This window comes from Halomonas sp. A3H3 (genome assembly GCF_000982975.1).
GTDB lineage: Bacteria > Pseudomonadota > Gammaproteobacteria > Pseudomonadales > Halomonadaceae > Vreelandella > Vreelandella titanicae.
In genome coordinates, this window is record NZ_HG423343.1 from 2078451 (window position 1) to 2134735 (window position 56285).

Annotated in this window: 53 protein-coding genes and 1 pseudogene (1 of these 54 only partly in view); 18 read left to right on the top strand and 36 right to left on the bottom strand. The window is 55.3% G+C overall.

Annotated features, from left to right (window positions below):
- On the bottom strand, positions 1-1157 hold a 1157-nt coding region (locus HALA3H3_RS09265), incomplete at its 3' end, for a heavy metal translocating P-type ATPase (RefSeq protein ID WP_144410452.1).
- An 86-nt stretch (positions 1158-1243) separates the two neighbouring features.
- On the opposite strand from HALA3H3_RS09265, the gene HALA3H3_RS09270 reads away from it, so the two are divergent.
- Positions 1244-1702 (top strand): MerR family transcriptional regulator, encoded by a 459-nt coding sequence (locus tag HALA3H3_RS09270; protein ID WP_022521290.1) that lies wholly within the window; start codon positions 1244-1246, stop codon positions 1700-1702.
- A 28-nt stretch (positions 1703-1730) separates the two neighbouring features.
- Here the strand turns inward: HALA3H3_RS09270 and HALA3H3_RS09275 are convergent, their stop codons facing one another.
- The 4 genes from HALA3H3_RS09275 to HALA3H3_RS09290 all read right to left on the bottom strand — a co-directional run bounded on the left by HALA3H3_RS09275 (position 1731) and on the right by HALA3H3_RS09290 (position 5320).
- Positions 1731-2513 carry a ZIP family metal transporter gene (locus HALA3H3_RS09275; protein ID WP_016916429.1) on the bottom strand — a complete coding sequence of 261 codons (783 nt, stop codon included), beginning with the start codon at positions 2511-2513 and terminating at the stop codon, positions 1731-1733.
- Positions 2514-2625: 112 nt separating this feature from the next.
- Entirely contained in the window at positions 2626-3615 is a 990-nt protein-coding gene (locus HALA3H3_RS09280) for a M23 family metallopeptidase (RefSeq protein ID WP_022521291.1), read from the bottom strand.
- The gene (locus tag HALA3H3_RS09285) at positions 3615-4292 is read right to left on the bottom strand and encodes a DsbA family protein (RefSeq protein WP_022521292.1); all 678 of its coding nucleotides are present in this window, start codon (positions 4290-4292) and stop codon (positions 3615-3617) included. The genes HALA3H3_RS09280 and HALA3H3_RS09285 overlap by 1 nt, the downstream gene beginning before the upstream one ends.
- A 113-nt stretch (positions 4293-4405) precedes the next feature.
- The gene (locus HALA3H3_RS09290; protein ID WP_022521294.1) at positions 4406-5320 is read right to left on the bottom strand and encodes a cation diffusion facilitator family transporter; all 915 of its coding nucleotides are present in this window, start codon (positions 5318-5320) and stop codon (positions 4406-4408) included.
- A gap of 204 nt (positions 5321-5524) precedes the next feature.
- Between HALA3H3_RS09290 and HALA3H3_RS09295 the strand changes: the two genes are divergently transcribed.
- Positions 5525-6445, top strand: coding sequence for a bile acid:sodium symporter family protein (locus tag HALA3H3_RS09295; RefSeq protein WP_022521295.1), 921 nt, complete (start codon positions 5525-5527; stop codon positions 6443-6445).
- A 110-nt stretch (positions 6446-6555) separates the two neighbouring features.
- On the opposite strand, the gene HALA3H3_RS09300 is transcribed toward HALA3H3_RS09295, so the two are convergent.
- The 7 genes and pseudogenes from HALA3H3_RS09300 to HALA3H3_RS09330 all read right to left on the bottom strand — a co-directional run bounded on the left by HALA3H3_RS09300 (position 6556) and on the right by HALA3H3_RS09330 (position 16407).
- On the bottom strand, positions 6556-8325 hold the full coding sequence (locus HALA3H3_RS09300) for a hypothetical protein (protein WP_022521296.1): 1770 nt from the start codon (positions 8323-8325) through the stop codon (positions 6556-6558).
- 80 nt (positions 8326-8405) lie between these two features.
- Positions 8406-9254: pseudogene (locus HALA3H3_RS09305) on the bottom strand (YifB family Mg chelatase-like AAA ATPase); the annotation flags it as partial.
- Between the two features lie 106 nt (positions 9255-9360).
- Positions 9361-10260, bottom strand: a complete 900-nt coding sequence (locus HALA3H3_RS09310; protein WP_022521298.1) for an ABC transporter substrate-binding protein — start codon at positions 10258-10260, stop codon at positions 9361-9363.
- Positions 10261-10430: 170 nt separating this feature from the next.
- Positions 10431-12533, bottom strand: a complete 2103-nt coding sequence (locus tag HALA3H3_RS09315) for a TonB-dependent siderophore receptor (RefSeq protein WP_022521299.1) — start codon at positions 12531-12533, stop codon at positions 10431-10433.
- A gap of 157 nt (positions 12534-12690) precedes the next feature.
- On the bottom strand, positions 12691-13689 hold the full coding sequence (locus tag HALA3H3_RS09320) for a helix-turn-helix transcriptional regulator (protein ID WP_022521300.1): 999 nt from the start codon (positions 13687-13689) through the stop codon (positions 12691-12693).
- 49 nt (positions 13690-13738) lie between these two features.
- Positions 13739-15916: a TonB-dependent receptor gene (locus HALA3H3_RS09325; protein ID WP_022521301.1), complete on the bottom strand. Its 2178-nt coding sequence runs from the start codon at positions 15914-15916 to the stop codon at positions 13739-13741.
- Between the two features lie 143 nt (positions 15917-16059).
- A complete protein-coding gene (locus HALA3H3_RS09330; RefSeq protein ID WP_022521302.1) occupies positions 16060-16407 on the bottom strand; it encodes an accessory factor UbiK family protein in 348 nt (115 codons plus the stop codon).
- 344 nt (positions 16408-16751) lie between these two features.
- Here HALA3H3_RS09330 and HALA3H3_RS09335 point away from each other — a divergent pair, with 344 nt between their 5' ends.
- The 3 genes from HALA3H3_RS09335 (at position 16752) to glnK (ending at position 18912) form a co-directional block, all read left to right on the top strand.
- The gene (locus tag HALA3H3_RS09335; RefSeq protein WP_007112359.1) at positions 16752-17090 is read left to right on the top strand and encodes a P-II family nitrogen regulator; all 339 of its coding nucleotides are present in this window, start codon (positions 16752-16754) and stop codon (positions 17088-17090) included.
- 45 nt (positions 17091-17135) lie between these two features.
- Positions 17136-18383, top strand: a complete 1248-nt coding sequence (locus tag HALA3H3_RS09340; RefSeq protein ID WP_009286189.1) for an ammonium transporter — start codon at positions 17136-17138, stop codon at positions 18381-18383.
- Between the two features lie 190 nt (positions 18384-18573).
- Complete coding sequence (gene glnK / locus HALA3H3_RS09345) at positions 18574-18912, top strand: P-II family nitrogen regulator (RefSeq protein WP_027957942.1); 339 nt, start codon at positions 18574-18576, stop codon at positions 18910-18912.
- Between the two features lie 154 nt (positions 18913-19066).
- On the opposite strand, the gene HALA3H3_RS09350 is transcribed toward glnK, so the two are convergent.
- Positions 19067-19843: a ferredoxin--NADP reductase gene (locus HALA3H3_RS09350; RefSeq protein WP_007112363.1), complete on the bottom strand. Its 777-nt coding sequence runs from the start codon at positions 19841-19843 to the stop codon at positions 19067-19069.
- Positions 19844-20023: 180 nt separating this feature from the next.
- Between HALA3H3_RS09350 and HALA3H3_RS09355 the strand changes: the two genes are divergently transcribed.
- Positions 20024-20950: a LysR family transcriptional regulator gene (locus tag HALA3H3_RS09355; protein WP_009286188.1), complete on the top strand. Its 927-nt coding sequence runs from the start codon at positions 20024-20026 to the stop codon at positions 20948-20950.
- A 4-nt stretch (positions 20951-20954) separates the two neighbouring features.
- Here HALA3H3_RS09355 and HALA3H3_RS09360 read toward each other — a convergent pair whose 3' ends face one another.
- The 7 genes from HALA3H3_RS09360 to phnD form a co-directional block, all read right to left on the bottom strand.
- Entirely contained in the window at positions 20955-23063 is a 2109-nt protein-coding gene (locus HALA3H3_RS09360) for a methyl-accepting chemotaxis protein (RefSeq protein WP_009286186.1), read from the bottom strand.
- Positions 23064-23074: 11 nt separating this feature from the next.
- Positions 23075-24946, bottom strand: a complete 1872-nt coding sequence (locus HALA3H3_RS09365; protein ID WP_022521304.1) for a methyl-accepting chemotaxis protein — start codon at positions 24944-24946, stop codon at positions 23075-23077.
- A 125-nt stretch (positions 24947-25071) separates the two neighbouring features.
- Positions 25072-25500: a host attachment protein gene (locus HALA3H3_RS09370; RefSeq protein WP_022521305.1), complete on the bottom strand. Its 429-nt coding sequence runs from the start codon at positions 25498-25500 to the stop codon at positions 25072-25074.
- A gap of 92 nt (positions 25501-25592) precedes the next feature.
- Positions 25593-26402, bottom strand: coding sequence for a phosphonate ABC transporter, permease protein PhnE (gene phnE / locus HALA3H3_RS09375; protein WP_022521306.1), 810 nt, complete (start codon positions 26400-26402; stop codon positions 25593-25595).
- Positions 26396-27208 carry a phosphonate ABC transporter, permease protein PhnE gene (gene phnE, locus HALA3H3_RS09380; RefSeq protein WP_022521307.1) on the bottom strand — a complete coding sequence of 271 codons (813 nt, stop codon included), beginning with the start codon at positions 27206-27208 and terminating at the stop codon, positions 26396-26398. Before phnE (HALA3H3_RS09380) ends, phnE (HALA3H3_RS09375) begins: the two co-directional genes overlap by 7 nt.
- Positions 27195-27992 (bottom strand): phosphonate ABC transporter ATP-binding protein, encoded by a 798-nt coding sequence (gene phnC, locus HALA3H3_RS09385; RefSeq protein WP_022521308.1) that lies wholly within the window; start codon positions 27990-27992, stop codon positions 27195-27197. Before phnC ends, phnE (HALA3H3_RS09380) begins: the two co-directional genes overlap by 14 nt.
- A 56-nt stretch (positions 27993-28048) precedes the next feature.
- Complete coding sequence (phnD, locus tag HALA3H3_RS09390) at positions 28049-29041, bottom strand: phosphate/phosphite/phosphonate ABC transporter substrate-binding protein (RefSeq protein ID WP_022521309.1); 993 nt, start codon at positions 29039-29041, stop codon at positions 28049-28051.
- A gap of 173 nt (positions 29042-29214) precedes the next feature.
- On the opposite strand from phnD, the gene HALA3H3_RS09395 reads away from it, so the two are divergent.
- Both HALA3H3_RS09395 and HALA3H3_RS09400 read left to right on the top strand, forming a co-directional pair.
- Complete coding sequence (locus HALA3H3_RS09395) at positions 29215-29814, top strand: histidine phosphatase family protein (protein ID WP_022521310.1); 600 nt, start codon at positions 29215-29217, stop codon at positions 29812-29814.
- A gap of 50 nt (positions 29815-29864) precedes the next feature.
- Positions 29865-31328 carry a sensor domain-containing diguanylate cyclase gene (locus HALA3H3_RS09400; protein WP_022521311.1) on the top strand — a complete coding sequence of 488 codons (1464 nt, stop codon included), beginning with the start codon at positions 29865-29867 and terminating at the stop codon, positions 31326-31328.
- 19 nt (positions 31329-31347) lie between these two features.
- Here the strand turns inward: HALA3H3_RS09400 and HALA3H3_RS09405 are convergent, their stop codons facing one another.
- The 7 genes from HALA3H3_RS09405 to hemE form a co-directional block, all read right to left on the bottom strand.
- Positions 31348-31740 (bottom strand): RidA family protein, encoded by a 393-nt coding sequence (locus HALA3H3_RS09405; protein ID WP_022521312.1) that lies wholly within the window; start codon positions 31738-31740, stop codon positions 31348-31350.
- Positions 31741-31943: 203 nt separating this feature from the next.
- The gene (locus HALA3H3_RS09410; RefSeq protein ID WP_022521313.1) at positions 31944-32720 is read right to left on the bottom strand and encodes an amino acid ABC transporter ATP-binding protein; all 777 of its coding nucleotides are present in this window, start codon (positions 32718-32720) and stop codon (positions 31944-31946) included.
- Positions 32721-32774: 54 nt separating this feature from the next.
- Positions 32775-33875: an amino acid ABC transporter permease gene (locus HALA3H3_RS09415; protein ID WP_009286182.1), complete on the bottom strand. Its 1101-nt coding sequence runs from the start codon at positions 33873-33875 to the stop codon at positions 32775-32777.
- 15 nt (positions 33876-33890) lie between these two features.
- A complete protein-coding gene (locus HALA3H3_RS09420) occupies positions 33891-35081 on the bottom strand; it encodes an amino acid ABC transporter permease (protein ID WP_022521314.1) in 1191 nt (396 codons plus the stop codon).
- Positions 35082-35195: 114 nt separating this feature from the next.
- The gene (locus HALA3H3_RS09425) at positions 35196-36221 is read right to left on the bottom strand and encodes an amino acid ABC transporter substrate-binding protein (protein ID WP_009286180.1); all 1026 of its coding nucleotides are present in this window, start codon (positions 36219-36221) and stop codon (positions 35196-35198) included.
- Between the two features lie 268 nt (positions 36222-36489).
- Positions 36490-37356, bottom strand: coding sequence for a polyamine aminopropyltransferase (gene speE / locus HALA3H3_RS09430; RefSeq protein ID WP_022521315.1), 867 nt, complete (start codon positions 37354-37356; stop codon positions 36490-36492).
- Positions 37356-38468 (bottom strand): uroporphyrinogen decarboxylase, encoded by a 1113-nt coding sequence (hemE, locus tag HALA3H3_RS09435; RefSeq protein ID WP_022521316.1) that lies wholly within the window; start codon positions 38466-38468, stop codon positions 37356-37358. Before hemE ends, speE begins: the two co-directional genes overlap by 1 nt.
- A gap of 276 nt (positions 38469-38744) precedes the next feature.
- Here hemE and ribA point away from each other — a divergent pair, with 276 nt between their 5' ends.
- From ribA to cheZ, 3 genes are all read left to right on the top strand, one after another.
- Positions 38745-39380, top strand: a complete 636-nt coding sequence (ribA, locus tag HALA3H3_RS09440) for a GTP cyclohydrolase II (protein WP_009286177.1) — start codon at positions 38745-38747, stop codon at positions 39378-39380.
- A gap of 36 nt (positions 39381-39416) precedes the next feature.
- Positions 39417-40136: a PAQR family membrane homeostasis protein TrhA gene (gene trhA / locus HALA3H3_RS09445; RefSeq protein WP_022521317.1), complete on the top strand. Its 720-nt coding sequence runs from the start codon at positions 39417-39419 to the stop codon at positions 40134-40136.
- Between the two features lie 281 nt (positions 40137-40417).
- A complete protein-coding gene (cheZ, locus tag HALA3H3_RS09450; protein WP_022521318.1) occupies positions 40418-41104 on the top strand; it encodes a protein phosphatase CheZ in 687 nt (228 codons plus the stop codon).
- 72 nt (positions 41105-41176) lie between these two features.
- Here the strand turns inward: cheZ and HALA3H3_RS09455 are convergent, their stop codons facing one another.
- The 7 genes from HALA3H3_RS09455 to HALA3H3_RS09485 form a co-directional block, all read right to left on the bottom strand.
- On the bottom strand, positions 41177-41800 hold the full coding sequence (locus tag HALA3H3_RS09455; protein WP_022521319.1) for a glutathione S-transferase family protein: 624 nt from the start codon (positions 41798-41800) through the stop codon (positions 41177-41179).
- Between the two features lie 106 nt (positions 41801-41906).
- Positions 41907-42383: an RES family NAD+ phosphorylase gene (locus HALA3H3_RS09460; protein ID WP_022521320.1), complete on the bottom strand. Its 477-nt coding sequence runs from the start codon at positions 42381-42383 to the stop codon at positions 41907-41909.
- A complete protein-coding gene (locus HALA3H3_RS09465) occupies positions 42383-42826 on the bottom strand; it encodes an antitoxin Xre/MbcA/ParS toxin-binding domain-containing protein (protein WP_022521321.1) in 444 nt (147 codons plus the stop codon). Before HALA3H3_RS09465 ends, HALA3H3_RS09460 begins: the two co-directional genes overlap by 1 nt.
- Positions 42827-42922: 96 nt before the next feature.
- Positions 42923-43684: a co-chaperone DjlA gene (gene djlA, locus HALA3H3_RS09470; RefSeq protein WP_022521322.1), complete on the bottom strand. Its 762-nt coding sequence runs from the start codon at positions 43682-43684 to the stop codon at positions 42923-42925.
- Positions 43685-43716: 32 nt separating this feature from the next.
- Positions 43717-45642 (bottom strand): 1-deoxy-D-xylulose-5-phosphate synthase, encoded by a 1926-nt coding sequence (dxs, locus tag HALA3H3_RS09475; RefSeq protein WP_022521323.1) that lies wholly within the window; start codon positions 45640-45642, stop codon positions 43717-43719.
- A 2-nt stretch (positions 45643-45644) separates the two neighbouring features.
- Complete coding sequence (gene ispA / locus HALA3H3_RS09480) at positions 45645-46538, bottom strand: (2E,6E)-farnesyl diphosphate synthase (protein ID WP_009286173.1); 894 nt, start codon at positions 46536-46538, stop codon at positions 45645-45647.
- Complete coding sequence (locus HALA3H3_RS09485) at positions 46532-46822, bottom strand: exodeoxyribonuclease VII small subunit (protein ID WP_022521324.1); 291 nt, start codon at positions 46820-46822, stop codon at positions 46532-46534. Before HALA3H3_RS09485 ends, ispA begins: the two co-directional genes overlap by 7 nt.
- 249 nt (positions 46823-47071) lie before the next feature.
- Here HALA3H3_RS09485 and serA point away from each other — a divergent pair, with 249 nt between their 5' ends.
- Positions 47072-48316: a phosphoglycerate dehydrogenase gene (gene serA, locus HALA3H3_RS09490; RefSeq protein WP_039857612.1), complete on the top strand. Its 1245-nt coding sequence runs from the start codon at positions 47072-47074 to the stop codon at positions 48314-48316.
- 85 nt (positions 48317-48401) lie between these two features.
- Here serA and HALA3H3_RS09495 read toward each other — a convergent pair whose 3' ends face one another.
- Positions 48402-49091 carry a pirin family protein gene (locus HALA3H3_RS09495; protein ID WP_022521326.1) on the bottom strand — a complete coding sequence of 230 codons (690 nt, stop codon included), beginning with the start codon at positions 49089-49091 and terminating at the stop codon, positions 48402-48404.
- Between the two features lie 210 nt (positions 49092-49301).
- Between HALA3H3_RS09495 and trhO the strand changes: the two genes are divergently transcribed.
- The 5 genes from trhO (at position 49302) to ybiO (ending at position 55174) form a co-directional block, all read left to right on the top strand.
- Positions 49302-50252 carry an oxygen-dependent tRNA uridine(34) hydroxylase TrhO gene (gene trhO, locus HALA3H3_RS09500; protein ID WP_022521327.1) on the top strand — a complete coding sequence of 317 codons (951 nt, stop codon included), beginning with the start codon at positions 49302-49304 and terminating at the stop codon, positions 50250-50252.
- Between the two features lie 97 nt (positions 50253-50349).
- Positions 50350-51156 (top strand): enoyl-CoA hydratase, encoded by an 807-nt coding sequence (locus tag HALA3H3_RS09505; RefSeq protein ID WP_022521328.1) that lies wholly within the window; start codon positions 50350-50352, stop codon positions 51154-51156.
- Between the two features lie 177 nt (positions 51157-51333).
- Positions 51334-52155, top strand: a complete 822-nt coding sequence (locus HALA3H3_RS09510) for an IclR family transcriptional regulator (protein WP_022521329.1) — start codon at positions 51334-51336, stop codon at positions 52153-52155.
- Between the two features lie 17 nt (positions 52156-52172).
- Positions 52173-52604, top strand: coding sequence for a YqaA family protein (locus HALA3H3_RS09515; RefSeq protein WP_022521330.1), 432 nt, complete (start codon positions 52173-52175; stop codon positions 52602-52604).
- A gap of 158 nt (positions 52605-52762) precedes the next feature.
- Complete coding sequence (gene ybiO / locus HALA3H3_RS09520) at positions 52763-55174, top strand: mechanosensitive channel protein (RefSeq protein ID WP_009286170.1); 2412 nt, start codon at positions 52763-52765, stop codon at positions 55172-55174.
- Positions 55175-55264: 90 nt separating this feature from the next.
- Here ybiO and HALA3H3_RS09525 read toward each other — a convergent pair whose 3' ends face one another.
- On the bottom strand, positions 55265-56011 hold the full coding sequence (locus tag HALA3H3_RS09525; protein ID WP_022521331.1) for an SDR family NAD(P)-dependent oxidoreductase: 747 nt from the start codon (positions 56009-56011) through the stop codon (positions 55265-55267).
- A gap of 167 nt (positions 56012-56178) precedes the next feature.
- Between HALA3H3_RS09525 and folK the strand changes: the two genes are divergently transcribed.
- A protein-coding gene (gene folK, locus HALA3H3_RS09530; protein ID WP_022521332.1) for a 2-amino-4-hydroxy-6-hydroxymethyldihydropteridine diphosphokinase crosses the window boundary here: on the top strand, positions 56179-56285 show its beginning. The gene runs 340 nt beyond the window's last position; the window shows 107 of its 447 coding nt (coding positions 1-107); its start codon is at positions 56179-56181; its stop codon lies off the right edge, out of view.

Genomic DNA, 56285 nt, shown 5'->3' on the forward strand with positions numbered 1-56285 from the left:
CCGCGCCGAGCTCCCGCCGAGAGACCGGCGGCGATGGCGGCTGGGGTGGAAATGACTAACGCGCAGGGGCATGCGATTAACAGCAATGCTAACGCACGGTAAATCGACTCCGACCATGCCATGGTCGATACCAGCGGTGGCACTATCGCCATCAGTAGGGCGAGTAAGACGACGGCGGGCATATAGTAATACGCAAAACGATCAATAAAGCGTGCTATCGGTGCCTTGGCGGCCTGTGCTTCTTCAACCAGACGAATAACGCGTGCGATCGTATTGTCATCAGCGCCTCGTGTTACCTCCACCTCCAGGGCGGCATCAAGATTCACTGTGCCAGCAAAAATGTCATCACCAGGCGCTCGCGAACGGGGTATGGACTCGCCGTTTACCGGCGACTCGTCAATGTCGGAGGTGCCCACCAGGATGCGTCCATCGCAGGGTACGCGATCACCGGGCCGCACCAGCACACGCTGCCCGGGTTTAAGTGACTCCGCCGAGACGTCACGCAGATGGCCATTGTCCATCAGCCTCGCCGTTGAGGGTGTTAAATTTGCCAAGGCTGAGATACTGCGGCGCGCTCGTGAAGCAGCTACCCCTTCGAGTAGCTCACCTACGGCGAACAAGAACACGACCATCGCAGCTTCAGCGGCAGCATTGATGGCCAATGCGCCAAGCGCAGCGATGCACATCAGCATCTCTATGGTAAAGGGATTGCGCATTTTGAGGGCGCCCCAGGCACTCTGCGCAATGGGTATTAAGCCGACTAGCGTGGCCAAAATGAAAGGCATATTACCCAGCGCAGGCCATGCTAAACGAAGCGCGAAGGCCACTATCAGCAGATTTCCTGTGATAATGACCAAGCGCCCTTTAGCGGTTTGCCACCAAGAGGATGAAGCACCAGATGCGCGTGTTTGGCCATCATGGGAAGCCACTTGATAGCCTAGTTCGTTCAGGATGCCCTCAATGGTCTTTCGCGAGGGGGCCCCGTGATCGTGGTGGTGAATCTTCACTGATCCCGTGACCGAGCTTGCCGTGACTTCCTCAATGCCTTCCAGTCGCTCTAGCGCCGACACAACCTTGCGCTCACAACCGCCGCAGTCCATGCCTTCAACACGCAGCGTCAAGGTGGTAGGCGCTGTTGTCGGCGTTGATGTTTTCATGGTGCCTCTCCTGCCAATGGGCTATGGTTTTTAAGTGTAAACCTTGTAGCAACTACAGCTTCAAGCCCTGCGTAAGGAGTTTTACCATGTCGATGATCGGCCAAAGTATCAGCATTGGTGAGTTAGCACGACGAGCCGATTGCAAACCTGAAACGGTTCGCTATTACGAGCGTATTGGGCTGTTGCGCGATGCGACACGAACCGGTGGGGGGCAGCGCCGCTATGGAGACGACGCTGTGCGGCGCTTGACCTTTATTCGTCATGCCCGTGACTTTGGCTTTTCGGTGGAGTCAGTGCGAGAGCTTTTGGCCATGTCAGATCAACCTGATATGCCTTGCCAAGAAGTCGATGCCATCGCCACGCATCACCTAAAGAAAGTGGAGTCCCGCCTTCAACGACTGTCCATACTGCGTGAGGAGCTTCAACGGATGGTCACACAGTGTGCCGGTGGTAAAGTGGAAAGCTGCCGAATCATTGAGGTCATCAGTGATCATCAGCTCTGTATCACTGAAAAATCGCACGGAGGGGCTCACGACTTGGGTTAGCACTAACGCTACGCCCCACGCCCAATGGTTAGCCCAGCGAAACATCCAAAAACAGCATGAGTACCAATCCGATGGAGAGGCCCAGCGTGGCCTTTTTTTGGTGCCCGCTTCGATGAGTTTCGGGAATAATCTCATGACTGATCACATACAACATCGCCCCCGCTGCAAAGGCCAACCCCCAGGGCAGTAGCGCTTGTGACATGCTGATGACTCCAGCGCCTAATAAGCCACCTAACGGCTCAACAAGCCCCGTAAGGGCGGCAATCGTCCATGACCGCCAACGTGAATAGCCCACGCCTAGCAGTGATACTGCTACGGCCAGTCCTTCTGGGGCATTCTGAAGTCCAATGCCAATCGCTAGTGGAATGCCTCCTTCGCTTCCCCCTGCGCCGAAGGCCACGCCAACGGCCAGCCCCTCTGGCAGGTTGTGTATCGTAATGGCAATAATAAACAACCAGATACGACGTAGTGAGGCAGCCTCTGGCCCTTCTCGCCCCTGTTCGAAGTGCTCATGAGGTAAGAGTTCGTTCAGTAGTGCGACCATTCCAATCCCTAGCAAGATGGCCGCACAGGCAATGGCAGCAGGTACCACGCTACCTCCGTAACGCAGCTCCGAGGCTTCTAAGGAGGGTATGATCAGTGAGAAGAAAGAGGCCGCTAGCATGACGCCAGCGGCGAACCCCAACGCTAAATCGCGAACACCACGATTCGGTCTTTTGGTAAACAAGATAGGAAGCGCCCCGACAGCCGTCATCAAGCCCGCGGCAAGGCTTCCCAATACCCCCATTGTGACGAGAGAAACCTCTTCCATACCGATTACCTGTCTTGTGTTAGATGAGTGATCACAGCGCTAGGGTTCCATAACGAGGCAAGCACACGTTCACGTTACTAACAATCCATGCAACGTTGCTAAGCACGGGTGGTTACGGCTCGTTAAACGAGATCAAGTCATAAATGGACGCCGTGCCGATAGCTTGTTCCAAGCGATCTCTTGCCTCGTAAAGTGACGCTTGATATTCACCTTGAGTCGGCTGCTCACCCAACATGATGCGTTGACCTTGACCAAGGGGATCAACAGGCTGGTTATTGACTCTCACTTCGTAATGCAGGTTGGGGCCCGTGGCGACCCCGGAGGAACCTACCTCTCCGAGCGACTCTCCCGCATTGACTAAATCCCCAACCACTAGCTGTGGGGAGAATCGGCTAAGGTGTGTGTAGCGACTAATGGCCCCTGTGTCGTGCTCCACCTCGATCACCTGCCCATATCCCCCTTGGCGACCCATAAAGAATACGCGCCCAGGTGCGGTGGCAATGACCGGCGTTCCTGTCGGCGCAGCCAAGTCAATTCCATTATGAGGACGCATCCCTCCATACACAGGATGTCGCCGATTCCCAAAGCGAGACGTTAAGCGGGCACTAAGCACGGGCAACCGCAACGTGCCTAGCAGGGTGTCGCTTTTGAAAAGAGCTACGTCCCCCTTTTGGGTGACCGGCCATATGACCTCCAAGGGCTCTGCCTGATCAGGCAGAGCGGCATAACTGAGGCGTGGTGGCCCAACACGGGCGCCGTCCTGGCGTCGATCTTCCTCCCACACTAATTGAATACGTTCACTGCCAGAAAACTCCAGCGGCGCTGCGATAAACTCGCTGAGCAGTGTTTCCAGTTTAGTGGCGAAACGCGTTGGGACACCTTCTGCTGCCAAGGCCTCGTAGAGGGTGGTATCAATGACGACATCACGCCCAAAGGTTAGGGTATCAACGCTATCGAGCGGTAATGTGCCTTCTTGCTCGCTAGCCGCCTGTAACTTGACAGGGCTAAGTTCAGACGGAGGCAATGACAGATGCGTTTGCCAATTGGCTTCGGCTAGCAAGGGGTAAAAGCCCACCAAGCCTAGTAACCACCAGCGCTGCATCACTGGCCATCCTCTTCCCCAGAGATCTCCGCTACTTCACTCTCGACGGCATCAATCAGCTCTTGCATACCAAAGGGGTCTAAAGGCTCGCCATTGACAAAAAAGGTAGGTGTTTGGCGAATCTGATTGGCTCTGACATCCGCCATGTCTTGGTCAATCACCGCCTGCACCTCAGCAGAAGTCAGTTGCTCTTCGGCAGCCGCTAAATCAAGGCCTCCTTGGCTCGCGATATCGAGGATAGCGGATTCATCAAAACTGCCATGTGAAGCCCATTGATCCTGGCGAGCCAGCAGCCTCTCCAGTACCGGTTCAAAGACGCCCTGACGACGAGCAACTTCTAATACCCGAATGGCCTTGTCCGATACGTCGCCGTGGAAAGGAGTGTAGCGCACGATGAGCCGCACTTTTTCTGGGTAGGTTTCCAGAATACTTTTTGTCAGGGGATAGAAAGCACGGCAGGCTTCGCAAGCCGGATCGAAGAATTCCACAATCGTCACCGGCGCGTCTTCTCGTCCCAAGATGGGGGAGTGTGAACGCACCAAGGAGTCCTCGGCCTGGACACCGCTCTCTTTTGCTGCCTGAGCTTGCATGTCTAAGAGGGCAGGCTTCGATACGGCGACGATCGCAGCGGTCAGCATTAACGTACCGGCCAATATAAAAGACGCTTTTTTGAACATGTTTCTCTCTCTGTCTCAACGATGGGGTGGAAAAGTAGGGTTGAAAAATAAGCCAATCGCTATGGGAGTAAGCTACTCGCTATCTACCTGAGCTGGGAGCCGGCCTCGGTCTGTCACTCATGCCCATATAGATTGGCATTTTGATGCGCGTGGTCACTATGCTCAAACTCTAGGCTGGAATGAGCAATATTGAAGCGCATTTTAAGCTGCTCCTTGATCTCTGCTTTGACGGATTCAAGCTGCTGCCAGCCGGTTTCTGTCAGAACCACGTGGCAGTCAAGGGCTGCCATGTTTTCCTGCATCTGCCATAGATGCACATGGTGAATATCCTGGACTCCCTCGATATCTCGTACGGTCTCAACGACTGCCTGCCCGTCAATGTCCGGGGGAGATCCCAGCATTAGCGTACGGATAGGGCCGCCAATTTCAGAGAAGGCTAGGTAAAGAATATATAGCGCAATCCCTATCGTGATCGCGGGGTCCACCCAGCGCATGTCGTACAGTAAAATAAGCGAACCACCGATAATCACGGCGATGGAGGCAAACGCATCCGATAAGTTATGCAGAAAAAGGGCGCGGATATTGACACTCTCTTTTTGCATTGACCACGTGAGCATGGCGGTAAGGGCATCGACGACGAGCGCGACGCCACCAATAATCACGATCGTCCATCCCTCTATCTCAGGGGGATCGACCATCCGCATAGCGCCTTCGTAAATCAGGTAGACACCGACAATAATGAGGGTGGTGTAATTGATGAGTGCTGCCACTATCTCGATGCGGCCATAGCCAAAGGTCATATGCGCATCGGCAGGCCGTCTGGCGATTTTACGAGCAGCAAAGGCAATGACTAATGCTGCCATGTCAGAAAAGTTATGTAACGCATCAGCGATCAGCGATAGGCTCCCCGCCATAATGCCACCGACGATTTGAGCGATGGTTAAGAGCCCATTGGCCCAAATGGAGATGCTGACGCGCCGGTCGCCAGAGGCAGGATCAATGTGGGGATGATCATGATGATGTCCCATCTGTTACCTTCTCTCGAATTATCTGTTCTTGGTACTATAAAACCTCTAGCAACTAAAGCTTCAACCCTTGAGCATTATCTATTTGCATCGCTGGATTGGGAAGCACGTCCCTAGCTACCAAGGAGCCTTTGTGTGCTGGGCCGAAGGTGATCATGTTTTAGGTGCGGGGCTCAATCCACTTCAACCGGTAACGTCCAATCCACCATGGGTAGATTCATTTATTTTGTCGAGGCGCACCTTGTCTGGTTTGTAATCGTCGTCGCGGGGGGAGGCTTACTCTTTCCGGCCACCGGAATAATGCTTAAGTTCGCGATTGGGCCATTACTGGCATTACTGATGTTGATTATCAGCCTCACATTCGATGCGCATGCAGTGCGCATCGTGTTCCGAAAGCCGTCACGGCAGTTGTTGGCATTGGGGCTGGTCTATGGGCCTATGTCGATTGCCGGGTGGCTAACGGGCCGTCTATTTTTTGGAAGCGGCCCGCTGGCTGCTGGCCAAACCTTGCTCGGCACGCTGCCGACAGATGTGTCCTCTCCTCTTTTGGTACTGATGGCGAAAGGCAATGTGGCGCTTGCCGCTGTTTTCAACGCAGTCAACACCGCGTTATGTCCGTTTATTGTTCCCTTCCTGTTTTTATGGCTCACCGGCCTTCAGTTAGACGTACCGCTTGGATCAATTATTCTTGAATTAACACTAATCGTGCTTCTTCCTACCGTGATTGGGGTCAGCTTGCGTACAAAGTTCTCGGCTTTCTTTGCACGGCATGATTCAGCGTATGCAGGGATAGGGTCGATTCTGTATCTGCTGATCTTACTCGCCGTGGTCGGGCCGAATGCCACCACGATCAATGGCTATGGCTGGTATGCGTTTGTGATTGCGGGCGCGGCCCTGTGCCTCAATTTGATTGGGTACCTGGTAGGTATGTCCTCACGGTTACTCACCTCTGATCGCAAAGAGGTGATTACCTATCTTTTCACGGTCAGTAAAAAGGAATTCAGCATCGCTGCAGCGTTTGTCGCTGCTTCTGGCTTGCCATCAGAGATCGCAATTCCAGCCGCTTTTTTTGCCGTGATTCAAATGATCACTTCGCCCATCGCAGCGAAGATCCTCGCCCGCCACTGAAGGGATGGCCGTATCGGCTCTTCGTCAGAAGAGCAACCTGCACACGGGGTGTACAGGTTGCTCTTACCGACAAAACAGACACCGCTACTCATAAAGGTGGCAAATAGTACCTATGCTAAGTCACTGCGACCAATACTGACCTTGCTAAAAGCATTTAACACAGAGGCTTCGCAGGGTATCTGTTCCTTTTTGGATTTAGGGTGCTTGAACGTATCGGCGAATCCTGGGCAGTGACCAACTAGTTTTTGGACAACACCTTCTACGTGCCGCACGTTAGACAGCACTTGGCGTAACCACTGCTCGAAGCTGCCTTGGTGGCTCAGCGTGAAGACTAAACCTTTATAGGAAGGAGGCTTGGATGCCTCCTCGCTACCGCCAGCTCTGGGTTTTGGAGGGCGTCGTTGGATCTCCATGAGATAGAGCGTTTGATCTAACACATGCACCCGAACGACGAGCACCCCGCGAGGTACCTTGGTCTGAGTATCAATGTAAACCCAATTAGCGACTGACGTTTCCACCTCCTCGTCTATTTCGAAAGGTTCGAGGCTGATTAACCGAGGGTCAGGAGAAGTGCTGAATCCGTCTTCAAAGGTAAACCAGCTAACGCCACGAATCGTTGCGGGATAGGCCGATTGTAAATAGAGAAGCGCATTCCACATATCACGTAGAAAGCCCTGTGATTCCAGTGTAATAGGAGCATGAATAGACGCTTGTCCCACTCCCTTCCCTGACCCATGTGGCTCCCCAGTGGAGAAAATGGTTTCGTCACCCGGAACGGGGACGCCTCGTGTATCGGGCACGCTTTTTCGGGTATATCGTTTATCCAAGACGGCGCGAGGCTTACCTAAAATAACGAATTCGTCCTCAGTAAGGTCTAGCCAGGAAGAACCATGGTCGGGCTCGTCATCATCCGTCAGGTCAATGACATCGGGGATGTCTTGAAGCTGATGATAGGGGAACTGAGAGGGGGCATCGTCGCCATCGGTGGCTGGTACTGTCGTTGATTTCTCTCTTTCGCGGTGGATCGTGGCACCATCGGGCTGCGTACAGCCTAATATCTGCAAGCCTAGGAATGTGTTGCCACCATCAATTGGAACGCCAGAAACAGAGATTTCCCCGCTGCCTTGAAACCATGGAGTGACTTTTAAAAGCATCTTATCTTGGGGGAAGCTGGCTTCAGTCTGCGCATAAATATCTCTGGCAGCTTGTTCGGCATAGGGGTCGTACAGCATGTGCGCGAGCAAAATCGCATCGTGCCTATGAACACGATATGTAAATCTGACAGGCCAGGTACCTGGCGATGGGGGCGCATTAAGCGGTCGATAAAGCCGTTCTTTGACCTCCTCCCAACAGTAAGTGGCGAGCACACGCTTGATTTCAGATGATCGACCGTAAACGCGTGCAAAAAATTCGGTGCAAGGGATGAGCAGATGTTTGCCATCTGGGAGGTCAAATTCAATCAGGTACGATTTGTGTTTTCTGTCCAGCGGTAAATAGCTTGCCTCATGAAAGGAGGTATAGAGGCTGCGCCCTGCTTTGTGCAAGTCGTCTAAGGAGACAATCCGCCAGCCGCCCGGAGAGAACGAAACAGGGAATGTTTTCTCCTCAAATGCGATGCGGGAGTTGCTCACGCCCTTTTCCCAGACGGAGCCGATTCTCAATAGTCCGACATGCGTTAAGACCGTCGTTCGCTTAATCACGTCTCCTAATTTGTTCTCCTGATCAATAGGTCTTAAAAATACATAAATTTTAGGGACGCTTTGTGAGCGGATATTTTTGAAGATAGGCCCGTACCACCAAACGACCAAGCGCTCAGTTTCGTCTTTAAGGGTGCCATCTTGAAAGCTAAAGGTTCTGGATTGTTTGAGAGAAACGGTCACAAGGGCGTGCTCTATGTAAACTCAACATAGAGATTGTCGCAGCAATTATTGTTTAGTCGCAACAATTGTTGAAAATGACAGCCGCCACCTACCAGGGCGGCGCCGCTGGCACTGTGATGGGGCTGTCGAAATGGCCTTCTTCCCCAGTCCGCTTCCAGCGGTAACCCGCAAACCGAGCGCACAGCAGCGACTGCCAGAGCATCCTCCTCAGAGAGCGGCGGCAGAATGCCCGGCAGGCGGCTGGCCAGCATGGTTTTGCCGGTGCCAGGAGGGCCTGCAAACAACAGGTTATGCCCCCCGGCCGCCGCGACTTCCAGCGCACGGCGAGCCTGCTGTTGGCCGCGCACATCGGCAAGGTCATCCACCGGGGCGGTGGTTTTCACCGAAGCGCTGAGCTTGTGCGGGGGTATCTTCTCTTGAGCGAGTAAGTGCGCCACTACCTGCCAGAGAGTATCGGCAGGCAGCACCGGCAAATCGCCTGCCAGGGCGGCTTCATCGGCGCAGTCGCGGGGAATGATCAGTGCTTTTTTCGCCCGCCGGGTGGCCAGGGCAAAGGGCAGTATGCCCGGCACCGCGCGCAGCTTGCCATCCAGGGCCAGCTCACCAGCGCACTCCATACCTTCCAGCGCTTCCACGGGAATTTGCCCAGAGGCGGCGAGGATACCTAGGGCGATGGGGAGGTCAAAGCGGCCACCCTCTTTGGGAAGATCAGCGGGGGCGAGGTTTAAGGTAATACGGCGAGTGTTGGGAAAATCAAAGCCCGCATTAACCAGTGCACTGCGCACCCGTTCGCGGCTCTCTTTTACCGCCGTTTCCGGCAAGCCCACTAGCGTTAGGCCCGGCAAGCCGTTGGCCAGATGCACCTCAACATGCACCGCCGGTGCATCTAAACCTACGCCTGCGCGCGTGGCTACGATGGCAAGCGTCATCGCCTTTCCTCTGCTGTTGTTACTCACGACAATGTAAGCTAAAGCTACGTTACCTTAAGTATTTAACCTATCGTAATTAAGAACGCTTTGGTAGCTTCACGTTCTTCTACTCATTGCCCTGATGGCTAACCGATGGCGCAGCCTCTAGCGCCGTAGTCAGCTTTCGGGCAAAGCGCTGGGCGGAGGGCAGTGCGCCGAAGCTCCATACCGGCGGCAGGCGAACTATCCTGTCATGTCTGACGCTGGGGAGCTGCTGCCACAGGCCGCTTTTTGCCAACTGCTCTTCGGCTCCGGCGGGCAGTGGGTCGATGATCACCAACGTTGCCTCGGGGTAGCGCGCCAGCGCTTCAATCCCTACCAGCGCAAATCCCCAGGCATTTGTGGATTGATCCCAGGCATTGGGGAGGTCGAGCTGCTCCAGAACGGCGTTGTACAAGCTGTTTTCCCCAAACACCCGCACGTGGCGGGCATCCATAAACTGCACCATCAGTAGCGGCGCGATTTCTGACTGTGAGAGGGGCCGGGATTCGCGCAGCCTGGTCATCAAGGCCTGGGTTTCTTCAATAAGCTGCTCGGCCTGGGGCTGGCGCTCGGTTAACTCGCCCAGCTGACGGGTCAGGGTTTGCATTTCCTGCCAGGTATCGGTGCCGGGGGAGTAGAGCGAGAATGAAGTGACCGGGGCGATGCGCTCCAGGCGCGGTGTCAAACCGGCAAACATGGGCGAGATCAGCGTCTGTTCTGGTGGCACTTGAGCCAGCAGTTCCATATTGGGCTGGGTACGTAGCCCCATATCGGTGACACTGTCGGGTATATGGGGCTCGCCCACCCACTCCTGATAATCGCTTTGCTGAGCCACGCTGCTAACCGGCGCATCAATCGCCAGCAAGGTTTCGGCAATCGTCCAGTCCACCGTGGCCCACTGCGCCTGGGCAGTAGAAACGCTCAGCATACAAACAGCGAACAGCCCGCAGCGCGCGAGCAATGAGAACAGGTTGGTGTGGCACATGGTGGTGAGAGGCCATCCAGAAAATAAGAGCTGTATTTAAACGATAATATTTATTGTTTGCAAACCTGCATTCAAGAAAAAAAGCCCAGGCACAGTGGCCTGGGCAGGTTAGGTTACAATAAGTTAATAATGCTTAGACAAGGGCTTGAGCCGTCGCCTAGCACGAGCGTTTAGAAACGGTAGTGAACACTGGCGGTGACGCCGCGCTCGGCACCGAAGTAGCAGTACTCCAGGGAGTTGCAGGAGGCCACGTACTCTTTATCCAATAAATTGTTCACGTTTAAACGTGTTTCGACCCCTTCTACGCCGAGTTGGCTGAGGTCGTAGCCAATGGTGGCATCCACCAGAGTGTAGTCGGGCACGGTTTCGGTATTGGCCCGGTCAGCGGCGATATCGGCGTAGTGACGCACGCCGACACCCATATCCACGCCGTTCAGCCAGCCGTCGTTGGCCTGGTAGTGGCCCCATAGCTGCACTTGGTGCCGTGGGGAGTAAATGGCGTTGTTGCCCTGGTTACCGTCGTCGCTTTTGGCGTAGGTGATGTCGGTGAAGCTATAGCCTGCCTGAACCGATAGGGTATCCGTTAGCTGGGTTTGTGCTTCCAGCTCCAGCCCTTGGGATTCGATCTCCCCTACGGCGCGGTATGGGTCGGTGGGCTGCTCTTTGGTGGCGACGTTCTCCTGGCCGATATGAAATAGCGCCGCGCTGTATTGGTTTTGGCTACCGTTAGGCTGGTATTTAACGCCGGTTTCCCACTGTTCGCCTTCCATGGGCTGGAGCAGATCGCCACTCTCATCCACGAAACTGGTGGGGGTGAAGGCGGTAGAGTAGCTCAGGTAGGGCGCTACGCCGTTATCGAACAGGTAGACCACCCCGGCGCGGCCACTGAACTGGGTGTCGCTAAGGGAACTGGTATCACCGCTATCGCGGTTGGCATTGTCGATATTGACCCAGTCGTAGCGGCCACCCAGGGTGAAGCGCCAGTTATCGAGGGCTATCTGGTCTTGCAGGTAAACCCCGGTCTGGTCGATCTCATGGCGTTCGCGCACCGGGGCGTAAAACTCGATGGGGTCGCTGCCATAAACCGGGTCAAACGCATTGAGCGGCGGGAAATACCCAGTGGGCCATGACACGTCGTTTTCCCGCTGCTGGTAATCCACTCCAAACAGCAGCGTGTGATCCATAAAGCCGCTGCTGAGTGTGGCTTCAAGCTGGTTATCGAGTGTCCAGGCTTCCAGAGATTCATTGCTGCCGGAGTAGTAGCGGGTGAGTTCGTCAGAATCTGGCGACGTCCAACCAAAGCCGTAGACCTGATTGAGTACTACATCTGAATTGAGGTAGCGCATCAATTGGCGGCCGGTCACCTGGTCGTTGAAGCGGTGTTCCAGGGCGTAGCCGAACATGCGTTGGGTTCGCTCGTAGGTGTCGTAATCCTTTTCACCATCAAAGAAGTTGTTGCTGATCTTGTGGCCATTATGGGCGACCACGGCCCCCTCATAGGGTACGCCGGAGTGGTAGCCGCCTTCGGGTTCATCCTGTAGGTAGGCTTCTACGGTGAGGCTGGTGTCATCGGTGATATCCCAGGTGAGCCGGGGCGCAATGGCATAGCGCTCCTCTTCTGCCGGGCCAAACTGGGTATCCGCGGCGCTGGCAATCCCGGTCAGGCGAAAGGCCACCCGCTGCTCTTCGCCAATCGGCCCGGTGAGGTCAAAAGCGGCGCTGCGCTGGTTATGATTACCCACTCGAAAACGAAGCTCACCGCCCTGTTCAAATTCCGGCCGCTTGCTGTTCAGGGCGACCACCCCGCCAGGGGAAGCGCGGCCATAGAGCACCGAGGCGGGCCCGCGCACTACTTCAATGCTTTCCAGAAACCATGGGTCGATGCGCATGCTGCTATGGGAGTTGGCATCGCCCATCACTTTCAGGCCATCCAGGAAGGTATTGCTCAAGCTGCCGTCAGAAAAACCGCGCAGTACCAGGTAGTCGAAGCGATTGGAGGCGCCTACCTGGTTGCTGTAAACACCGGGCGTGTAGTCGGTGGCGCGCTGCACGGTACTTACTCCGCGGTTATCCATCTGTTCGCGGGTGATCGTGGAAACGCTCTGGGGTATTTCGATCGTCGGCGTTTCCACTTTGGTGGCAGCCTGCTGGGCAGTCACCGTGACGGTGGCTAACTCGGTGCTTTCTTGAGCGTATACCGGGGAAACAGCCAGTGCCGAGAGAACGGCGACGCTAAGCGGAGAGCGTAGAAAACGGTGATGGGGGATGAGCATGGAGGCACCTGCAATAAGCATCAATTAACCAATGTGTTAATGAGAATTATTGCGCTTAATGGCTACTGAAAGGTATGCGCAATGACAAAGGGAGTATGCGTACTGCCAAAAAACGTCCAACAGAGGAACTTAGCGCTCCAAAAACAACCCTGCGGCTTTAATGGCGATGGTGTACTTCATGGGGCGCAATGCCAAAAGCGCGCTTAAAGGCGGTGGCAAAATTGGTGGCGTGGCGGTAGCCACAGGCGTGAGCGGTTTGCTGCACGCTATAACCTTTGCGTAAGTACGCTTGAGCTTGGGTCAGGCGACAACGTCGTAGGTAGTCGAATATCGAGCAGCCGTAACAGCGGTGAAACTTGGTGCGTAGGCTGCTCGGGCTCATCGCGGCATTGCGGGCCAACTGCTCAAGCCGATAATCCTGGTTGGGGGAGTGTTCGAGCTGCTGACGCAAGTGCTCCAGGCGCTGGTGGTCGCGCTGGGTTAAACCCGGTGGCAGGCTGACTGCCTTTTCTTCGTCGCTGGACTCAAGGGAGGCGGCAGGCAGCCCATGAGCTAACAACTGGAGCGCGATCCCCTGCCATAGCAGGCGCTGCCGCTCTACTGACCAGTTCGAAGCCAGTGCTGCCTCCAGGCTATGGATAAGGAACTGCGGCACCTGCCAAGTATGCAGTACGGGCGCTGCCGGAGGGGCAACATTGATAGGCGAACAGCTAATGGGCGAGAAAGAGAGAGGCTCTGTGCAAGCCAGAATCGATACGTTGAGAATGCGCAATCGTTGTGGCGCGGGCTGGAAGACCTCAAGCCCGGTCTGCTCGTTGAAATGGGCACTGAAGGCGTCGCCGGCCTGCAACTGAAACGACTGGTGCCCTAGGCCGACTTGGATATGGCCCTCGAGTATCACGCTGAGAAACCACGGCGCGGCACGCCGGGAAGTGGAGGCGTAAGCGTGCAGGACATCAAGATCAGAGTGTGTCACCCGCAGCGTGGGGTCTACCTCAACGTCCATCACCCGCCCATGGGCAACACAAGGCGCTGGCTGGGAGCGGTCAGGCGCTTCGGGAAAGCGGTAGTCGATCCCGAAGCGCTGACCAATAGCCAGCAGGTCATGGGTGGTTAGTGGTACGCAAGATGGCGTTATTGAGCCGAGTGTAGCCATCCCCGTTACCTCACCCTTGAGCGGTTGTCAGCGAGTAGCGAACCAGCACTCAGTACTCCATCGACCAGTTCAGGGTGTAAGTACGCCCGCGGCCCTGGTAGTCGTAGAGGTACTCTGGGCCGTAGTAGGGCGAATAGAACATGGCGGCTCGCTGACCCCAGACGGTGGAGTACTGATCATCCAGCAGGTTCTGCACTCCCAGGCTTAAGGTGCCAAAATCGGTTTCCTGGCTGAGCGATAAGTCGAGGGTGGTATTGCCATCGATCTCGCGGTCGGCATCGTCTTTCAGGTCGAAGTTGTGGTTGGCCTGCAAGCGAGCCGAACGTACATAGTCCGTCCAGCCAATAAAGGCAGTGGCGGAAGAGAGCGATGCATAGCGGGCGTCACGCTTCTCCCACTCCCCTTGGTCGTTCTCCTGCTCGGAACGCACCAGGTGCAGAGTGCCCCCTGCCTCCAGGCCATTATCAAAGTAACGGGTCACGGCGCTTTCCAGGCCGAAGTCGCGTTTCTTCTCATCGACGACGCTGACGCTTAAATCCTCGGCATTCTCTACCGCTTTGTCCGACCAGGCGTAGTAAAGCGCTGTTTGGGTCGTCCAGTTGCCACCCTGGTAGCGCCAGCCTAGCTCTATCTGATCCGTCTCGATGGCAGATAACGGGTTGTTATCGACACTTACGTCGGGGCTCTTGCCGTAATATTTGGCAGGATCTGGCAGTTCGAAGCCCTGGCTAAACTGCAGCCAGTTCTGGTGACCGTTGCCGTAGTCGTAGAGGGCGCTGGCATTGAAGAGCGTTGCTTCATAGTCATTCTCGCCGCCAGGAATCCCCTGGAATTCATCCACCTCGACGTCCATATGCTGCTGCCGCAACCCTGCGGAGAGCTTGAGCGCCTGGGTGGCCTGCCAGTCGCCCTGGAGGAAGCCTGAAAGCCCGTCCACTTGATAACCGGGGTAGCGAGGCTCAACCCCCGATGCCTGCTGAACCAGGCCGCCGGAAGCATCCGATATGTCGGTATCGAACAGCATCTGGCTGGCATCGAAGGTTTCACGATCCAGATCGAGGCCGTAGGTTAGCGAAACGTCATCACCCAGGCGCGATTCAAACAGCGCTTTGATGCCGCTTAAATCGGTGTTTTGTTGCGAGGCGCGAAATTGCAGGCCGTCGGCGACTGGGTAGGGAAATGCCTGGAAGCTGGACTCCTCCTCCCGGTGGAATGCCTGCAGGTAGAAGTTTTGCCCCCACAGGTTGGCGTGGTGATAGTTGACGTTGACGAGCTTACGGTCGGTTTCCGGATCGCGCTGTGAACGGTAGCCATCGCGAATTTCGGCATCGTTCAAGTTGGGCGTGGCAGCGTCGAGGTTGGGAAAGTAAACACCCCGGTCACCTTCATAGCCTGAACGGTACAGCTGGGCACCCAGTTCCAGACTCTGTTCATCGGTCAAGCGGAAAGAGAGGTTGCCCAATACATCAATGCTGTGATTATCCTGTAGGTCGGTCTGGGCGATATCGGGAAAGATTTCCTGGCCGCTGCCGTCATAGTGGCGGCCGTTGTCGCCAATGGCGGTACCCAGATAGCCTTGAACCCGCTCGTTACCACCGCTGATGGATTGTGCGAGGCGTCGATCTATGTCATCGCTGTTGTTGAAGCCGGTGGTGATGCCTGCTTCAGTACGCCAGTTCAGGCCTTCTTCACCTTTGCGGGTAATGATATTGATCAAGCCCCCCGTAGCACCGCCGCCATACAGGCTGCTGGCGCCGGAAAGCACTTCCACGCGCTCAATATTGAAGGGATCGATGGCATCGAACTGTCGGGAAAGCCCACGGGAACTGTTCAGCGATACGCCGTCGATGAGCACCTGCACGCCCCGGCCTCGCATGTTTTGCCCATAATTGGTGCGCCCTTGAGGCGCCAGATCCAACCCCGGTACCAGATGCCCCAATGCTGTCTTTAGGTCTGCACCATTGCGGGTCTGCTGTTGCAGCATCTCTTTGTCAATTACCCATACAGCACCGGGAATTTGACTGATCTGACTAGGAGTGCGCGATCCAACGACCACCATGGTCTCGTCGGCGCTAGACGCAGTATTTTGGGCGAAAACGCCATTGGAGAAGCTCAGTAACAGGCCGGTGCCAACAAGCCCAGATATTGAAACAGACGACGGCGAAAAGAAAGGCTTTGCAAAAGGCAGCTTTGCAACAGATAGGTTTGATAGTGACAGGGCGTGCATAGTGAACAATCCGCAGACGGTAAGAAAATCAAAGGCGGAGAGTATCACCACGAAAAACAAAGTCAACGATAGTGATTCGTATTTATTTTGCGGTGCGCGCAGCAATAGGCCATTTCCCTATTGCTGCTAATGAAGCTTGAACGTTAAGCGGGTTTATTCTTCTCGTCTTCTGCATCTGATTCCGGCGCATGCTGCTCTGGAACTGGTGGGGCTTCAGCTTCGAGCGGCGTGGACGTCGTTGGCGCGGAGGCATCAACGGCTGCTTCAAGGTTAGCGACTTGGCGCTCTAACGCCTCTACCCGCGAACGGGTGCGCTGCAGTACATCCATTAAAATGTCGAAATCTTCCCGTGAGACAAGCTCCAGGCGGTCGAAGGCGCCACGCACGACTTGCTGCACGCCCTTTTGAATATCTTCTGGCGCCTGGGAGGCGTTTTGTAAACGGTCACCAATCTGCTGGGCCAAGCGGCTAATACGGTCTTGAGGCGCCATCGTTCTCTCCTAGATAAACCTGCTTTAAATATTGCTTACCGGTAAGGATACGCAACAGTTGGCGAATTCGCATGTATCGCGTGCTTTTACTGCTTAACCCAGGGTGTGCATCGAAATAGAGCAGGCTACTTTTGCTTACGCTCTTTTTTGGTGCAATAGCGGTGGTGTGAGAATGGATTTGCTCAGATTTAGCTCTGAGCTGCACTTTTGATGACGGCTAATTGGCTGACTTATAAGCAAAAAAAGTCAGCTGGCACAGTATGCGCATTATCGGTTCAGGTGCTTATTCTGGCGGCTGTGCCGCTACCAATCTAGCAGGACTTATCCAGCAGGGGAGATCCGGGATGAAACTCATCACCGCTATCATCAAGCCATTTAAGCTCGACGACGTTCGTGAGGCATTGGCCGACAACGGCGTTCAGGGCATTACGGTCACTGAAGTTAAAGGTTTTGGCCGTCAGAAAGGGCATACCGAGTTGTATCGTGGCGCGGAGTACGTCGTCGACTTTCTACCCAAGGTAAAAGTGGAAGTGGCCGTAGACGACGCCCGTTTGGAGAGCGTATTGGATGCAATCTGTAGTGCGGCTAACAGCGGCAAGATCGGTGACGGCAAGGTGTTTGTGACACCGCTTGAAGACGTTATTCGGATTCGGACAGGCGAGCGCGGTGCAGACGCCGTTTAACGCTGCTTTTTCGGATCATTTCTATAGTTCAACGGGGAACTTACAATGAATGAGTTGACTGATCTGAGCTACGCGCTCGATACGTTCTACTTTCTAATTTGCGGTGTGCTCGTCATGTGGATGGCGGCAGGCTTCTCCATGTTAGAGGCGGGCTTAGTACGCTCCAAAAACACCGCTGAGATACTGACCAAGAATATCGCGCTGTTTGCCATTGCCTGCACCATGTATCTGCTGGTGGGCTACTACATCATGTACTCCAGCAGCGCTGGCGGCTTCCTGCCCAATCTGGGCTTCTTGATTGGCGCTGAAAACAGTGTGGATGCGGTTACCGCAGGCGGCGATGACGCGCCCTACTACTCCATGCGTTCTGACTTCTTCTTCCAAGTCGTGTTCGTGGCAACCGCCATGTCAATTGTGTCGGGTGCCGTCGCTGAGCGTATGAAACTGTGGGCATTCCTGGCCTTTGCTGTGGTAATGACCGCGTTTATCTATCCGGTGTCTGGCTACTGGACTTGGGGTGGCGGCTGGTTGTCTGAAGTGGGCTACTCTGACTATGCGGGTTCCGGCATTGTGCACCTTGCCGGTGCGGCGGCTGCGTTAGCGGGTGTGATCGTGCTAGGCCCACGTAAAGGTAAATACGGTAAAGACGGTTCTATCCACGCTATTCCCGGTGCCAACATGCCGCTGGCAACGCTGGGTACCTTCATTCTGTGGATGGGCTGGTTCGGTTTCAATGGCGGTTCCGAGCTTAAACTTGCGGCTGTCGATTCTGCTAACAACGTGGCTCAGGTGTTTGTAAACACTAATGCAGCAGCGGCAGGTGGTGTGATTGCGGCACTGATCCTGGCCAAACTGTGGTTCCGCAAAGCTGACCTGACCATGGCATTGAACGGTGCCCTGGCTGGCCTGGTGGCCATCACCGCCGATCCGCTCTCTCCGACCGCACTGAGCGCTACCATTATCGGCGCGATTGGCGGCATCATCGTGGTCGCAGCCATCGTCACCCTCGATAAAGTGAAGCTGGATGATCCGGTCGGCGCGATCTCGGTTCACGGTGTTGTCGGTATCTGGGGCGTGCTGGCAGTGCCGCTGAACAATGACGGCGCATCATTCGGTGCCCAGATCATCGGTATCGTAGGTATCTTCGCTTGGGTATTCCTGGCCAGCCTGGTGGTATGGCTCATCCTGAAAGCCATCATGGGCATCCGGGTTAGCGAAGAAGAAGAGTATGAAGGCGTTGATATCGCTGAGTGCGGTCTCGAAGCCTATCCCGAATTTGGCATTAAGAAATAAACAGCGGCATTAAGAAATAACTTAATGCTGACCTAGTGAGCTGGCGTGCTCCTTCTGGCCTCCCCTTAGTGGGAGGCTTTTTTATTCTCTGCCGATAGCGGTGTATGCTGGTAGTTAGCGGTTAACGGCTGCAACATTCGCAGCCGTTCAACCCGACCCCATCATGGCCACCCAGTTAGAGGATATGGTAATGAAATTGATCACAGCGATTATCAAGCCGTTTAAGCTCGACGACGTACGCGAGTCGCTCTCCGATATCGGCGTGCAGGGTATTACGGTGACGGAAGTGAAGGGCTTTGGGCGCCAGAAAGGGCATACCGAGCTGTATCGTGGTGCTGAGTATGTGGTGGACTTCCTGCCCAAGGTGAAGCTGGAAGTCGCCGTGGACGACGACATGGTCGAGCAGGTGATTGATGCCATCACCCAGGTGGCGAACACAGGTAAAATCGGCGACGGCAAAATCTTTGTGATGCCGCTGGAGCAGGTGATTCGTATCCGTACTGGCGAAACGGGCAAAGACGCGGTTTAACGGTGAAGGGTAAGGTGTGAATGGTAAGTAGTGCCGAGTAGACAAAGCCCCTGTGGATGCTCTCCCCAGGGGCTTTGTATGAGTGATGCGATCATTCTGGCGGCTAAACTTTTTTCTATTCACCACTCACTCATTACGATTCACTATTTACGTCTCACTTCTCGACAAACGCACGCTCGATGACGTAGTCGCCCGGCTCGCCCATGCGCGGCGAGATATTCAGACCCAGCTCGTCAAGTAGCGCGCTGGTATCGTCCAGCATGGCGGGGCTGCCGCAGATCATCGCGCGATCCTGGCGCGGATCAATGGGCGGCAGGCCGGTGTCTTCAAACAGCTTGCCCGTACGGATATGGTCGGTTAGGCGCCCCATGGTGTGGAACTCCTCCCGAGTAACGGTGGGGTAGTAGACCAGCTTTTCAGCGATGTCTTCACCCAGGTATTCATGGGCTGGCAGCTCTTTGGTGATAAAGTCGGCGTAGGCCAATTCAGAAACTTCCCGCACACCGTGAACCAGCACTACCTTCTCGAAGCGCTCGTACACTTCAGGATCCTGGATCAGGCTCATAAACGGCGCCAAGCCGGTACCGGTGGAGAGCATGTAGAGGTTGCGGCCCGGCAGTAGGTCATCGCATACCAGCGTGCCGGTGGGCTTGCGGCTAACCATGATCTGATCGCCTACTTTCAGGTGCTGAAGGCGTGAAGTGAGCGGGCCGTCGGGTACTTTAATGCTGAAGAACTCAAGGTGGTCTTCGTAGTTGGGGCTGGCAATGGAGTAAGCGCGCATCAGCGGCTTGCCGTTCACTTCCAAACCAATCATCACGAACTGACCGGTTTTGAAACGCAGGCTGCGCTCGCGGGTGGTGCGGAAGCTGAACAGGGTATCGTTCCAGTGATGGACGCTAAGCACTTCTTCCAGAGCAAACTTACTCATGCCGTTTTCTCCATTAGTCGATGCTGGCGCTAGTCCGCATCGGTCATATTCTTAAAAAGAATAAAAATGATTAAATATGTTGCCAGCAAGTCTAAGCAAAGGGTGGTATATCTGTTAAGCGAATTATATTGATAACGGTTATCTGAAAAATAGATATAGATCAAATAAAGGTCAGACTCTATGCACTACACCCTGCGGCAGTTGGAAGTCTTTGTGGCGGTTGCTCAGCATGAGAGCGTCTCCCATGCGGCGCGGGCGCTGGCCATGTCTCAGTCGGCAACCAGCACGGCGCTTGCGGAGCTTGAGCGGCAGTTCGACTGCCAACTGCTGGATCGGATTGGTAAACGCTTAAAACTTAACGCACTGGGTTTTCAGCTGTTGCCCAAAGCGGTGGCGCTGCTGGATCGCGGCGAAGAGATTGAAGAGCTTCTACGTGGCCAGAAAGGGGTTGGGTCGCTGGATGTAGGGGCTACGCTGACCATTGGCAACTACCTGGCCACGCTGCTGATCAGCGATTTTATGCAGCGCCACCCCGGTAGCCGGGTGCGCTTGGCAGTGCGCAATACGCGCCATATTATCGAAGGCGTGCGCCAGCACTCGCTGGATTTAGGCTTGATCGAGGGGCAGTGCGACGATGACATGATCATCAGCCAACCCTGGGTGGAAGATGAGCTGTGCGTGTTTTGCTCGCCGCGACACCCACTGGCAGGCCGCGAGCACCTTGAACTTGAACAGCTGCTGCGTGAGGACTGGATTATGCGCGAAGAGGGCTCTGGCACCCGCATGACTCTGGAGCATGCCGCGCGCCACCGCCGCAGCCGGTTTAACACCCTGCTAGAGCTAGAGCATACGGAAGGTATTAAGCGTGCCGTGGAGTCAGGGCTGGGGATTGGCTGTGTCTCGCGCCTGGCACTGCGAGATGCCTTCCGGCGCGGCAGCTTGGTGCCGCTGCCTACGCCGGAGTTGGATCTAAAGCGTCAGTTTACGTTTATCTGGCATCGGCACAAATACCTCACCACCGGCGTGCGCGAATTTCTGCGCCTGTGCCGTGAAATGACCGCTGGGGCCAAGCGCAGCGACGATATTGCGCTGCCGCCGATTCCTTAAGCGTTTATCGCTCAGTCAATTCGGGAGCAGGCAACTGATGGTTGCTAGGGGCGTTTTTTGGCTCAAGTGTAAAGCCGCCTACCAGCGCAGCGAGCCTATCCGCCTGATCGTTTAGCTGTTCAGCGGCGGTCGTCGACTCCTCCACAAGCGCGGCGTTTTGCTGGGTCATTTGGTCTAGGTCGGTGACGGCAATGCTCACCTGGCTAATGCCCTCGCTTTGTTCTCGAGCGGCCGTACTGATATCTCCCAACATTTGCGTTACCCGCGTGACGCTTTCTGCTAATTCGTGCATTGCCGACTCCGCATCTCGAACCATTTGGGTACCGCTTTCAACCTTGCCAGCCGAAGTATTAATACGCTGGCGGATATCCTTGGCGGCTTCGCTACTGCGAGAGGCTAATTTGCGAACTTCGTCGGCGACCACGGCAAACCCACGACCGTGTTCGCCAGCCCGGGCGGCTTCCACAGAAGCATTCAGGGCAAGCAGGTTAGTCTGAAAGGCGATGCCGTCGATGACGGTCACGATGGCCTGAATTTCATCGGAATTGGAGCGAATATCATCCATCGTTGCCACGACTTGCTCAAACGCGCTGTCGGTACGCGAGGCTAACTGCGAGGCGGTTTGTGAAAGCCCACTGGCTTCTTGCGAGGCGTGAGTGGTATGGCTAACGGTGCTGCTGATTTCTTCCATCGCAGAGGAGGTTTGCTGCAGGCTGGCAGCGGCCTGTTCAGTGCGCCGTGAGAGGTCGTGGCCACCTTGAGTAATTTCATTAGCCGCGTGGTTGACGGCTTCACTACTACGGCGCACATCCAGCAGAATAACCTGAATTTTTTCTGCAAAGGCATTGAACTGCTCAGCTACCGCGGCACTTTCATCTCGCCCATGCACCGGTAGACGTTGGGTAAGGTCACCATGGCCTGAAGCAATCTCTGCCATGCGGCTTGCAAGCCGCTTAAGAGGCCGTGCGATTCGCCCGCCAATCCACCATAGCGCTGCCACCCCCAATGCTGCCAGAAGTAGCCCTACTACCGTCATGCCCAGCGTATTTTGCTGGCGCTGCTCGCTGAGAACTGCTTGCAGCTCGCCTAACTCCGCAAGCGCTACGTCTTCAGGGAGCTGGAGTACCAACACCCAGGGGAGGCGAGTATCGCCAATGGTAATAGGCTGATAGCGCTGCAGTAGACCATCGTTAACGCTGCTTTGCAGGCTACCTTGCTCTGATGCCTCTCGGATGCCCGCGAGAATTGTACTGCTAAGGGAGTCACTGGCAGGCGAGCCCAGACTCTCTACGCCTGCCGTGTCGGCGACTAGCCCCCCACTTCCCGCGACGAGAGCCATGCGCCCAGCGCCTTCGTATAGCGCTTGGTTGGCATCGCTTAGCAGGGTTTGGATAAAGTTAAGGGAGAGGTCTACCCCCGCAACGCCACGAAACTCGCCATCCACCAAAATGGGGGCGTTAAACGAAGTGACCAGTTGCGTCTCGCCGCCATAGTCATAAGCCGCCGGATCGATAATGCAGGGAACTAGGGTTTCACGAGGGCAAAGATAGTATTCGCCTTCCCGAACGCCGCTGGGAAGGCGTTCTTCACTCTCCATGGTATCTCCCAGCGGCAGCACTTCTAGCGTTTCATCCTCGGTGCGGTACCACCAGGGCATAAAGCGACCGCTACCGTCATGGCCATAGCGCTCATCTCCTGCATATCGTGCGTCGTCACCAAACGCATTGGGCTCCCAGCCGATAAATGCATCCAGCAGTGTCGGGTTGTCGGCCACAGTTTGGCGCACTAAGTTAGATAGTTCGCGGCGGTTCAGGTAAAGCGAGCGGCGCCCCTCTTCATCCTCCATACCCATCAAAGCATTAGTAGTCGCCAATTGATTGGCGATAGTCATGGCATTGTTGAGTTCGCGCTGAATACGCCCGCCCTCTGCTTCGGCAATGGCATCCAAGCGCGCATTCAATGCACTTTCCATCAATGCGCCGGTATGCTCATTCACCGTTTGCTGGGTGCGGGCCGCGGCGACCAAGTTATAGATGACTAGCGCAGCCACAATCGCGAGCAAGCAAGGGCCCGCAAGTGCGACGACAAAAGAGCGTAACGAACGAAAATGCATAGCGTTACCCCTTAAGTAATGTGATGGCGGCGGTTGTCATGTGCTTGGTACTGCACTTGCAGGGCAGGTGCCGCGGCGTGAGACAGCTTAAAACTACTGATAGTGCCTGCCAGATGATCGGCCTGTTCTTTTAGCTGCTCGGCGGCGGTCGTGGACTCTTCCACCATGGCCGCGTTTTCCTGAGTCATGCGATCCAGTTCTGCGACGGCAATGTTGACCTGATTGATGCCATCGCTTTGCTCGCTGGTGGCCGCATTGATCTCCTCCAAAACATCGGTAACGCGGGTAATATGCGCGACGATGTCTTGCATGGTAGATCCCGCATTACGCACTAAAGTGGTGCCATTGTTAACCTTGGTTTGAGAGTCCTCAATCAGCTGTTGAATATCGTTGGCGGCATCACTGCTACGCCCAGCCAGCTTGCGCACCTCATCGGCCACCACGGCAAAACCACGGCCATGTTCGCCAGCGCGGGCAGCTTCCACCGAGGCGTTAAGCGCCAGCAGGTTGGTCTGGAATGAAATGCTGTTCATCAAGGTGACAATCTCACCGATCTTATCCGAAGCGTGGGTAATGTCTTCCATGGTGGTCACCACATTTGCTACAACCTTCCCACCTTCGTTGGCTACCTCTGAGGCGGTTTGGGAGAGCTTGTTGGCTTCTTTTGCGGATGCAGCCGCGTGTTGAACCGTGCTGGTGATTTCCTCGATCGATGCAGAGGTCTGCTGCAGGCTAGCGGCAGCGTTATCGGTGCGACGGGATAAGTCCTGACCACCCATGGCGATCTCATTGGCCGCGTGGTGAACAGATTCACTGCTGGTGCGTACATCAATTAATACGGCCTCCATTTTACCTACGAAACGGTTGAAGGCCTTGGCAATTTGAGTGACTTCATCATTACCCTCTTCGGGCAAGCGTCGGGTTAAATCGCCCTCTCCCGATGCGATATCATCCATCGCATTACGAACTCCCAGCAAGCGGCGTAGCAGCAGAGAAAGCAGCAAACCGAAGACCACTGCCGTGATTGCGGCCACAATCAGCAGCGTGACTATCGATGTAGTGGCGATGGCGCGCAGGCCCGCTGTTGCCTCGTGTTCGTCCAGTGCCACAATCAACTGCCAGCCACTGCTACCACCCACGTTATTGCCCATTAGCAACGTATCGCTGTTTTGCAGTGAAAGCGATTGGGGTTCATCGGCTTGGGCGATTTCGCTAAGCCGGGTGTTGGTCAGTTCATCGCTCAAACGTGTGGAAGGTTCGAGCGTCATGTCAGCGTCAGGATGCGCGATCAGGGTACCGTCTTCAGTGGTTAAAAAGCCGAAACTGGACGGCGTAGGGGCAATGCCGGTAACAATTTCGATCACATCCTCGATAGTAATATCCGCACCAATGACTGCAGCCAGCTGCCCATTACGGTAGAAAGGGCGTGCAAAGGTAACGATTAAGCCCCCCGTTTGGGCATCCGTGTAAGGTGCCGTAATAATGGTCTCTTGCGCTTCGGCTGCGCCTTGGTACCAGGGCCGCTGACGCGGGTCGTAATCGCTGGGGGGCTGCCATCCATCGGAAAAAATAGCGTCTGGTGTGGAAGGATAAGCAATGTAGGCTGTCATAAAGCTGCCTGAGCCAGCCAGTTGTTGAAGTGCGGCAAGTGGGTCATCGCTATTGGCTGCATCATCCATGCTGGAAAGCATGGTATAGCGTGCGTTAAACCACTCGTTGATAGCTTGCGTATTACCGTTAACCACGGCGCTAAGATTGCGCGTTATTTGCTGGCTATTATGGTGCTTTACGGTGGTGTAACTGGCAATGCCGTTAATCACCAGGGCGAGGGTAATCGCCACTAATGCAGCCAATAGGATGCGTGCTCGGAGGGTAGATAGCATGGTCGCTCTCGACGTAGAAGTGCATGTCAGTACTCAGGGGGAGGTACCGTTTATAATGTCTTCTAGGCTATCGGCGAGAGCGACCCTTTCTTTAGTCTTACATGGTCTTTAAGTTTTGGATATTACTAGCGTAAATCACTAACTGCTTGTTGAATATCGGCCATTGAAGCTTTACTTAGATCTTTTGATAGGGAATGAATCACCAGCTTTTGGGTAGGGGCATCGAGTTTATCGCGTAAAAGCCCTAAAAATTTAGGTGGCGCCACCATAATGAGCTTCTTCATACTGTTGCCTACTCGAGCACTATAAAGTCGCTGAGCGACCTCTTTCGCAAACAACTCGTTTTCGTGCTTAGTAGCCGTTCCCTCTTCGCCAGCCGAGCGAGAGGTAGTGGACATCGACTCATGCACATCGCCTCGACCGTCGGTGACCAAGTCACCTTCGTGTAGACGTCCTTCAGCGTGAACCATGCTTTCTTGCTCTGCCAACGTTAAGGCATCTCGGGTAAAAATGCGTGCGCGAGCGGCGTCGGCTACCACGATATAGGTTGTCATCGCTGTGCATACTCCATGTCGTTGATGGTCATCTAACCATGGCAAGCGTTTGGCGTTAGGTCAAACGCTTGCCTCGGCTTAAGCAACGTGGGTTACAGCACCTTGCTACGCAGCAAGCTGGTGACGGCTTCACCAATCAGTACCAGCACAATAATGGCAATCAAAATGGTCGCCACGGTAGGCCAGGCAAAGGTGTCAATTGCGCCCTGGAGGATAACGCCGATACCCCCGGCGCCCACCAACCCAAGTACCGTCGATTCGCGGATATTGATATCCCAGCGGAGGATGACGATGGCAAAAAACGCGGGCATGACCTGAGGCACGATTGCATAGGCGACCACTTTGGCCTTGGAGGCCCCGGTGGCTTCCATGGCCTCTACGGGGCGCCGGTCAATCTCCTCTATTGCTTCGCCCATCAGCTTGCCGATAAAGCCAATCGAGCGAAACATGATGGCGAGTATGCCCGCTAATACCCCAGGGCCAAAAATGGCCACGAACAGCAGCGCCCAGATGATGGTGTTCACCGAACGGCTTGAGACCAGAATGAAGCGACCAAACCACAAACAGGCGCGGTTGGGGGTAGTATTCTGGGCGGCGATGTAGGCCACCGGGAGCGCCAGGAAAATCGTCAGAAAGGTAGCCAGCGTAGCGATATGCACGGTCTCGATCAGCGCTGCGATAATGCCATTGAGCCCCGCCGCACTGGGTGGCCACATGCGTGCGCCAAGCCCGGAGATTTGGTTGGGCGCATCCCACACCCAGGGCCAGAAAATATCAATATCGCGCACCGCCCAAACCACTAACATCAAGGTAGCTAGCAGAACGGCGTAACGAATCAGGCGCTGTTTGCGGTCATAGCGTTGCCAAATACGATCGGCAAGCTGCTGTGCGTGATCTACCATATTTTTTTCCTTACCCAGCCGCTGACACCTTCACTGAGCAAAATGACCGCGATGATAATGAGCAGAATCGCAAAGGCGAAATCGTAGTCGTAACGCCCAAAGGCATTCATCAGGGTGCCGCCAATTCCGCCTGCCCCAACGATTCCGACCACCGCTGATGCGCGCAAGTTACTATCCAATTGGTACATGGATAGCCCTACCTGGCGTGGCAGAATTTGCGGAAAGACCGCATAAAACAGAATGGCCACATAGCCAGCGCCGGCGGCTTTCATCGCCTCTACTTGGCCCCAATCAATCTCCTCGATCTCTTCGGCGAGCAACTTGCCCACAAAGCCGATGGAGTAGAGTGTCAGAGTCAGAATACCTGCGAGTGGGCCAAATCCAACGGCAGCGACAAACAGGATGGCAACAATTACCGGATGAAAGCTGCGCGATACGATAATCACCGACCGGCCAATCACATAGATAGGCATTGGGGCGATATTACGTGCCGCCATCACGGCAAAGGGAATAGAGAGTAAAACCCCCAATAGCGTCGCCAGAATGGCGATTTGAAAGCTCTCTTTAAAGCCTGTTAGCAGCAGCTCGTAGCGCTCTAGGCTGGGTGGGAAGCCGCCGCTAAATATGCGTGCCGCGCGGGGCAACCCTTCAGAGATCCGTGCCCAGTTGAACGGCAGCGAGCCGAACGCCCAGACCAGATAAACCACGGCAACCACGATTAACCCATAGCGTAGCAACGGGTTGGCAATGAACGGCGGCTTTCGCCAGGTGCGGGGCGCCGTTGAAGGGGCCTCAGGCGGAGTCATGTGAGGGCTCCTCCGCTGGCGTATCGGTAATCGCGTCGTCCGGCGCTTCAATGCCTCCGTAGATGGCGTCTAACGCGTCTTTGTTGAAATCGGCAGGCAACCCATCAAAGATCATCTTGCCGTGGCGTAGACCCACAATCCGCTCGGTATAGGTTTTGGCCTGTGCGACGTTGTGGATATTGATGAGTACTGGCAGCGAGAGCTCACTGGCCAGGCTTTGCAGCAGTATCATGATCTGCTCGGAGGTGCGTGGGTCGAGCGAGGCAGTTGGTTCGTCCGCCAGCAGAACATCAGGCTCTTGCATCAGGGCTCGCACGACGCCTACCCGCTGGCGCTCGCCACCGGATAGCTCATCAGCGCGCTTGTTGGCGTAATGAGCGATTCCCACCCGCTCCATCAGCACAAACGCACGCTCAATATCGGCCTGAGGGTAGCGGCGGGATATTGCTTGATAGAGATTGACGTAACCCAACCGTCCGGCCAACACGTTCTCCATCACGGTCAAGCGATCCAGTAGGTTAAAGCCTTGGAACACCATACCGATCTTGCGGCGAGCACGGCGCAGCTCGGCGCCTTTCAGGTTCACCAGCTCATTGCCGTTGAGTTTGATCGAGCCGGAGGTTGGCTCGACCAGGCGATTGATACATCTCAGCATGGTGCTTTTACCCGCACCCGAGGCGCCTACGATAGAAACAACGCTGTTTCCCTCTACCTTGAGGTCAAGCCCTTTCAGCACGGCTTCATCGTGGCCATAACGTTTGACCAGATTGGTAATTTCCAGCATGTGTCCGCTTCCATCGTCGAGACAATAACCGCACCGCCGGCGGCGGTGCGCTACGTTTACTCTTCCAGGTTTTCTGGCGTATAGCTCACGTTATTGGCCGCTTGGATGGTACGAATTACCTGCCAGTTGTCTTGGTAGTTGATGGGTATGAATTTCTCGACGCCCTCAAACTCTTCACCAAGTTCGGTGCCGACAAAATCAAAGCTAAAAAAGGCTTCCTCTATTTTCTCGACCAGGTCGGGATGCAAGTTGTGCGCGTAGTTATAGGAGGTAGTGGGGAAACGGTCGGATTCGTAGATCAGGCGCACGTCTTCTTCATCGTAAAGACCGCGTGCTGCCATCCGCTCGACGACTTCTGAGGCCACGGGGGCCGCATCGTAATCCTTGGCCACCACGCCCAGCATGGATTGGTCGTGGCTACCCGAATAGACCACTTCGTAATCCTCATCGGGAGTGATGCCGAGTTCCGGCAGCAGCGCACGAGGGGCTAAATTGCCCGAGTTTGAGGTGGGTGAGGTATGGGCAACGCGTTTGCCTTTGAGATCCTCAACCTCGTGGATATCAGAGTCGACATGAGTAAATAACTGCAGGGTGTAACCGAATTGGCCGTCATCAGAGCCCATCAAGGCAAACGGCACGGCACCGGCCAAATTCACCGCAAACGGCGTAGGGCCAGTGGAAAAACCAGCGATATGCAGCCGACCGCTGCGCATGGCTTCAACTTGGGCAGCGTTTGACTGTACGGCGAAGAAACGCACATCCCGTTCGGTAACCTCGGCCAAGTGATCGATAAACGGCTGCCAGATATCCGAATAGATAGCCGGATCCTCTACGGGGGTATAAGCAAAAATCAGCGTGTCTGGATTGACCCACTCAGCCTCATCGGCAGGGCGATCCGCCACCATATCGCCATCTTCATCACAATAGATGGTATCCAGGGCGCCACGTTCGCACTCCGCGAAGGCATGGGTAGAGAGCAGGGTGAGCGGTAGTAGGGATGTAGCGATAAGTATCGCAAGCGGGCGCTGGCGGAAGAGCGAAGTTGTCATGGTGAGCCTCGTTTGTGCGTTATTGTTGTGTTCTTGCTATGGGTCAGGCTGTATTTCCTTGGCTGCGTTTTGCCACTATTGAAAGCGGAAACTGTTTCGTAAGTGGACATTCCGCGTCAAGGATGGTTATTTTCGAAAGTAGACACCTTCAATCTAGGGTTTGTGACAAACTTATGTCAAATACTTTACAGCCGCTCTCCGACCATTGGCGCAACCGCTATTTATTCATGCGCCACGGCCATAGTCAGGCTAATCAACAGAGGGTGATTGTCAGCTCGCCGGGGCGCGGGGTGGAAAACTTTGGTCTCTCCGAGCATGGTGAGCAACAGCTTGCCCAGCTCGTTGCCGACTGGCAGTGGCCTGTGCCGACCCGCGTGGTGCATTCAGACTTTTTGCGTACCACCCAAACCGCTGCCCATGTGGCGGCCAGGTTCGAGTTGGTACCCAGCGTGGATACGCGCTTGCGGGAACGAAATTTTGGCGAACTAGAGGGGTTGGGGGACGAGCTCTATCCCAGTGTATGGGCGTTAGATGCCGAGGATGCTGAACACCAGCACCATGGAGTAGAAGCGTTGAGCCGAGTGGCAAGCCGTATGCAGTCGGTGATCGGTGATTGGGAACAACAGGTAAGCGGGGAAGTCATTCTGCTCGTCAGTCACGGTGATCCGCTGCAAATTCTGCTGACTGCCCTGGCCGGGAAACCGCTGACGTCCCACCGTGAGCAAACCCCGTTAGCACCCGCTAGCATTACTCTTTATGGGCATGGCGTGTAATCCACTAAAAGCTGTGTGGTAGTCTCTAAGAAAAGTAAAGAGAACCTGCTATGCCTGCTCCTTTTTCGCCGGATGCGCCGAGCCTGCTGAATGCCCTTGCTGTGGGCAGCCGCGCGCTCATCGACGCGCACTTTTGGAGTGAGGGCGTCGATCAGCTATTGGCGGCGCTAGGGGAAGCGTCGGGTGTCAATCGGGTGTGGATATTTCAAACCATAGAGCGCAACCCAAACGGTGTCTTGCAGGATTTTGTTTTTGAGTGGGCATCTTCATCGCACTATCGTGAGCGAACGCAAAAACGCTTTCGCTTTTTTACCACGCTGATCGACGATCCCGAGTATGAGGAAATGGTCAATCGTCGGGAGCGTGGTGACTCGCACACCTGTATTACCTCGCAGGTGGATTTGGGGTCGCTGCGCGACAATTTGGAAAGCCAGTCGATTTTATCGATGGTGACCGTTCCGATTATGGTGGATGGTCAGTGGTGGGGCACTTTGGGCTTCGATGACTGTGAGCGTGAAGTTGACTGGGAGGGAGCGGGGTTGCAGGCGCTAGTGATCGGCGCTGAACTGATCGCTTCGGCTATTTATCGTCAGCAGCTTACCCGCAGGCAACGGCAGGTTGATTTGCTGCAGCAGGTCGCTGCCTGCGGCACCTGGGAGATTAATACTCGCAGTGGCGCCACCTGGTGCTCTTCGGCGTTGCTGCTTTCGCTGGGTTATCCTGGTGATTATGCAAGGCTCCCATTGCGCCGCTTACTGGCTCACGCCATGCCCACTGACCGCTTACGGGTGTTTGGTTTGATCCGCGAGTGCCAACAGCGGCTGCAAACCCAATGCCGCATTGATGTTCAGCTCAGGGTCGCATCCGGGCAATGGCGTTGGCATGAGCTGGTGATGGAAAGCTACTACTCCGATGATGGCTATTTAGCGCGTATCGGCGGCCTAGTCATCGATATTAGTCAACGTAAAAAAAGCGAAGAGCAGGCCTGGGCGGCGGCGGAGTTTGACGCCTTGACCGGCACACGCAACCGACGTGGCTTGGCTAATCACTTAGCACAACTCAATGAGCAAGCTGAAGCGGCAGCCTATTATTTGCTGATGATTGATATTGATTACTTCAAACATATCAATGATCGCTACGGTCACCCCGCGGGGGATACGCTGCTGGTGGAGATGGCAAAGCGAGTACACGAGGCCCTGCGGCCCGAGGATTGTCTGGCAAGGTTCGGCGGTGAAGAGTTTGCTGTTACGGCGGGTGATTTATCGCACCAACAGGTAGTCCAGCTGGGTGAGCGTATTCGCCAACGAGTAGCCCAGCAACCGTTTTACCTGACGGCGGGTGATTCGCAAGTGCCGATGATGGTGACACTCACCGTCAGCGTGGGGATTGCACCTCTGGCGCTCACCAGTGATTTAGACCACAGTCAGGCAGTAGCCGTTGCCCAGGCCGACCAAGCGCTCTATGCCGCCAAAGAGGCGGGGCGAAATCGCGTTGTGGCTCACTGGCAGCCGTGATGACGACGACTGATGAGGTTTATTGCTGCGACGGTGGAATCCAGGCAATCATATCGACTTCCACATCAGCGCCTCCAGCCAAGCCGGTTACCCCGATACAGGTGCGGGTGGGTAGAGGCTGGGGAAAGTAACTGGCGTAGACCTTATTCACTTCGTCGAAGTGGCCCATATTGGTAATGAACACCCGAGACTGCACCACATATTCGAAGGCACTTCCGACTTCTTCCAGCACAATCGCCAGGTTCTGCATTACCCGATGAGTCTGTTCGGTGAAGGTGCCCAAAAGCATCTCGTTGGTCTCTGGCACCGTCGGCATCTGGCCAGTGATAAAGACCAGATCACCTACGCGGCAGGCGTGGGAAAAAGGCGCAATCGGTTGCGGGGCGCGGTCGATAAACAGCTTTTCAATCATGCTTTTATCCTTTTTTGAATGATGTCGTTGCGAGGAGCGGAGCGACGAAGCAATCTTGTTTGTAGTGGCAAGATAACTTCAAGATCGCCGCGCTACGCTCGCGATGACATGCTGTTTTTTAAAGTCTGTTAACTATCATGGGCCTCAAGTGAGGCCCATGATGACGAACTTATCCACAGCTGCTTTGTCGCTGGGGCTGTGTATTAATGCCCCAGAATCTGGCTTAAGAACAGCTGGGTACGTTCAGACTGCGGGTTGTTGAAGAACGGCTCAGGCGCGTTCTCTTCAATGATTTGCCCCTGATCCATAAAGATCACCCGGTCGGCGACGGTTTTGGCGAAGCCCATTTCGTGGGTCACGCAGATCATGGTCATGCCTTCTTCCGCCAGTTCCACCATAACGTCCAGCACCTCTTTGATCATCTCGGGGTCTAGGGCGGAGGTGGGCTCGTCAAACAGCATCACGTCGGGGTGCATGCACAGCGAGCGGGCAATCGCTACGCGCTGCTGCTGGCCGCCCGAGAGTTGCCCCGGGTACTTAGTTGCCTGCTCGGCAATGCGCACCCGTTCTAGGTACTCCATGGCTAGCGCTTCGGCCTCTTTGCGGGGCTTCTTTTGTACCCACATTGGCGCAATACAGCAGTTTTCCAGCACTGATAAATGCGGGAACAGATTGAAGTGCTGAAACACCATGCCGACGCTACGACGAATCTGCTCAATGCGTTTGACGTCTTGGGTCAGCGGTAGACCGCCCACCACAATTTCACCCTTTTGGTGCTCTTCAAGGTGGTTAATGCAGCGAATTAGCGTTGATTTACCCGAACCTGATGGGCCGCAAACCACGATACGTTCGCCGCGTTTTACCTCAAGGTAGATATCCCGCAGTACGTGAAAATCGCCGTACCACTTGTTAACGTTGTGCATCTCGACCATCAGGTCAGAAGCACTGGTGTCAGAGGTGTTGGTGGCTGCTTGTGTCATGTTGAAATCCTACTTAAAACGTAATGAGATGCGGCGCTCGTATTTAAACTCGAACTAGTGCTTATGGCCGGTGTTTAGCTTGCGCTCCAAGTACTGGCTGTAGCGCGACATGCTGAAACAGAATATCCAGAACACGAACGCGGCAAATACATAGCCCTCTACCGAGAAGCCCAGCCAGCGCGAGTCGGAAAGCGCCGCTTGCACAATGCCCAACAGGTCAAACAGCCCGATGATCATGACCAGGGTGGTGTCTTTAAACAGTGAGATAAACGTATTGACGATGCCAGGAATCATCATTTTCAGTGCCTGAGGCATCACGATTAGCCCCATGCGCTTCCAATACGTCATCCCCAGTGCCGCGGCGGCCTCATCTTGCCCTTTGGGAATCGCCTGCAAACCACCGCGAATAACCTCGGCCATATAGGCACTTTGGAACAGCGTCAGGCCGATTAGCGCACGTATAAGGCGATCCACGTTAAGTTCAGACGGCAGGAACAGCGGCAGCATCACCGAGGCCATAAACAGAATGGTGATTAGCGGCACACCGCGCCAAAACTCGATAAAAATCACGCAGAAGGTTTTGACGATGGGCATGTTCGAGCGTCGCCCAAGGGCTAATACAATGCCAATAGGCAGTGCGCCAATCATCCCCACGCTAGCCAGTAGCAGCGTCAGCATCAAACCGCCCCAGCGGTGGGTGGAGACACGCGGTAGATCAAAGTAGCCGCCGTGTAGCAGCACGTAGGCGATCACCGGGAAGATCAGCAGCGCAAACAGTGTCATCCAGCGCTTAAACGGCAGGCGCGGAATGACCATCCAGGCAATAATGCCCGCGAACATGGCAAACACGATATTGGCGCGCCAATACTCCTCACTCGGGTAGAGGCCGTACATAAACTGGGAAAAGCGTGCGTTAACGAATACCCAGCAGGCGCCCACCCGTGTGCAGTCTTCGCGGCTGTCGCCCACCCAGTTGGCATCAATAAATGCCCACTGAACTGTTGGCACCACGAGTAGATAGAGCACGTACAGGCCCAGTAGCGTGAAGATGCTATTGATAGGGCCGTTGAACAGATTGCCTCGTAGCCAGGCAACCGGCCCAATGGTGCCTTTAGGAGCCGGGCGCTGAGGTATGGTTTCTTTATTGTGAATCATGGGGTCGCCTCCGGCCTAGCGTTCGACCAGCGCAACGCGAGCGTTGAACCAGTTCATGAACATGGACACCAGCAAGCTGATGATCAGATAAACCGCCATGGTCATGGCAATGACTTCGATTGCCTGACCGGTCTGGTTGAGCGTGGTGCCGGCAAAAACCGATACCAGGTCGGGGTAGCCGATGGCGGTGGCCAGTGACGAGTTTTTAATCAGGTTGAGGTATTGGCTGGTGAGTGGCGGAATAATGACGCGCATAGCCTGGGGAATGATGATTAGGCGCAGCACTAGCTTGCGCGGCAAGCTCAATGCCTGGGCGGCTTCCGTTTGGCCATGGGGGATGGCTTGGATGCCCGAGCGCACAATCTCCGCAATGAAGGACGCGGTATAGATAGACAGCGCCAGCCACAGGGCCAAAAATTCAGGGATAATGGTAATACCACCGCCGAAGTTAAAGCCGCGCAGTACCGGCATCTCCCAGGTCACCGGTACACCTGTAGCGACCAGTACCAGCAGTGGTAGGCCAAAGATAATCACCAGCGACATCCAGAAAACCGGTAGGCGCTTGCCGGTGGCTTCGTGACGGCGCTTGTTCCACATGACCAGTGCGATGCTGGCAATAATAGCCACCACGAAGGTGGCTGGGATAAGACCAAATCCTGACTCGAACAGAGGCTGAGGCAGGTACAGCCCGCGTACGTTCAGGAAAATGGCTTCACCAAAGGCCATGCTCTCTCTAGCGCTGGGTAACGTCCGCAGTACAGCAAAGTACCAGAAGAAAATTTGCAGCAGCAGGGGGATATTACGAAACGTTTCGATATACGCATTGGCTAGCCGAGCGATCAACCAGTTGGGCGATAGCCGCGCGATACCGACGATAAAACCAATAATCGAGGCAGCTAACACCCCCAATCCACCGACTAGCAGCGTATTGAGCAAGCCAATCACAAAAGTGCGGCCGTAGGTACTTTGGGAGGAGTACTCGATTAAGCTTTGACCAATACCAAAGCCGGCTGTGTTGCCCAGGAAGCCAAAGCCAGTGGTAATGCCGCGAGCATTCAGGTTGGCTTGGGTATTGCCGATAATATAGATCAGGAAAGCCGCGACAACGGCGACCAATATAAGCTGAAAAATAAGTGCGCGCTTAGCGCGGTCTCGCCAAAACGGCGGCTTGTGGCCAGCGGGGCGAACGTTAGGTCTTACAGACATGGATGGCGTCTCCGCTACACGGAAGGTCAATCAAATGGCCCGCCACGACCTTGAAACAGGTCCTTTAAACAGATACCTGTGAAGAGGGTGGCGGGCCGGGGTCAAGCGAGACGCTTAGCGAATCGGGGGAGCGTACTGGAAGCCGCCGTCTGTCCATAGGGCGTTAACACCGCGCTCAATTTCCAGCGGCGAGCCCATGCCCACGTTGCGGTCGAAGCTTTCAGCGTAGTTACCCACTTGGCTAATAATGTTGTAGGCCCAATCTGCTTCTAGGTTCATGCCTTCACCGTAGTTGCCGTCTTGGCCTAGCAAGCGAGCGATGTTGGGGTCTTCAGAGTTAAGCATTTCTTCAGCGTTTTCACTGGTGACGCCGTACTCTTCGGCGTTAATCATGGCGAACAGCGACCATTTCACAATGTTGAACCAAAGATCGTCACCCTGACGAACCACAGGGCCTAGTGGCTCTTTGGAGATAACGTCAGACAGGATCATCGAGGCTGAAGGATCGTCTAGCTGAATACGTAGCGCCGCTAGCTGAGAGGTATCGGAGGTTAGCACGTCACAGCGGCCGGCCTGATAGCCACCCACGGTTTGCTCAGAGGTATCAAATACGATCGGGTTGAATTCCATGTCGTTAGCACGGAAGTAGTCAGCCAGGTTCAGCTCGGTAGTGGTGCCAGACTGAATGCAGATGGAGGCGCCGTCTAGCTCGTCTGCACCGGTAATACCCAGGTCACGGGATACCATGAAGCCCTGGCCGTCGTAAAAAGTAACCCCGGTGAAGTTCAGGCCCAGAGTAGTATCGCGGGTAGTGGTCCAAGTGGTATTACGTGATAGAACGTCGACTTCACCTGATTGCAGGGCGGTGAAGCGCTCCACGGCGTTGAGTGAAATATAGTTGACGGCTTCTGAGTCGCCGAGTACCGCTGCCGCTACAGCGCGGCATACATCAACGTCGATACCTTGCCAGTTACCGTCGTCGTCCGGAGCTGAGAAGCCCGGCAAACCATCGCTCACACCACACTGAACGGCACCACGCTCAATGGTATCTTCCAGGGTGTCGGCTTGAGCAGTTGCCATTCCCGCCAGGCTAAGTGAGCCAGCGGACGCCAGAAGCGCTAAGTGTTTTTTATTGAACATCTAGTTTCCCTCGAAGTTATTGGAATCAGCTATTGAAATCAGTTATTGAAACCAGTAGTTGAAATAGTTATGCATGCCGTAGCATGTCACTAAACCTAGCAAGGAAGATGCCAACAAGGGTACAGGCGTTAATTCAGCGCTTTTCAACGCTACTCAACGAATTCGAGACGAAGGTCTAGGTGCAAAAAGGTTACTGCCCACCTCGCATTGCACCGTTATAGGGCAAGCTGAGGTGGGCGGTAACACAAAGGCAGTTATTAGGCGTGGTTTACTCGGCTGCGAATGCCTTGCGCATAAACGGCGGGAGGGCGAGCGCACCGCGATGGGCGTCAACGCTATAGTATTCAAGCGGTAAGTCGTGGTTGGTGGCTGCCTGCTCGCGGAACGTATTCACGTCGGTGGCTTTACCCGCCAATGTTACGCTCCACCAGCCTGAAGGATATACCGGCTGCGGGAAGGGCAGCGTGGCAACGCTGTCAAAACCGGCTTTCAACATGTCGTTGCGCAGCTCTCGGATGATCGAGCCACTGTGGTAAAGCGGTGATTCGCTCTGCTGCACCATTACGCCGCCGCTTTTCAAAATACGGTGGCAGCGCTTGAGAAAATCGGTTTTAAACAGCCCTTCAGCGGGCCCAACCGGGTCGGTGGAGTCGATAATCAGCACATCGATGCTCTCATCAGGTGCATCGTCCACCCACTTGACGCCGTCGGCGAACAGCAGTTCAGCGCGGGGGTCGTTATTCGACGCTACCAACGACGGGAAGAAGCGCTCAGAGGCCTTGGTGACCTCTTCGTCGATGTCAATTTGGGTAACTTTCTCGACACTCGGGTGGCGCAGCACCTCTTTTAAGGTGCCGCAGTCGCCACCGCCGATGATCACCACACGTTTGGGATCTTGGTGGGTAAACAGCGCCGGATGCGCAATCATCTCATGGTAGAGGAAGTTATCGCGATCAGTCAGCATCACGCAGCCGTCCAGCACCATTAGGTTGCCGTAGGTCTCGGTGGCGTAGACCTCTAGATGCTGGTATTGGCTCTGTACATCCAGCAGTTTTTCAGAGATCTTCAGTGAGAAAGCGCTGCCGTGGCTATCAAAGACTTCGGTAAACCATTGGTCGTCGCGTAAATCGCTCATCAATTGGCTCCTGAGTGCTGTGCATTTGTGTGCGTTGGAATATCGCGGTGATACTGTGGGCTTAATTCGTGCAGCGCCTCCATAAAGGCAGTGACGTTGTCGGGGTTGGTAAACTGGCTGATTCCGTGGCCCAGGTTAAACACGTGGCCAGGGCCATGGCCGTAGCTTTCCAACACGCGGGCTACTTCAGCGCGGATAGCCGAGGGGCGGGCAAACAGAACGTTGGGATCAAGATTGCCCTGTAGCGCCACTTTGTGACCAACCCGGGCACGGGCATCGGAAAGCTCGGTAGACCAGTCGATACCCAATGCATCGGCACCGGCGCAGGCGATATGCTCAAGCCACTGGCCGCCGTTTTTGGTGAAGAGAATCACCGGTACGCGGCGGCCGTCGTGTTCGCGGATCAGTCCCGAAACGATCTGCTCCATGTAGCGCAGCGAGAACTCAAGGTACGCAGGGGTAGAGAGTGCGCCACCCCAGGTATCAAAAATCTGCACCGCCTGGGCTCCCGCGCGAATTTGGGCGTTCAGGTAGTCAGTTACCGCATGCGCCAGCGTATCCAGCAACTGGTGCATGGTATCCGGGGTATCGTAAAGCATGGTTTTCAGATGGCGGAAGTCCTTGCTGGAGCCGCCCTCCACCATGTAAGTCGCCAGCGTCCAGGGGCTGCCTGAGAAGCCGATCAGCGGCATGCGGCCGTTCAGCTCACGACGAATGGTCGACACCGCACGCATCACGTAATCCAGGTCGCGCTCGGTGTCGGGCACGCTTAGAGCGGCGACTTCTTCCTGTGTACGCACGGTTTTGCGGAATTTTGGGCCTTCGCCGGTTTCAAAATAGAGCCCCAGGCCCATGGCATCTGGAATGGTCAGAATATCTGAAAACAGAATGGCTGCATCCAGCGGGTAACGCTCCAAGGGCTGTAGGGTGACTTCGCAGGCCAGGTCATGGTTGCGGCACAGATCCATAAAACTGCCCGCATCGGCCCGGCTGGCGCGGTATTCCGGCAGGTAGCGGCCCGCTTGACGCATCATCCACACCGGGGTGCGGTCGACGGGCTGGCGCGCTAGTGCGCGAAGAAAGCGATCATTTTGCAAAGGTGTAGTGGTCATAGACACTTGCTCTTAGGAAATTTGCCCGCATCGTATTGGAAACCGTACTTGGGAGCGTACTTGAAACCGTTTTGGGGATCGTATGAGGGCAATTGTACTTGAAGATAGGTGTTAGGGCGGCGTACTCGATGGCAAAAATCGTCGCACCCGGCCAATTTTTCTCCATTATTTAGTCGCCTTGTCAGCGTGAGGCGGGCGCCGCTTCCTGTTAGAATACTGACCCACTTTGCCAACACTGGTGTGGTTAACTGGTTTGGTCAATCAGCGAGGTAACCTGTGACCATTCGCTTCATTGCCGCTTCCCGGCTGCCCACGCCCTGGGCAACGTTTACTATGCATGGCTTCGAAGATGAGGCTACCGGCAAGGATCATATCGCCTTAACGTTGGGTGATGTGACCGGCGGCGAGCCGGTGTTGGGGCGGGTGCACTCCGAGTGTTTGACCGGTGACGCTCTCTTCTCCATGCGCTGCGACTGTGGCTATCAGCTCCAGGAAGCGCTAAAACGCATCGCTGAAGAGGGCCGCGGCGTGCTGTTTTACCTGCGCCAAGAGGGGCGGGGAATAGGCCTGTTAAACAAAATTCGTGCCTACCACCTGCAAGATCAAGGTGCTGATACGGTCGAGGCCAACGAGCAGCTCGGTTTTGGCGCCGACATGCGCCGCTATGATCTGTGCGTGCCGATGCTTAACCATTTGGGCATCACAGCGTTAAGGCTGATGACCAACAATCCGCGCAAGGTGGATGCCCTCACCCGCGACGGCGTGAATGTCGTCGAACGTTTGTCGATCACCACCGGCCTGAACCCTCATAACGAGCAGTATCTCTCAACCAAAGCGGGCAAGCTTGGCCATATGATGGCCCTGGATGACTTCACTCACGCCAGCGATGTGGATATTGAGCGCAAGGGGTGATACGAGTGGGGGATGGCATGCGAGGAGCGCTCCAGGATGAACGCCGTCAGTAAGGAGCAGTACAAGCAGTATAAACAGCAGCGTGAAAACCTTCCCGAAGAGCAGGGCGAATTCAGTGTATTCGAAGAGTGGCTGCACAGTATCACCCACGGTATCGGTGCTGTGCTCAGTTTGGTGGGAATGGTAGTACTGTTGGTTGCGGCGAGTTACGCCGCCCATGTCGACCCGTGGAAAATTGTCAGCCTGAGCCTGTACGGCACCACGCTAGTCCTGCTTTATACCGCCTCTACCCTTTACCACGGCATCCCTCATCGGCGCTGGAAGCAGCGCTTTCAGTTACTTGATCACTGCGCGATTTATTTACTCATCGCAGGTACTTACACGCCCTTTTTACTCGTCAATATGCGCGGCACTACAGGCTGGGTTTTGTTTGCCGCCGTGTGGTCGCTGGCGTTGGTGGGCATTGCCTGCATACTGCTATGGCCTCAACGTTTTTCGATATTACGTGTGGCGATTTATCTGCTCATGGGCTGGATGATCGTGCTGGCATCAGGAGAGATGGCGGCGAGTCTTTCAACGACCGGCATTGCCCTACTGGCCGCGGGAGGAATTACCTACACGCTAGGGGTGATCTTCTACGCCGTGCGTGCGATCCCCTACAACCATGCGATTTGGCATCTATTTGTAGTGGCTGGCAGCATCTGTCACTACTTTGCTGTTTATAGCGCCGTTCTACCGCACGTTTCAGCTGCTTAATGGTTAATCGCTCGACTTCGAATCATTGCCTGCTTGAACCCGCCTGTAAATTAGATGGTTTTTAAGGGGTTAAAAATACCTGTAACTCGCAGTTTCCCACTGTAGACTAAACGTTAAACTTAAGTTTTAGGATGTTGAGCCGACAGTAGTATCAGGTTTAGATGCAGACCTTGGTGTATTTAACGCCGTGCATCCTGAAAAAACACAGTGGGTTCGTATAATGATGTCTATTGCCACACCCAAAACGACATTCAATAAGCTTTTCCAACAAGAGGATTGTCATGAGCACTGTTAACAACGCCCACGACACGACGATGCCGTCGGTACTGGGCAAAAAAGACAGTACTGATGAGATGGTGCATCGCATAGGCCACTTAACGCGCCTACTGCGGGACAGCATGAAAGAGCTGGGCCTAGATCAGCAGATTAGCCAGGCGGCGCAGGCAATACCGGATGCTAATGACCGGCTCAACTACGTTGCCTCAATGACGGAGCAGGCCGCAGAGCGGGCATTGAATGCCGTTGAGCGCGCTCAACCGGTGCAAGACAGCCTTGAAGAAGAAGGCGCTGCGCTTAATGAGCGCTGGCAGGCGGCGGCAGCTAAGCTCGCGGCAGTAGAAGGTGATGCTAAGCTCGTCGAGGATACACAGAACTTTTTGAGCAGTAAGCTTCCCACCGCAACCGGGGCTACTCAAAAAGAGCTGCTTGAAATCATGATGGCCCAAGACTTTCAGGATCTCACCGGTCAGGTGATTAAGAAAATGATGGAAGTCATCAAGCTCATCGAAGAGCAGCTTGTTCAGGTGCTGGTCGATAATGTTCCTCACGTCACCGACGGCGTTAAGATGGAAGATGACCGCGATGAACATGCCAAGCTTCGTAACGGGCCGCAGGTGAACCAAAATAAGACGGATGTGGTGGCAGGGCAGGATCAAGTAGACGATTTGCTTGATGACCTTGGCTTTTAAGCAACGCCCGACTAGTTAAAAAACCGTTGCCACATACTGCCAGCAACGGTTTTTAAAGCGTTTAGATGTTGATTAACTCTCTGCTGCTGCCTGCTCTTTTTCGATTGCTCTAGCCATCGCGGCGCGCTGAATATGGCGTTCGCGATAGGCCAATAGCGGTTCGGGTAAGCGGTGCTTCATGCTGACCGCCCACGATAAAGTATGGGTTAAAAACAGATCCGCAAGGGTAAAGGTGTTACCCACCAAGTTTTCTTGCCCGTTGTAGCGGCGCTCCAGCGCGCTTAGCGCACGCTGAAACTCCCATGCGCAGACCGGCAAAATAGCGGGAACGCGTTTATCTGTGGGCAGGGCAAACTTATGCTTGGCTTGATTCCACAGTGGCTGCTCCATTTCGGTGACGATAAAGCTGAGCCACTGGTCGACCTGAGCGCGAGCGGCAGGGCTGCTGGGTAGGAGGGTGCCGTCGCCATATTGCTCCGCTAGATAACGGCAAATCGGCACTGATTCAAATAGCGATACTTCTCCATCTTCAAGAACTGGCACCTTGCCATCCGGGTGACGCGCCAAATGCGCGGCTGTTTGCCCCTCGCCTTTATCCAGCGCCACATGCTGGCACTGATACTCTAGGCCTAACTCTTCAAGTGTCCACGCTGCTCGTAGCGAGCGGGAGTGGGGGAATGTGTATAGCGTGATCATTACGGCTCCTTAGTACCCTTAATCTTCTCGTTGTTGTCTTTGCGACGGTTTTTTTCTAAATGTAGTAGAGGCCTAACAGGCTGCACTGCAACCTATAGAATTAAGCTTAAATGCCCCTGAATAAGCGCTGGTTATAAATGTCTTGGCGAGTTTCTATTAAGTGAATATCGGTAATGGTGGGGTGGAGAGGGTTAATGACGGCAATATTCTCCATTGCCCCGGGTACAGCACAGCTGGGAACTAGCAGCATCAGCGTATCGCAACGCTGCAGCCATGCAGTGCCTAGTTTTTGAGTGCTTTCAGGGTAGGGGTAGTGGTGCCAATCGTCGGGTAACTGGTGCTGGGGCCAGATGTCCCTACCGGTATCGTCGGGGAGCTCGAAAATACCTAACCGGTAGTTGGCGGGTAGCAAGCGGGGAGAGGGCAGATAATTACCGAGTTCCAGCATCGCTACGCTTGCAGAGGTGCCGAAATAGACGACAGGGCTGCCTGGAGCGTTCCATCTTGCGCCATCCCGGTAGCTGGCGCCAAGGCCGCTTAAATTATTCATATAGCGTTCGGGAGCGATGCGGTATAGCTTCATTAGCTAAATTCACCGAACTCAATTTTACGCAGCGCTTCCCTCACTAACTGGCGACCTTCGAAAGTATCAAAAAGATTCAAAGGCGTCTCGCCCGCCAGCGCAGGAATCGGCGTATTTAGCCACTCATGGGCTTTAGCGGTATCGCCAAAAACAGTTTGAGCATGGTAAAGCACGCGCAACACATCCAGCACCTCTTCGCTGTCGGTGCGGCTTAGAGCTTTGCGATGGTAGAAGCGATGCAAATTGCCTGGCGTGGTTTCCAGCAGTCTGACAAACAGTTCACGATTATTGCCCATTGCCTGAATCGCTTGTTTTACCACGCTGCCTGGGACACCGACGCGCACCGCGTGAATAAAGGCGATCTTATCCGTCAGCACATTAACCGATACGCTAACGCCACTAACAGCTTGCTGGCTATTGGAATAATGTTCGAGCGCTTCCATAAGTACCTCCTTCGCTGAACGCTATAGAAGTATGCATCATTTTGATGATGGCTTTCCATCAAAATGTTTTCAGCGCTTTCTGAGCATCCTTTCTCTTTATCCCTCCCTCGCCTCGCGGATCCGCTCGTAGGCATTGCCGATTTCGCTGGTGCGTGCCTGTGCGATATCACGCATGCTCTCGGGCAGGCCTTTGCCGGCCAGTTTATCCGGGTGGTTTTGGCTCATCAGACGGCGGTAGGCTTTTTTGATTTCAGCATCGCTGGCGTCATCAGAAACCCCCAATACGCGGTAAGCGTCTTTGAGAGCCTCTTCGCTGGCGCCCTGAGAGTTCGCGGCGGCGCCGTGCAGCATCGCTTCGATCTGCTGAACTTCGGCGTCGCTGCAGCCTACACCGCGCGCAACGCGCAAAATCATCTCGTGCTCGGCGGGGTGAAGCACGCCATCAGCAGCGATAGCCGTGAGCTGAACCTGGATAAATACCTGGCGCAGAACCGGCTGGCGCTGAGTGAGGCGGTTAACGTTGGCCAGCTCCGCCTCCAGATCAAAGTCATCGGCGCGGCCACGCTCGAAGGCGGCGCGAGCCTTGGCGCGCTGTTCGCCCTGGAGGTGCATTTGATCAAACAGCTTTTCGGCAACGTCCAACTCGCCGTCGGTCACTTTACCGTCGGCTTGGCATAAGCAGCCCATCACCGAGAAAATCGACTCCAAAAAGCCTTCCTGGATGCGCATCCGCGCGATATTCAGGCGGCGGCTAAGGCGCTTGCCTAGCCACCAGCCCAGGCCACCGCCAATCAGCAGCCCTACCGGGCCTCCAAACGCAAGGCCAATCAAGGCGAAAATAATAATTAGAAATAGCATATTAGTCTCAAAGTAATTTAAAAAATAATGGCTTATGGCAGTCGAGCGCGAATAGCCTGCTCAATGCCTTCGATATCCAGTTGACAGTCGGCAAGCAGCTGCGCGGGAGTGCCGTGCTCTACAAAGGCGTCCGGCAGGCCGAGATTGAGCACTTCCACCTGAACGCCTTCGGCGTGGAGCAGCTCATTCACGGCGCTACCTGCGCCACCGGCAACCACATTTTCTTCCAGTGTCACCAATAGTTCGTGCTCGTCGGCTGCGTGCAGCACCGCATCGCGATCCAGCGGTTTGATGGAGCGCATATTGATGTGGGTTGCGTTGAGTCGTTCGGCGACTTCCGCTGCGGCGCTGTTGAGGCTGCCAAAGGCGAGCAGCGCAATACGCACACCATCGTTGTCGGCATGGCGGCGCACTTCCGCTTTGCCAATGGCGAGTGGCTCAAGATGCGCGGGAATTTCCGCACCTGGGCCGGTGCCACGGGGGTAGCGCACAGCAGCAGGACCAGGGTGGTGATAGGCGGCACTGAGCATGGCGCGGCACTCGGCTTCATCCGCCGGGGCCAGAACCACCATGCCGGGCACACAGCGCAGAAAGGAGAGATCCATGCTGCCGTGGTGCGTGGGGCCGTCTTCGCCCACCAGGCCCGCGCGATCAATGGCGAAAGTGACGTCCAGGTTCTGCACGGCAACGTCATGAATCAACTGGTCGTAGCCGCGCTGCAGAAAGGTGGAGTAAATCGCCACCACGGGTTTCATGCCTTCGCAGGCCATACCCGCCGCGAGCGTTACCGCATGCTGCTCAGCAATCGCCACATCGAAATAGCGCTGAGGGTACTCTTTTGAAAAGCGAATCAGGTCGGAGCCTTCGCGCATGGCGGGGGTAATGCCCATCAGGCGCTTGTCGCTTGCTGCCATATCGCACAGCCATTCGCCGAACACATTGCAGTATTTTTTCTTCGCGGGTGGCGGGGTAACCACCGGTTTCTTGACTGTCGTCGCGTTGGCTAGCGTTTCGGGTTTTTCCAGCTTAGTAATAGCGTGGTAGCCAATCTGATCCGCTTCGGCGGGCAGAAAGCCTTTGCCTTTCACCGTTTTGATATGCAGAAACTGCGGGCCGTCGAGGTCGCGCAGGTTTTCGATTGTATGGGTTAACGCGTCTAGGTCATGGCCATCAATGGGGCCTACGTAGTTAAAACCCATCTCTTCAAATAGCGTGGCGGGGCTGACCATGCCTTTCATATGCCCTTCAGTGCGCCGGGCAAGTTCCAGGGCGCCGGGCAGGTGCGAAAGCACTTTTTTACTCTCTTCGCGTATTTTCAGGTAGGGCTTGCTGGAGAGCACCCGGGCTAGGTAGGTCGCCATGCCGCCGACGTTCTCGGAGATTGACATCTCGTTGTCGTTGAGCACTACCAATAGATTGGCATTCACGTGGCCAGCGTGGGCGAGGGCTTCAAAGGCCATGCCGGCGGTCAATGCGCCGTCGCCAATAATCGCGCACACGTGACGCTTATCGCCCTGTGCCTTCGCTGCCAGTGCCATACCCAATGCCGCCGAAATCGACGTGCTGGAGTGGCCGACGCCAAAGGTGTCGTACTCGGACTCGGCGCGGCGTGGAAATGCTGCCAGACCGCCGTGCTGGCGAATACTTAGCATGGCCTCGCGGCGGCCGGTGAGAATCTTGTGCGGGTAGGCCTGATGGCCCACGTCCCACACTAGTCGGTCGTGGGGCGTTTGGTAGACATGGTGCAGGGCAACGCTCAGCTCGACCACGCCGAGCCCAGCGCCAAAGTGACCGCCGGAAACACCCACGCTATAGAGCAGGTAGGCGCGTAGCTCGTCGGCCAGTTGGGCGAGCTGGGAGGCATTCATGGCCCGCAGCGCGGCGGGGTGGTCAAAGGAGTCGAGCAGCGGCGTCGTTGGGCGCTCGCGGGGGATTTCGTCGAACAGCTTCATGGGCATCTTTAGTGGTCGCGCTCGATCATGTAGTGGGCTAAGTCGGCCAGCGGTGCAGCACGCTCGCCTAATGGGGCGAGTGCGGCAATGGCCTCGTCAATCAGGCTGTGCGCTTTGCGTTGAGCACCCGCTAACCCCAGCAGGCTGGGGTAGGTGGGCTTGGCGCGTGCGGCATCGGCGCCTGACGTTTTGCCTAGGGTAACGGTATCGCCGGTCACATCCAGGATGTCGTCGTGAATCTGAAAGGCTAGACCAATGGCGCGGGCGTAGCGAGTAAGCGCGTCTAAGCGAGGGTCATCATCGTCGACGGCTACCAGGCCGCCCAAGCGCACGGCGGCGACAATCAGTGCGCCGGTTTTATGGGCGTGCATATGGGCCAGGGCATCGACATCCGGGTGATCACCGACGGCGTCTAAATCCAGCGCCTGCCCTGCCACCATGCCATCACGGCCAGAGGCGGAGGCCAGGGTGTGCACCAAATGGCTCAGCCGGGGGTGCGCATTGCTGGCCAACACTTCGAAGGCCAGCGCCTGCAGGGCGTCTCCGGCCAGAATCGCACTCGCTTCATCAAAGGCTTTATGCACCGTGGGCTGACCACGACGCAGGTCGTCGTCATCCATGGCTGGAAGATCATCATGGATCAACGAGTAAGCGTGGATTAGCTCAATGGCCGCGGCGGGGGCATCCAGAGCATCGTCTTTAGCACCGAGTGCCTGACCAGCCATATACACCAGTAGCGGTCGCAGGCGTTTGCCGCCGGCCAGCAGGCCATGGCGCATTGCCGCCTCGAGGCGTGGCGCTACCGCTGGGCGGTTATCAAACAGCGCCGCTAGGGTGGCATCTACGCGGGCATTGCTGGTCTGACGCAGGGTGGCAAGCTGGCTAGGCTGCATGGCTACCATGGGGGCGTCTCCTTGCTCTCATCCTCGGCCGCATCCTTAGGGTCGTCGGGGCCAGTAAAGGGCGTTACGTTTAAACGTCCTTCGCTATCTTCACTCAGCGCCCGCACCTTGAGTTCGGCGCTATCCAGGCGCTGCTGGGCATCGCGGGTCAGCCGCACGCCCTGTTCGAACGCGGTCAGTGCATCTTCCAATGAGAGCTCGCCTGACTCGAGACGTTCAACGATGGTTTCGAGTTGCTCAACCGTCGCGGCAAAGTCCTGTGGGGGTGATGTCGTGTCACTCATTGGGGGGTGCCTGTAAACCGGTATGTTTTTTAAATAAGCTTAAATAAGCCCACAGTATACACCGAGGCTGGGGGGCGGCGTCTGCCCTCTTCAATACAGCTTGTTGCGCGACTTGCGATCCATTCATTGTCACCACGCAGACTTTTCATCATTCACACCCGGCCTGAACGATGCGGGCTGTGCTACGATATGCGCCTCCCGTGAACCGATACACGGCGCATGCCGCCGACCATAGAGGTTGATTCAGCCATGGCCAAAACGTCCCTGGACAAGAGCAAGATCAAGATCCTGCTACTCGAGGGCGTCCACCAAAGTGCGGTGGACAATTTTCACACGTCAGGGTACGCCAATATTGAGCACCTGCCGACGTCCCTTGATGAGGATGCGCTGATCGAAAAGATCCGCGATGTTCACTTCATTGGTATTCGTTCCCGCACCCAGTTAACGGAGCGCGTGTTCGAGGCGGCAGAGAAGCTAGTCGGCGTTGGCTGTTTCTGTATCGGCACCAATCAGGTCGATTTAACCGCTGCCCTCACCCGCGGTATCGCGGTATTTAACGCGCCGTACTCCAATACCCGTTCGGTGGCCGAGCTGGTGCTGGCAGAAGCGATTATGCTACTGCGCGGTATCCCAGAGAAAAACGCCCGCGCTCACCAGGGTGGCTGGCTGAAGTCAGCGAAGAACTCCCACGAAGCGCGCGGTAAAACGCTGGGTATCGTTGGCTACGGCAGCATCGGCGCGCAACTTTCGGTGCTGGCCGAATCGCTGGGCTTTAACGTCATTTACTATGATGTCATCGCCAAGCTGGGTATGGGTAATGCAAACCAGGTAGCAAGCCTTGAAGAGCTGCTGGGTCGTTCCGATGTCATTAGCTTGCACGTGCCTGACCTTGCCTCTACCCGCTGGATGATCGGCGCAAAAGAGATCGCTGCCATGAAGCCCGGTGCGATCTTTATTAATGCCTCCCGCGGTAGCGTCGTTGAAATCGAACCGCTTGCCGAAGCGCTTAAAGCGGGCAATCTCAACGGCGCGGCGATTGACGTCTTTCCGGTAGAGCCGAAAGGCAACGAAGAAGAGTTTGAGAGCCCGCTGCGTGGCTTGGAGAATGTGATTCTGACCCCGCATATCGGTGGCTCTACCCTGGAAGCTCAGGAGAATATCGGTATCGAAGTGTCAGAAAAGCTGATTACTTACTCTGATAACGGCACCACCGTGACCTCGGTCAACTTCCCCGAGGTGGCGCTGCCCGCTCACCCGGACAAGCACCGTTTGCTGCATATTCACGATAACGTACCGGGCGTGCTGTCGCAGATTAACCGCGTGCTGTCTGAAAACGATATCAACATCTCCGGTCAGTATCTGCAGACCAATGAAAAAGTCGGTTATGTGGTCATTGATGTAGATAAAGCCTACGGCCCCCAGGCGCTGGAAGCATTGAAGCAAGTGGATCACACGCTGAAAATTCGTGCGCTCTACTCGGCGCAAAATAGCTAACGCAATTGGTTAAATAAGTTGGCTGTAAAAACGGCGCCTCTTGCGAGGCGCCGTTTCGGTTTAGGCAGTTTAGTAGGTTCGGTCTTTAAGCAAGATCAAACAGCAGCACTTCGCCTGCTTCCTTGCCGGTAAGGTTTATCGCCTCATCCGGTTGGAACGCCGCGGCGTCGCCTGCGCTCAGCGTCTCACCGTTAATCTCCATTTCGCCGTTCACCACATGCAGCCAAGCATAGCGCGAAGGCGGCGCTGTTGCCTGTTCGCCAGCGTTAAACAAACCCGCGTAAAGGTTCACATCCTGGTTGATGCTCACAGACCCGTCGCGGCCTTCTTCAGAAGCCACTAAACGCCATTGCCCTTGACGCTCAGCGCTAGGAAAAGCCTTTTGCTCATAGCTGGGTTTAATGCCGAGCTGCTTGGGTTCAATCCAGATCTGCAGGAAGTGCAGCCCGTTCTCCTTGGAGTGATTAAACTCGCTGTGCAGCACGCCGGTGCCCGCCGACATGCGCTGCACATCGCCCGGGCGCATCACCTCGCCATTGCCCATATTGTCTTTGTGCTCCATCTCACCTTCAAGCACATAGGAGATAATCTCCATATCCCGGTGAGGATGGGCGCCAAAACCATGGCCACCCGCTACGCGATCTTCATTGATCACGCGCAGAGCGCGGAACCCCATATGGTTGCGGTCAACGTAGTTGGCAAAGGAAAAGGTATGGAAGGAACGCAGCCAGCCGTGGTCGGCGTAGCCCCGCTCGTTTGAACGACGAATAATCATGGTGTGCTCCGCAGGTTGCGTGAGATTGAATAATGACAATATACGCCTTACTGACGCTCCGTGGGGTGAAGCTTTCTGCACGTTCCTGTCGAATAAATCGATGTATTAAATGTGATTGCCAGCGCTAAACTTTTGGTTAGCTTTCGAGTAAAATCCTGGCCTCTTCTAACCCGGTCCGCCCTTTGCGAGGGTGACTACCTGGAGCTTTACATGTCAGTACCCATTCAAACGCCGCCCATCGTGGTCGCAGCGCTGTACAAATTTGTCACCCTGAACGACTTCGAAGCGCTGCGCGAACCGCTGCGCCAAACCATGCTCGATAACGATGTAAAGGGCACACTGCTGCTCGCCAAAGAGGGCATTAACGGCACGGTGGCGGGTAGCCGCGAAGGTATCGATGCACTGTTGACCTGGCTGACTGCTGACCCACGCTTGGCTGATATTGATCACAAAGAGTCTTTTTGTGACGAAACGCCGTTCTACCGCACCAAGGTCAAACTCAAAAAAGAAATCGTCACCCTCGGCGTGCCGGATATCGACCCTAACGATACCGTGGGCACTTACGTCGAGCCGGAAAACTGGAACGACATCATTGCCGACCCGGAAGTACTGGTGATCGATACCCGCAATGATTACGAAGTGGCGATTGGCAGCTTTGAGCGGGCGATCGATCCTAAAACCACCACATTCCGCGAGTTTCCCGAGTACGTGCGCGAGCACTACGACCCGGAAAAACATAAGAAAGTAGCCATGTTCTGCACCGGCGGCATCCGCTGTGAAAAAGCCTCCAGCTTTATGCTTAAAGAAGGCTTTGAAGAGGTCTACCACTTAAAAGGCGGCGTGCTGAACTACCTGGAAAAAGTCCCGGAAGAGCAGTCGCTGTGGCGCGGTGAGTGTTTTGTGTTCGACAACCGGGTGACGGTTCGCCACGACTTAAGCAAAGGCGAGTTCGAGCAGTGCCACGCTTGCCGCATGCCCATCTCCGCAGAAGATATGCAGTCTTCTGCATACGAACCGGGCATTAGCTGCCCCCACTGCATCGACTCGTTGCCGGAGAAGACCCGCGCGGCGGCCCGTGAGCGCCAACGCCAAATCGATTTAGCCAAACAGCGCGGCGAGCCGCACCCCTTAGGCCGCGACACCCGCCTAATGAAAAAATGAAGTAGCGCACTGTAGGCAAGATTTTTAAACAAAAACGTACGTAAAGCTTGTGCGCTAGACTGATGGGCAAAGTGTTACTCAACCTCAGGAGTTCACCATGCCCATCACCACTGATGACCTTTCCACAACGGCCTCCCTCCTACAACGTTTTGACCACCAAGGCGTCACAACGCTGACGATGAGCGCGCCAGAGCGCTTTAACGCGCTCTCGGAAGCCATGTTGCAAGCGCTTCACGACGCGTTAGCCGAAATTGCCAACGATAGCAGCGTGCGCTGTGTGGTACTTGCCGCCGAAGGCAAATCCTTCTGCGCCGGGCATGATCTGAAGCAGATGCGTGCCAACCCCGATAAAGCCTACTATCAAGCGCTGTTTGCCCGCTGTAGCGAAGTGATGCAGGCCATTGTGCACTTGCCTGTGCCGGTCATCGCCAAAGTGCAGGGCATAGCCACCGCTGCGGGCTGCCAACTGGTGGCGAGCTGTGATCTAGCGGTGGCGGCACGCAGCGCACGCTTTGCTGTTTCTGGCATCAATGTTGGCCTGTTTTGTTCTACTCCAGCGGTAGCACTTTCCCGCAACGTTGCGCGTAAACACGCCATGGAGATGCTGCTTACCGGGGAGTTTATCAGTGCCGATCAAGCCGTTGAGTGGGGGTTGATTAACCGCGTGGCAGCTGATGACGCGCTGGACGAAGCAACTGAAGCCCTGACCACCAGTATCTGCGCGAAAAGTGCTGTTGCAGTGCGCACCGGAAAAGCCATGTTTGCCCGTCAGTTGAGCATGTCGCTCGACGAAGCCTACGCCTTTGCCGGGGAAACCATGGCCTGCAATATGTTAGCCGAGGATGTGAGCGAGGGGATTGATGCGTTTATCGCCAAGCGGCCGCCGCACTGGCGGCATCGCTGACGTACCATCGCTGAATGAATGGAATTCGTTTCCGTAAACGCGACAATTGCCATGTTGTCACGTTATCCTGACGCCCTTTGTATTTTAGGGAAGCCGTCGTCAGCAAGGGCGCTTTTAGTAAGTAGTAGGAGCGCTTTTGGGAGCGTCTTTTAGCAGTGCCTATTTGGAGAAAGCCAAGTGAGTGAAGCCAAACGCAGGACGGTCGGTCGTCCGGCGAGTACCGCCAAAGCTAGCGGAGGCCATAGCCAGTCGTTGGTGCGTGGCTTAACGCTGTTGGAGTACCTTGCGGCCAGCCCGCTTGGTTTAGCCCTTTCAGATGTGGCGGAGATGGCTGAGTTGGCGCCCTCTACCACCCACCGCTTGCTGCAAGCCTTGCAGAGTCAGGGGTTTGTGACCCAGGAGAACGAGCAAGGCCTATGGCGAATCGATGTCAAAACCTTCCGTATCGGCAATAGCTTTCTTGAAGCCCGCGACGTGGTGGCCACAAGTCGCCCTTTTCTACGCCGTTTAACCGCTGAGACCGGCGAGACCGCTAATTTGGGCATTCGCGATGGGGTCACGGCGGTATTTTTAGCGCAGCATGAATCACCGCAAATGATGCGAATGATCACCCGCCTAGGTTCCCGCGCGCCGCTGCATGCCTCCGGCGTAGGTAAAGCGCTGCTAGCGTGGATGCCCGATGATGAGCGCGCCAAACTGCTGGATGGCAGCGAGTTGGCAAGAGTGACCGCCAATACGCTCTATCAATCCGACACACTTCAAATGGAAACAGAGCAGATTCGCGCCCAAGGCTTTGCCTGTGACCGTGAAGAGCATGCCATTGGCCTGCACTGCGTGGCCGCCTGTGTGTTTGATGAGCATGGCACGCCGTTGGCGGCGATCTCGGTTTCTGGCCCGGTGGCGCGCATCCCGGAAGCTCGCTTACTCACCCTGGGGGCGCTGGTTCGCCAAACGGCCGATGAGATAACCCAGCAGTTGGGTGGGCAGGTGCCACGTTAACGTGGCTCACTGAGTCTATGCTAAGCCTGTTTTTTGTCGCCCTGGTCAGCGCCACGCTGCTTCCCGGTGGGTCGGAAGTGTGGCTAGCGCGGCTGTGGTGTCTCGGCGAACCGCCTCTGGGGCTGTGGGCGGTGGCCACGGCGGGCAACACTCTCGGCAGCATGATCAACGTGGCGATGGGCCGCTATGCGCGTCAGTTTCAAGATCGCCGCTGGTTTCCGGCCTCGCCACGCAGCTTAGCCCGAGCGGAGCGCTGGTATCATCGCTTTGGCGAGCTAAGCCTGCTGGTTTCCTGGGCACCGATTATTGGTGACCCTCTCACTGTACTGGCCGGCGTTTTCCGGCTGCCCTGGTGGCGGGCGCTAGCGTGGATTGTGGTCGCTAAAGGTACGCGTTACGCGGTGGTGTTACTGCTGGCACAGCAGTGGCTATTACCGCTTTGCCAGTGAAACGCCTTATTAATCAAGTCATGTTAACCTGTACAACTTTTTCACAAGCGGCGCTGGCAGTGTAGAGTGTAAGCAACTTGGGCTGCCTATTATTGGCTTGCGTAAAACTAAGCAGCCGTTAGATTGAACAGAACACTCACCCAAAAGGAGGTTTAGGTGTGAAGCCACTTCGTTTATTACCCTGGCTAGGTGTCTGGCTATTGGCAATGATTGCCTTAATAGCCACGCCAGCAATGGCGCAGAGCGCGCCAAGTGAGTCGACCAGCGCCGATGGTGCTGCATCCTCTGAAGAAGCAGCGCCTACGTCCTATGAGGCGCTGGCGAACCTGCTAGAGGATGAGCAGTCGCGGCAAGAGCTGATTGAGATGTTGCGCAATCAAGCCTCAGTGCTGCCCAATGGCGTTGCTACCGAACTCTCCCCGGAAGCGGCCGCTCAAGGCAGTGAGATAGCGCCGGAGGATGTCTCGCTGCCACGCCAACTCGCTGAGCTCACCAGTCGTGTGGTAAGCGATGTGGGTGGTCAATTCGAGCAAGTGGTAGGCATTGTCGGCGGTCTGTTTTCTGGCCAAGAGGCCGACAGTGTCTTTGATATGGCCGCCTTCACCAGTGCGGCGATTAATCTGGGTATGGTGATTGTCGCCACCTTTGCACTGTTTATGATTGTTCGGCGGTTGGCTAAGCCGCTGTTTACCAAAATCAGCGGCTGGTCGCTGAATGGTAAAAATTTAACCCCCGTTTTACGTTTGGTTTTCTGCGTGGCGATTGCGGCAGTCATCGATGTGCTGCTTGTCGGCTTGGCCTATGTGGGTGGTAATCTGCTGGCCACCTTTGCGATTGGTGAAGCAGGGGAGCTCTCGACCCGTGCCTCGCTGTTTTTAAATGCGTTCTTGATTATTGAACTGCTCAAAGCCGGTGTGCGAATGCTGTTCTCTTCGCGCTACGAAGGGCTGCGGCTACTGCCTATCTCTGCCCAGGAAGCCTCCTACTGGAACCGCTGGTTAGCGCGGTTGATCGGCATGGTCGGTTACGGCCTGATGGTGGTAGTCCCGCTGGTTAACTTCTATGTGGCGGCCTCGCTGGGGCAAGCGGTCGGTACGCTGATTATGCTGTTGGCGTTTATCTATGCGGTGGTTGTGGTGCTAAGAAACCGCGCCCGTCTGCGCGGTAATCTGAACGAGATGGCGGCAAAATCAACGCTGACTGCCAGCCGCGTCTCGCTGCAGCTATTTGCCCGTACTTGGCACCTGTTCGCGCTGCTCTATTTCTTGATCGTATTTGTGCTGACGTTAACGCGCCCCGGCGATGCGCTGCCGTTTGTGATGTTTGCCACCTTGAAGTCATTGGCCGCGATTGTCGTTGGGTTGTTGGTGTCGTCTTTTCTTACCCAGACCATTGGCCGTCGGATTACCCTGTCGGACGATCTGCGGCGCAAATTACCGCTGCTTGAAAAGCGCTTAAACAGCTACGTGCCCAATGCGCTTCGCGTGCTGCGTACGATCATTCTGATTGTGGTCATCATGATGGTGCTGAACGCTTGGGGCGCCTTTGACCTAGCTGCCTGGTATGCCTCTGAAGGTGGCGCCGTGCTGGTTGGCAACCTGACCAGTGTTGCGGTGATTTTGATTGTGGCGCTCGCCGTGTGGCTGGGCCTGGCAAGCCTGATCGAGCATAAGCTCAATCCGGAAACCGGCTACGGTGAACCCTCTGCGCGGGCAAAAACCCTGCTCAGCCTGTTTCGTAATGCCCTGGCAATCGCTATGGTCACGATTACCGGCATGATCGTACTGTCGGAAATTGGCATCAATATCGGCCCATTGATTGCCGGTGCCGGTGTACTTGGTTTGGCGATTGGTTTTGGTGCTCAGAAGCTGGTGCAGGACGTTATCACCGGGGTATTTATCCAGGTCGAGAACGCTATGAATACCGGCGATGTGGTCACGGTGGGTGGCGTGACAGGCACCGCCGAACGGCTCAGTATCCGCTCTGTCGGTATTCGTGATTTGTCCGGTACTTATCACATCGTACCGTTCTCCAGCGTGGATACCGTGTCTAACTATATGCGCGAGTTTGGTAACCATGTGGGTGAGTACGGTATTGCCTATCGTGAGAGTATTGATGATGCCATTGCACAGCTTCAATTGGCTTTTGAAGACCTGAAAGCCAGCGAAGAGCATAGCCATAAATTGTTGGCGGATCTGACCGTGGCAGGTGTCATTGCGCTGGCAGACAGCTCCGTGAACATCCGTGTGGTGATCAAGACTACGCCGGGCGACCAGTGGGCCGTGGGCCGCGCCTACAATCGCCTCGTCAAGCTACGCTTCGATGAAGCGGGTATCGAGATACCTTTCCCGCATACCACGCTCTACTTCGGGCAAGATAAAACTGGTTCTGCGCCTCCCGCAAACCTGCGTGTTATGCAGCAAGCCTTTACGATCGATGGTAGCCCGGCTGGGCAGCCTAAGTCGGGTGATATTACATCGGATGACAGGTTTGATCCACGCGGTAGTAAAACTAGCTCTGATACTTTTGAACACGAAAAGCCTGACCATGACGACGTCGATGAAACTTAAACTGTTGTTATCGTGAAGCGATTGTTATCAATCGCTGCAACGAGGCCGCCTTCAGGCGGCCTCGTTGCGTTTTAAGGGCTGAATTTTTATTTAATTGGCATAGTTTTCTGAGTGCCGACCCTCCAGATTGATTGACTCCCCGCCATCGACAAACAGAATCTGCCCCGCTACAAAGGGGTTTTCCAACAAGTAGTGCAGAGCTTGTACAAGGTGCTCGGGGTGCCCCTGGCGCTTGAGCGGAATGCCTTCAATACGCCACTCAATATAGGCGCTAGTGCGCTGGGAAGCGGGCAGTACCACGCCAGGGGCGATGCCGTTAATGCGAATGCGCGGTGCGAACTCCAGTGCCGCCATACGAGTCATCTCCGCTAGGCTCTTTTTCGATAGCAAATAGGCTGCATAGGGATACTGGTGATAGGTCACCTTATTATCGATGATATTGATCACCTGGCCCTCTTGAACGGTTTCGGCAAAGTAACGGGTGAGCAGTAGCGGGGTAAACATATTGACCCTGAACTGTGTCTCCAGCATCGCCAGCTCGGTCGTCGAGATCGGCGCTGGTTCATAGGCAGAGGCGCTGTTCAGCAGCAAATTAAGCCCTGGGAAGCGCTGTTTGGCCGACTGGAGTAAGTCGTTTAAGTCTTCGTTTAAAAAATCGCAGGAAAATATTTCGCACTCCCGCCCTTTAGCGCGGATACCGCTGGCGACCTCTTCGGCCTCTTTGCGGGAGCGATTAACGTGTAGAGCAATATCAAAACCGGCATCAGCCAACGCTTCGGAGAAGAATCGGCCCAAGCGGGTAGCACCGCCGGTTACCAGAGCAGCTTGATGGTGCATAAGGCGTTCCCTACTGTTTTATTGGTATAGGAAGACTTTCTGCGTGAGTGTAGCGTTTGTCAATAACTTATACACAGCTTGCACGTGGCACGTGCTTAGAGGTATTGATAGATGAGTCCTGCTTACAGGGCCATTCAAGAAGACGTCACTTTTAACAGGATGTCGCTATGCCACCAACGACGTTGTTTACCAAACAATCTGAAACGCTCCATGAGTGCTTGATCTCTTTAGGTTCTAACATCGACCCAGACCACTATGTGGCTCAGGCGGTCGA

Excerpts from the sequence above, each read along its gene's own strand:
- HALA3H3_RS09270 (WP_022521290.1), top strand. The coding sequence starts at position 1,244 with ATGTCGATGATCGGCCAAAGTATCAGCATTGGTGAGTTAGCACGACGA.
- HALA3H3_RS09275 (WP_016916429.1), bottom strand. The coding sequence starts at position 2,513 with ATGGAAGAGGTTTCTCTCGTCACAATGGGGGTATTGGGAAGCCTTGCC.
- HALA3H3_RS09280 (WP_022521291.1), bottom strand. The coding sequence starts at position 3,615 with ATGCAGCGCTGGTGGTTACTAGGCTTGGTGGGCTTTTACCCCTTGCTA.
- HALA3H3_RS09285 (WP_022521292.1), bottom strand. The coding sequence starts at position 4,292 with ATGTTCAAAAAAGCGTCTTTTATATTGGCCGGTACGTTAATGCTGACC.
- HALA3H3_RS09290 (WP_022521294.1), bottom strand. The coding sequence starts at position 5,320 with ATGGGACATCATCATGATCATCCCCACATTGATCCTGCCTCTGGCGAC.
- HALA3H3_RS09295 (WP_022521295.1), top strand. The coding sequence starts at position 5,525 with ATGGGTAGATTCATTTATTTTGTCGAGGCGCACCTTGTCTGGTTTGTA.
- HALA3H3_RS09310 (WP_022521298.1), bottom strand. The coding sequence starts at position 10,260 with ATGTGCCACACCAACCTGTTCTCATTGCTCGCGCGCTGCGGGCTGTTC.
- HALA3H3_RS09315 (WP_022521299.1), bottom strand. The coding sequence starts at position 12,533 with ATGCTCATCCCCCATCACCGTTTTCTACGCTCTCCGCTTAGCGTCGCC.
- HALA3H3_RS09320 (WP_022521300.1), bottom strand. The coding sequence starts at position 13,689 with ATGGCTACACTCGGCTCAATAACGCCATCTTGCGTACCACTAACCACC.
- HALA3H3_RS09325 (WP_022521301.1), bottom strand. The coding sequence starts at position 15,916 with ATGCACGCCCTGTCACTATCAAACCTATCTGTTGCAAAGCTGCCTTTT.
- HALA3H3_RS09330 (WP_022521302.1), bottom strand. The coding sequence starts at position 16,407 with ATGGCGCCTCAAGACCGTATTAGCCGCTTGGCCCAGCAGATTGGTGAC.
- HALA3H3_RS09335 (WP_007112359.1), top strand. The coding sequence starts at position 16,752 with ATGAAACTCATCACCGCTATCATCAAGCCATTTAAGCTCGACGACGTT.
- HALA3H3_RS09340 (WP_009286189.1), top strand. The coding sequence starts at position 17,136 with ATGAATGAGTTGACTGATCTGAGCTACGCGCTCGATACGTTCTACTTT.
- glnK (WP_027957942.1), top strand. The coding sequence starts at position 18,574 with ATGAAATTGATCACAGCGATTATCAAGCCGTTTAAGCTCGACGACGTA.
- HALA3H3_RS09350 (WP_007112363.1), bottom strand. The coding sequence starts at position 19,843 with ATGAGTAAGTTTGCTCTGGAAGAAGTGCTTAGCGTCCATCACTGGAAC.
- HALA3H3_RS09355 (WP_009286188.1), top strand. The coding sequence starts at position 20,024 with ATGCACTACACCCTGCGGCAGTTGGAAGTCTTTGTGGCGGTTGCTCAG.
- HALA3H3_RS09360 (WP_009286186.1), bottom strand. The coding sequence starts at position 23,063 with ATGCATTTTCGTTCGTTACGCTCTTTTGTCGTCGCACTTGCGGGCCCT.
- HALA3H3_RS09365 (WP_022521304.1), bottom strand. The coding sequence starts at position 24,946 with ATGCTATCTACCCTCCGAGCACGCATCCTATTGGCTGCATTAGTGGCG.
- HALA3H3_RS09370 (WP_022521305.1), bottom strand. The coding sequence starts at position 25,500 with ATGACAACCTATATCGTGGTAGCCGACGCCGCTCGCGCACGCATTTTT.
- phnE (WP_022521306.1), bottom strand. The coding sequence starts at position 26,402 with ATGGTAGATCACGCACAGCAGCTTGCCGATCGTATTTGGCAACGCTAT.
- phnE (WP_022521307.1), bottom strand. The coding sequence starts at position 27,208 with ATGACTCCGCCTGAGGCCCCTTCAACGGCGCCCCGCACCTGGCGAAAG.
- phnC (WP_022521308.1), bottom strand. The coding sequence starts at position 27,992 with ATGCTGGAAATTACCAATCTGGTCAAACGTTATGGCCACGATGAAGCC.
- phnD (WP_022521309.1), bottom strand. The coding sequence starts at position 29,041 with ATGACAACTTCGCTCTTCCGCCAGCGCCCGCTTGCGATACTTATCGCT.
- HALA3H3_RS09395 (WP_022521310.1), top strand. The coding sequence starts at position 29,215 with ATGTCAAATACTTTACAGCCGCTCTCCGACCATTGGCGCAACCGCTAT.
- HALA3H3_RS09400 (WP_022521311.1), top strand. The coding sequence starts at position 29,865 with ATGCCTGCTCCTTTTTCGCCGGATGCGCCGAGCCTGCTGAATGCCCTT.
- HALA3H3_RS09405 (WP_022521312.1), bottom strand. The coding sequence starts at position 31,740 with ATGATTGAAAAGCTGTTTATCGACCGCGCCCCGCAACCGATTGCGCCT.
- HALA3H3_RS09410 (WP_022521313.1), bottom strand. The coding sequence starts at position 32,720 with ATGACACAAGCAGCCACCAACACCTCTGACACCAGTGCTTCTGACCTG.
- HALA3H3_RS09415 (WP_009286182.1), bottom strand. The coding sequence starts at position 33,875 with ATGATTCACAATAAAGAAACCATACCTCAGCGCCCGGCTCCTAAAGGC.
- HALA3H3_RS09420 (WP_022521314.1), bottom strand. The coding sequence starts at position 35,081 with ATGTCTGTAAGACCTAACGTTCGCCCCGCTGGCCACAAGCCGCCGTTT.
- HALA3H3_RS09425 (WP_009286180.1), bottom strand. The coding sequence starts at position 36,221 with ATGTTCAATAAAAAACACTTAGCGCTTCTGGCGTCCGCTGGCTCACTT.
- speE (WP_022521315.1), bottom strand. The coding sequence starts at position 37,356 with ATGAGCGATTTACGCGACGACCAATGGTTTACCGAAGTCTTTGATAGC.
- hemE (WP_022521316.1), bottom strand. The coding sequence starts at position 38,468 with ATGACCACTACACCTTTGCAAAATGATCGCTTTCTTCGCGCACTAGCG.
- trhA (WP_022521317.1), top strand. The coding sequence starts at position 39,417 with ATGAACGCCGTCAGTAAGGAGCAGTACAAGCAGTATAAACAGCAGCGT.
- cheZ (WP_022521318.1), top strand. The coding sequence starts at position 40,418 with ATGAGCACTGTTAACAACGCCCACGACACGACGATGCCGTCGGTACTG.
- HALA3H3_RS09455 (WP_022521319.1), bottom strand. The coding sequence starts at position 41,800 with ATGATCACGCTATACACATTCCCCCACTCCCGCTCGCTACGAGCAGCG.
- HALA3H3_RS09460 (WP_022521320.1), bottom strand. The coding sequence starts at position 42,383 with ATGAAGCTATACCGCATCGCTCCCGAACGCTATATGAATAATTTAAGC.
- HALA3H3_RS09465 (WP_022521321.1), bottom strand. The coding sequence starts at position 42,826 with ATGGAAGCGCTCGAACATTATTCCAATAGCCAGCAAGCTGTTAGTGGC.
- djlA (WP_022521322.1), bottom strand. The coding sequence starts at position 43,684 with ATGCTATTTCTAATTATTATTTTCGCCTTGATTGGCCTTGCGTTTGGA.
- dxs (WP_022521323.1), bottom strand. The coding sequence starts at position 45,642 with ATGCCCATGAAGCTGTTCGACGAAATCCCCCGCGAGCGCCCAACGACG.
- ispA (WP_009286173.1), bottom strand. The coding sequence starts at position 46,538 with ATGGTAGCCATGCAGCCTAGCCAGCTTGCCACCCTGCGTCAGACCAGC.
- HALA3H3_RS09485 (WP_022521324.1), bottom strand. The coding sequence starts at position 46,822 with ATGAGTGACACGACATCACCCCCACAGGACTTTGCCGCGACGGTTGAG.
- serA (WP_039857612.1), top strand. The coding sequence starts at position 47,072 with ATGGCCAAAACGTCCCTGGACAAGAGCAAGATCAAGATCCTGCTACTC.
- HALA3H3_RS09495 (WP_022521326.1), bottom strand. The coding sequence starts at position 49,091 with ATGATTATTCGTCGTTCAAACGAGCGGGGCTACGCCGACCACGGCTGG.
- trhO (WP_022521327.1), top strand. The coding sequence starts at position 49,302 with ATGTCAGTACCCATTCAAACGCCGCCCATCGTGGTCGCAGCGCTGTAC.
- HALA3H3_RS09505 (WP_022521328.1), top strand. The coding sequence starts at position 50,350 with ATGCCCATCACCACTGATGACCTTTCCACAACGGCCTCCCTCCTACAA.
- HALA3H3_RS09515 (WP_022521330.1), top strand. The coding sequence starts at position 52,173 with ATGCTAAGCCTGTTTTTTGTCGCCCTGGTCAGCGCCACGCTGCTTCCC.
- HALA3H3_RS09525 (WP_022521331.1), bottom strand. The coding sequence starts at position 56,011 with ATGCACCATCAAGCTGCTCTGGTAACCGGCGGTGCTACCCGCTTGGGC.